Below are 57671 nucleotides of genomic sequence, written 5' to 3'. Positions count from 1 at the left end.
AATCGGATCGAGGATATGTCCCTGTTGCAGCACCACGGAAATCGCACTTGCCATTCCCACAATGAAGCCACCTTTAACCAGCCCGGAGCAGCCGTGCAGGAAGGTGTTGGCAATTTGCGAGCCTGACATACGCCCGAGTAAACCGACCACAATCGCCAGCACGACAAACATGGCTGACATCTCATTGGTGCCCCATTGTGCCCGCACTGCACCGGTAATAAAGATGGCCAGTGCCAGCACACAGGTCAGTAGAATGACTTTATGACGCGGTGTCACGACCGCCAACTGCGGATCGGAAGCTTCCAGCTTAGGTCGTAAATTGCCCTCACGGCGACTACGACGAAAAGCCCAAATCATGTAAATCACGGCCGTCAGGATAAACAGCAGGAAGGTTAACCCACGCAGCAACATGCCAGAAAACAGCGGCAGTTGCGCCAGGTGTTGCGTCAGGCCGGTGGTGGTGGGGCCAAGCACCGCCACGTTGAAACCAGCGGCACAGCTGAGATAAACCAGTGAAGCACCCAACATCGGCGACAGCCCGAGCGAGCGCGCTACCAGCAACCCAATCGGTACAAATGCCACTACAGCATTGACCACGGCACCGGTGGTCCCCAGCAGGGCAAAGATCGCAGCGAAGATAATAATGATGCGCGTATCGCTGAGATGGGTACTGCGCGCCAGGGCATTTAAAGCCGTTGCGATAGCGCCAGTGGATTCCACCACGGCCAGCACGCCGCCAGTAAACAGGATCAGGAAAATGATTGGGGCTGACTTCTCCATCCCTGAAACAATCGCCATAAAGATATCCTGCGGGTAGACACCGGCCTGGGGTACATCGTGCAGGCTGCCTTTGACCGCAAAACGAATACCTTCCCGCGCAACGTAATCAAATGCGCCAGCGGGAATAATCCAGGTCGCGATGGCCGCGATGATCAACATGGCAAACAGCAGCAGATAGGGGCTTTGACCTACGGCTTTGGTCGTTGGAGCGGCAGGGTGATTTATTGCTGACACATATCCTCCCCACTTTCTCCCAGAATGATCCCTGCGAGCAGCGCGGCACGCGGCACAACATCGTCCAGGTAGATATGCTCATTACGCGCGTGGATCCCGACGCCGCTTGCGCCCAGGCCATCCAGCGTGGCGATACCCAAGGCGGCGGTGAAGTTACCATCACTGCCACCGCCAACGCTTTTGCCCTCAATGTTGAAGCCTAGAGTGTTAGCGACTTGCTGGGCGCGTTCAAGCAACAGACGTGATGCCGCCGTTTGTTCCATTGGCGGTCGGGTCTGCCCTCCGCTTAATGTCAGGCTGATGCCAGGCATCACCGGTTGAATAGCCGTGATGATTTCATGCAAACGCTGTGCTTCAGCGGCACTGGTGGTACGCGTATCAATGCCTAGTTCTGCGCGATCAGCAACGACGTTGGTGCGGCTGCCGCCATTGGCGATACCGACGTTCACCGTGGTACCGCGCGCGGGATCGTTCAGGCCATGTAAGAACAGCACCTGATGTGCCATCTCCTGCACAGCACTGATCCCCTCTTCGGGATTGTTGCCCGCGTGAGCGGCCAAACCCACAATCGCCAGCTGATACTGGCCCGAGCCTTTACGGGCGACTTTCAGGTTGCCACTGCCGACTTCGGCCGGTTCGACCACCAGCACATATTCAGACCCCTCGGCCTGACGGGAAATCCACTGATGTGAGCTGGGGCTGCCAATTTCTTCATCGCTGTTACACAAGAAGACGATGCGATTGTCGCCCAATAGTTGCAGCTGTTGCAGCGCGCGCACTGCCCAAATAGCCTGAACCAGACCGGCTTTCATATCCAGTACGCCCGGACCGTAGAGTTTGCCGTCCTCTTCCCGCATCACCAGATCGCCATGATCCCACACGGTATCAAAGTGACCGAGCAGCGTGATTTGTGGGCCACTGTTCCCGAGGGTGAACTTCAGATGGTCCCCCTGAACCGGCTGGGGGTCCACCACTGCGCTAAGGCCAAGACGTTGCTGGAAAATCTCCTGCAAGACCTGACCACAGCGATCAACGGCGGCTTTATCGCCAGAAGGCGATTCAGCACTGACCAGACGGCGAATGTCGGCGAAAATTTCATCGCGATGGTGTTGTAAATAATCAGTAATATTTTTCATTTTATAATGTTCCTGCCTTTGTCCAGCAGCCAGTATGCGCAGAATTTAACTGCTGAAACAGAGGGGCAGAATGGTAGTATTGTTGCTCTCAGGGCAACAGATAGGCAAAAAGTATGACGTTGGGCAACTATCCGGAAAAATCGATAAGTTATTTATATGAAGTCGGTGAGCAGGGTGGAATTCGTCGCGCTGCGGATATGCTAGGCGTTAACCCTTCGGTGATTAGCCGCCAACTCTCTGCGCTGGAACGCATGTTGCAGCTACCGCTACTGGAGCGGCGTGGTAGGAATGTTGTGTTAACCGAAGCCGGTAAATTACTGGCCGAAGATTATGCCCAAACCAGCCAGCGCCGACGCCTGCTGGAAGGGCAACTGCGCGATTTACGCCATATGCGCGGCGGTAGCGTCAGCCTGCGTATAGGGCAGGGCATGGTCGAGGAGGTGGTAGGGCAAGTTTTACGCACCTTTTCTCAGGCTTATCCGGCGGTGTTCCTGGATATCTCTTCGGGTGACATGCAGACCACGGTGGATCTGATTGCGCGTGGCGATGTTGATATGGCCGTTGGCTTCGGCACCACCGGGCCTGCCGGGCTTAAAAGCCAGAGCTACCCGCGTGGTCCGATTTGCGCGATAGTGACACCCGATCACCCCATTGCGGCTCTGGATAAAGTCAGTGTGGCTGAACTCGCCAACCACCGGCTGATCGGCATGAGCGACAATTTTGGTTTGCAGCGTTATATCTACGCCATTTTCAACAGTGAAGATATTTTGTTCAACCCGGCCTACAGCTGTAATTTATTTTCCAGCGCTATCGCGCTGAGCCAGGCGGGACTTGGCGTCGCATTCATGACGGCGCAGGCCGTGAAACCTTCGCTATTACAGGGGGAGCTAGTTGCGGTGCCTATAGACAACCGGATTGCGCGTGAAAGTCAGTGCCATCTGCTGCGCAGCGCTGACCATCGCTTTACCCCTGCCGCCAGTTATTTGTGGCAGTTGCTGTGCCATTTTTACAATGACAGCCGTTGAAGCCTGGTGAAAGACCCACCCTGCAAGGTGGGCCAACAAAGGGACGCCGTTAGCGCTTCCTGACAACTCACTGCTTTTTATGGCGGCTGCAATAATCAGAACAGCGCAATCTGGACATCAAGACCGGCCGTACGTCCTTGATTCACCTGCGCATACGCGCTGCCCGCCTGCACGAAGCCGTAGGTGCGATACCGGCGGTCAAACACGTTATCCAGATAAGCAGATACCGTCACGCGATCCGTTGCTTGCCAGCCGAGTCGAAGATCGGTAGTGCTATAGCTGCCCTGACGTAGGGTGTTATCGCCATCAAAGTACTGTGGCCCTGTCAGGTTTATCGCTGCACGCGGCATCAGTGCTCCCCAGGCAGTATTAATGGTCCCGGTCACACTGGTACTTCCGGCAAAGCGTGGCACGAACGGCACGCGTTGACCTGCATAGTTCTCGCTGCCACCGGCAAAGGTAGAGTGGACATAGTTACCGTCAATCGCCCAGCGCCAGCCCGGCGCGAACTGCCAACTGGCACTGGCTTCAGCACCGGTTGCGTCGGCTTTACCGGCATTCGATAAAGTCTGATAACCCACCGGACCAGAATAGAGCTGAAGATTGCGGGTATGGGTATAGAACAGCGCTCCTGCCAACGTGATATCACGGCTCTCATAGCGACTTCCCAGTTCATAGTTCAGGGATTTCTCTGCGGCATACGCCTGTGCGGCAGTGAAAGCTGTTGGGGTGTAACTGAATCCGGCAGGTTTGTAGCCCTGCGCAATTCGCCCATACAGACGCCATGCCTCATTCAACTGATAGCCAGCCGAGACCTGGCCCAGGAGCTGGTTATCACTCTCTTGATTGCGGTCGCCCCATGGGATACCGCCTGAAGTACCGCTGTACCCTGTCTTAGCGCGATCGTGTGAGACACGCAGCCCGCCACCCAGATCGAATGCATCTGTGATATGCCAGGTGAGATCGCTATAGGCTGCCAGGGTTTCTGACGACGTAGCGGCAACGGTGCTCAGATAAGGCGTGCTCGCAAGCCGGTAGGCAGAGTCCAGTGATTCATGTATCGCTTCACGATAAAGTCCAAATACGGCATCCAGGCTGCTGTTGCCCCGAGTTGCCGCGCGGATCTCCTGGACGTTTTGATTCCAGCGCTCCGGGATGCTGGCAGTGAGATAAGAGTAAGGGAACTCGCGCTGATACTGCTGTTGCTGCCAGGCCCCTACCACGCTAAAAATCCAGTTATCGGTGGTGAGTTTACCGCTCAGGGACTGGCTATGGGTGCAGCGGCGCAGATAGGGATCGCTACCCCCAGCCAGCACATCCAGGGTACGGCTTTTCACCTGGTTGTAAGGCACGTAGGTGTCCTGCGTGGCATGAGTACACTCTTCGGTCAGTGACGCATTAAGTTCCCAGGGTTGATTATCGGGTGCCAGACGCAGTTTCACGTTGCCGGCATTCATCCGGGAACCGCCGAGGTGATCGCTCCCGGTCGCAGGGTTGGTCATACTGCCCTGATCAACCTGACGTAACAGGGTTGCACTGCCGTACAGTAACCCATCCTGAATCGGGCCGCTGACATTGAGTTTACTGTGGTAGCCGTCACGGCTCGCATAGCCGCCTTCAATGTAGCCGCGTGCTGTGCTGTCAGGTTGATGCGTCACGATATTGATGACGCCCCCCTGCGCGCTACGGCCATAAAGCGTTCCTTGTGGGCCGCGTAACATCTCTACGCTGGACACGTCCAGCAGCGGAGCCATCGCGTAAGTGGAGAGCTGTGGTACGCCATCAACATAAACACTGACGGCCGGATTGTAATAGTCCGAAGCAGAAGAGATCCCGCGTAGCGAAATCGTCTGGAAAATCAGGCTACCACTGTTGCCGGTTTGCAGTCCGGGCAACACACGGCTGAGTTGGTCAGTGCGACTGACGTTGGCCTCAGCCAGCGTGCTTTCATCCACGGTCACCAGCGCTACGTTGCGCGAGGAGGCAGCCTTCGCAGTTTGTTTACTGGCACTGACCACCAGCGTGTCATCGTTAGCGTTCTCGGCACTGGCAGAACAGGAGACAGCTAAGGCACTGAGGATGGCAAAAGTGAGAGGTTTGAACTGCATGCTGGGTTCCCTGTAATCAAAACGAGTCAGCGCAGATTACGAGCCAGTGCGCAAAAAGAGGTTGCACAGCACGGTACAAAATTGCACGATAAAGTTAAATAAAAATCATTATCATTAGCGTGGTTTGAAGAGTGGCGCAGGCACATCAACAGGTTCTTCAGCATCCCGGTATTACGTGTGTCCAGCTTGATCGTATCTCGCTGATCGCCGTTCAGACTACGCTGCAGCAGGATGTGGTGTTAGAGGGTGAAAATCAGTCACACCTGTCACTGGTGCTTATCGCCCAGGGGGCAGGGCATTTTTGCCTGGAAAACCAGCGCATACGTCACTTTGAAGCTGACATGATGCTGCTCTCCTGTTCCCGCTTTCCCTGTCGTGGTACCGACTTTTTTCCTCGTCATTATCTGTATGACATGGTGATAATTAACTTTCCCGTCAATATGTTACCGGTGCTGGAATCCGCCGGGATAGATACCGGCTGTCGTGGCGGCCAGGTCTTTTCAGCCCAGGCCGGAGAAGCGTTACAGGCGCTGCAAAGCGCGATCGTACAGGCTATGCGTGACACCAGCGCCCTGGGGCGATTGCACCTTGAGAGCCTGTTACTTTCAGCGCTTTGTAGCAGTGTTCGCACCGTGCAACAGCAACTGGAGCTGGCCCAGCGCCAGACCCCCATGTTTACCCGAGACCGCCAGCGCCTGATCCTGGCACGGGACTATATCCGACAACATGCGACACAGCCGTTGGAACTGGAGGAGGTGGCGCGCCAGGCGGGCATCAATCAACAAACGCTGAAACGCGGATTTCGTACCCTGTTTGCCATCACACCCTGGCAATACGTGATGCAGTGTCGGCTGGAAGCGGCAGAAAGGATGATAAGCCAGGGAGCACTGTCACTGGATGAGATCGCCAGCCAGTGTGGCTTCTCCCATGCAAGCCACCTCAGTCGCCTGTTTCAGCGCCAGTATGGTCAAACACCGGGCCGCTATCGCCGTCAATACGGGACGTTATAAGCTGCCTGTCACCCTGTGAAAATCTGCCGATTTGCCCCTTCCCTGGCGTGGGAAAAAGAGATTGCCTCGCAAATAAAACTGATTATCATTTTCATGTGTAAATTTTCTGCCGCCTGAGAGTGTGATGCGTTGACCCAGTCGATTGCACTTTTTGACGGTGAATCTTCAGTGACCCGGTTCAAGGGAGCATGAAAATGTCGAAGGATGTGATCGATACCAGCCAGTGGCCGCTGGTGCACTACGTGATGCCAGACCAGGTAAATGCTGAGGAGGCAACGGCGCATATTCAGGCGCTGCAGCAGGTTCTGGATCGCCGTGAGCCCTTTGTGCTGATTTTTTCTGGCGTTGAGCTGCCGCAGAATTCTGCCGAGTTCTTTCGTCAGTACAAAGCCTGGGGAAAAGCGACGCGGCATGCGCAGGCGCTCTACTGTTGTGGGGCGGTGAGGGTGGAGCCAGATGCAGCGAAGCGACAATCTTTATGGCGTAAAGCGCTGCGCTATCTTACCAGCCGTGCCATTCCCTATCCTTACCAGGTGGTGGCAACGTCAGAAGAAGCTGAACAGCAGGCGAAACAGTGGCTGAGAGGGAAGGTATGAGCCAACCTGCTGCTCCCAAAGGAAGCTGGAAAGATCTGCGGTCATTGATACGTGGCGAAGAACCCCACTTACTGATGGCATTTGGCCTTACCGTGCTGGCAGCGATCAGTGAACTCATCCCTTATGGGATCCTGTGGCTGTCTGTCCAAACTCACGATCCCGCAGAGGCGTTAGTGCCGCTGGCGGGCCTGTTATTTCTGGCATTACTGGTGAAATATGCGCTGTTAACGGGCGGCGGCTACTTTAGCCATCTGGTGGCGTTTCGCGTGTTGTATCAGACCCGCATACGGCTTGCCCATGCGTTAAGCCGCCTGCCGCTGCTGACGCTCAACCGTTACAGCAGCGCTGAACTGCGTAACACCTTGCTCAACGACGTGGAGAGGATGGAGAATTTCATTGCTCACCACAGTGTCGATATCGTGTCTGCGCTGCTCAGCCCTTTGGTGGCCGCACTGTTTCTGTTCTGGCTGGACTGGCAATTGGCACTGGCGGCGTTGATCACGATCCCACTGGCGATCATCGCGCAAAAAGTGGCTACTCGGGGGATGCAGGCGCGTATTGCTGCCTATCAGCAAGCCTCTGCTGAACTGGATAGTGCCACCATTGAGTATGTGCGCGGTGTCCCGGTGATGAAGGCTTTCCAGCAATCCGCGCAGGCTTTCCATTTATTGCATCAAAGACTTAACGCCTATCAGACCTTGGTGGCGTCATTTACGCGTCGTGCGGTGCCAGGGTGGTCGGTCTTTGTGGTTTTACTCAACGCTAACCTGTTTATCTTGCTGCCTTTGGGTCTCTGGCGCGTGCAGCAGGGGAACCTGACCCTGGTGCAGCTGATTCTGGCGATTGTGCTCGGTAGCGGCCTGCTAAAGCCGCTGCTTCGGGTCACCTTTCTCAGCAGTATGCTGGGGGAAATGTTCAGCGGCGTGGGGCGAATTACCGCGCTGTTGCATAATCAAGTCCCCTCGGGAGCGGCGCAGCCCGGCAGTGGGTTGCTGGAAATGAAGGATGTCAGCTTTAACTTTGGTGAACGTTCCGTGATTAATAAAGTGTCACTGACGTTTGCGCCGGGAAATTTCTATGCGCTGATCGGCCCTTCGGGCGCAGGAAAATCAACGATTGCCTGGCTGCTTTCCGGCTTACTCCCGGCAAGTCACGGGAGTCTGACGCTGGGCGGTGTACCCATAGCGGACCTCAGTGATGAAACCCGTGCCCGGCACATTGCCGTAGTGAGTCAGGACGTTTTTCTGCTACAGGGCACGCTCGCCGATAACCTACGTCTCGGCGCTGAAGATGCAACCGATGAAGCATTATGGCAGGCATTACGGCTCGCACAGGCAGAAGCCTGGGTCCGCACGTTACCGCAAGGGCTGGAATCTCCGGTGGGTGAGCGGGGTGTGACGTTGTCAGGCGGTGAGCGACAGCGCATTGCCATAGCACGCGCTTTGCTGGTTAATCCGACCATATTAATTCTCGATGAGGCAACAGCCTTTGCCGATGCGGTAACCGAGCGCCGTTTTTACCAGACGTTACGATCCGAGCGGCCTGACACCACGGTATTAACCATCGCGCACCGCCTGTATGCGGTGCAACAGGCAGAACTGATCCTGCTGGAGAACGGACAGGTTACAGCCCAGGCCCGTCATGAAGAACTGCTGGCGCACAATGCGACTTATCAGGCGCTGTGGCACAGTCAGTTTACCCTTGCGCAGTGGCATATTCGTGAGCAGGAGACTTCCCATGTCGCTGGTTAAACAGCTGTTTAAACACCCCTCATCGGGCCGTCGGCAAGTGCTGCGCGGCATCGTTTTTCGCATCATCGCGCAGGTGGGGAATGTACTGCCGTTTTTCATTGCCTGGTGGGCGATTAAACGCGTGATTGCTCAGCAAACCGATGCGTTGTTCTGGTGGCAGTTGCCGGCAAGTTTAAGTGCCTGTCTGGTCATGCAGTTACTGTTCTCTCATTTTGGTCAGTTGAACTGTTTTCTTGGCAGTTATCAGTTGCTTCATGGTGTGCGGGAAGCCAGTGCGGAACGCGTGCGGCATTTGCCGCTGGGGTATTTTCAACAGCAGCGGCTGGGTGAAACCAGTACGCTTTTAACCGATGCCATGCGCCGCGTAGAGGAGATCTTCTCGCACCTGCTGCCAGAAGTGATCACCGGCCTCGCCACGGCAGTGCTTTTTTTACTGGCGCTGGCCTGGGTGGATTATCGCCTGACGCTGGCCCTGATCGTGCCTATTCCGCTGGGGCTGTTGGTGATGTTATGGCTCGGCCCCAAACTGTTGGCGGGCACTGCGCAACAGGGCCAGCGTTTTGCCACAGCCTCGGGGTTATTGCTGGAGTTTGTCAGTGGCATCAGAACGTTACGGCTGTTTAACCGCTCGCGGAGTCTGTTGGATCAGTTGGATACTCAGTTCAGAGCCATTCACCGTGCCAGTATGGGCATTGAAGCCTTGGGTGGAGCAGGTGTGCTGGCGTTCAGGCTGCTTACCGAGTGTGGTGTCGTGGTGCTTTTTTTACTGGCGTCACACTTCTTCCAACTGGGTAGCCTGAGTTTCATCACGTGGCTGCTGTTTGTGCTGGTAGCATTTAAAGTGCTCGATCCGCTGCTGGAGATCGCCACCTACTTCACTCTGCTTCGTGTCATGCGTCAGTCCGCAAAAAAAATTACCGCGCTGCTGGAAAGGCCGTGCATGCCCGAGTTGGCCAGCACCGAACCGCCGTCGCGTAATGACATTGATTTTCGCCATGTCAGCTTTGCTTATGATGACCAGCCCGTGTTGAAAGATATCAGTTTTCACGCACCGCAAGGCAGCGTGACCGCGCTGGTGGGGCGCTCAGGCAGTGGCAAAAGCACACTGTTACATCTGCTGGGCGGATTCTGGCAGCCGCAACAAGGCACCATTACGCTAGGCAGTGCCCCGGTGGACCAACTGGGGAGTCAGCTACTCTATTCCCGGCTGGGGTTTGTATTTCAGGACGTGCAGCTGTTTGACGGCAGCGTGCTGGAGAATGTGCGCATAGGCAAGCCTGGGGCAAGTGATGAGGCAGTGATGGATGCCTGCCGCGCTGCAAACTGCGAAGCCTTTATCCAGCAGCTACCTCAGGGTTATCACACCTCGCTGGGTGAGGCCGCACAGCGACTGAGCGGTGGCGAAAAGCAGCGCCTTTCTATTGCCAGGGCGATGTTAAAAGATGCGCCGGTTTTGCTGTTGGATGAAGCCACTGCGCTGCTCGATCCCTTGTCTCAATCCCAGGTACAGCATGCGCTAACCCGGCTAGCACGCAATAAAACGGTGATTATGGTGGCGCATCGACTGCGCACCGTAGAGTTTGCCGAACAAATCCTGGTGATGGACAACGGCTGTATTGTCCAGCGTGGTTCCCATGCCGCACTGATGGCCGAGCCTGGGTTATACCGGGAGCTGTGGCAGGCTCAGGAGGGAGTGTTGTTGCACAGTGACTAAACGACATCGCGGGGAGGTGGGGATTCCCACCCCGCAGGGTGGGAACGGACTTACCAGCAGACGAAACCACCGTCCACCAGCAGATCGACACCGGTGCAGTAGGATGCGGCATCGCTGGCGAGGAAGATCGCTGGGCCGGCCATCTCTTGTACTTTAGCCATACGCTGCATCGGGGTCTGGCTTTCGAACTCTTTGGTCTGATGAACCATTTCCGGACGGGTATTCATCGGGGTCGCGGTATAGCCTGGGCTAATGCTGTTGACGCGAATGTTTTTGTCGGTCCATTCCATTGCCAGACTTTTTGACAGATGGATCACACCCGCTTTAGAGCAGTTATAGTGGGCCTGCTCAAGACCACGGTTCACAATGACACCGGACATGGAAGCGATGTTGATGATCGAACCGCCACCGCTCTCCAGCATCAGTTCGGCTTCCGCCTTACAGGAGTTCCATACGCCAGTGAGGTTGATATCAATCACACGTTGCCACTGCTCTGACTCCATCTCCAGCGCCGGATTCGCGTTAGCAATGCCCGCTGCGTTGAGTGCTACGTCCAGACGACCAAAGCGGGTTTTGACCTCCGCGATGGCACGGCGCAGATCGTCGAGCTGACGCACATCACCGGCCACGGCAAAGGCTTCACCGCCCAGCGATTGAATATGTGTCACGGTTTCGCTCAGTCCACCGTCCTCACGCAGATCAAAACAGGCGACTTTCGCGCCAGCGCTGGCAAACGCACAGGCGATAGTCTGGCCGATACCGCTACCGGCGCCAGTGACGAAAGCGACGCGGCCTTGCAGACTAAACAGCTGTTGGGCGAACTCTTTGTTGACCATGTGAAACCTCGATAAAAAGTAGAATCTTGGGGCGCGGGCGGGCGTTATCACCGCCCGCGCCATCAGGAAAGACAATAAGCGCGACGTGCGGCTTAAGACATGATTAAGCCGCCATCCACATTGATGGTTTGCCCGGTGATATAGGCAGCATCGTCGGAGGCGAGGAACAGCACCAGCCCGGCGACATCTTTTGGCTTACCGGCACGTTTCAGCGGGATGTTCTGCACCCACTCTTCAATCAGCTCACCTTTCTGGTAGGTCTTCTCCGGCGTGCTGAGAATCTCACCCCAGACGCGGTCGTTGTAATCCCACATCTCGGTTTCAATGATGCCAGGGCAGAAGGCATTCACGGTGATGCTGTGTTTTGCCAGCTCCAGCGCCAGGCTTTGCGTAATACCAATCACCCCCATTTTGCTGGCGGCGTAGTGCGGGGTATAAATAAAGCCGACGCGTCCCTGTCCTGAAGAGGTGTTTATCAGGCGACCTGACTGCTGTTTCACCATGTATTTCGCCGCTTCGCGGCAGCACAACCACACGCCAGTGGTGTTCACCTGCAATACATCATCAAATTCTTTGCGTGTCATTTTGTCGAAGTGATCGATGGTGATGATGCCCGCGTTTTGAATCGACACATCCACCGAACCAAAGCTGTCATGCGCCAGCTTATACAGTGCAATCACCTGGTCTTCATTGGTCACATCGGCCTGAAACGGCACCACCTGGGTCTGATATTGCTGCCTCAGGCGCTCAGCGGTGTGGTTGATCTCCGCCGAATAGTCAGAAATCACCAGATTCGCGCCCGCAGCAGCAAAACGCTGTGCAATTCCTTCACCGATGCCACGCGCTGCGCCGGTAATGACCACTGTCTGATTTGCAAATGAATGACTCATAGCTCTGCCTTTAAATGTCGTGAGTTCAGAATTTGTGTACGGTACGTTCAACGGCGCGCTGCCATTCACGCCAGCGTTTTTGCAGGCGCGCATGGCGAGCCATATCCGGCTGGAAGCTGGCGTGCACGTAAAGAAGCTGTTTCAGTGCGTCGGTTGAGAGATGGTCATGGGCTTTGCGGGCTAATAACGCCGCGCCCACCGCGGAGAGCTCCGCCAGATCGCTACGCATTACGGGGCAACCCAGCAGGTCCGCCTGATACTGCATGAGCCAGTCGTTGCGGGTTGGGCCGCCATCGACCATTAGCGCGTTAAGGCTGAAATCTTTATGCTGGCGCATCGCGGCAATCACATCGGCAATCTGATAGGTGATGGATTCCAGGGCAGCACGAATTAAATGGGCGCGTTTCACGCCACGGCTCAGGCCACAAATCACGCCACGGGCGCTGTCATCCCAACGCGGCGCACCTAATCCGGTCAACGCCGGCACGAAATAGACGCCCAGCGTCGATTCAACTGAGGCGGGTAAGTCGCTTAATGCCTGATTCAACTCAGCTTCGGGTAATTCGCTTAAGCCGGTGCTGTCGGCCATCCAGGCAACGGCATCACCGGTATGTGAGATATTGCCTTCCAGGCCATAGATGATCTGCTCACCGTCATGCCAGGCGATGGTAGTGGCAAGGGCATGAATATCGGCCTGCGCGGAAGCTACCGGGGCCATCACGGACGAGCCCGTGCCATAGGTGGCTTTGACGCATCCGGCTTCACCCAGTGCATGCCCAAATAGCGCGGCATGGGAGTCGCCAATCATTGCCATGATCGGAATACCGTCAGGAATTTGCGCCAGGCCTTGTGTTACCCCGAACTTCCCACAGGAAGGGCGGACTTCAGGCAGTGCAGCCCGTGGGATCTGGAAAATGTCCAGCATGGTGTTGTCCCACTCGCCGCTGTGCAAATTAAACAGCTGAGTGCGGGAAGCGTTGGAGTAGTCGCAGCAGAATGCCGTGCCGCCGGTCAGGTTCCAGAGTAGCCAGCTATCAATGGTGCCAAGGCAGATCTCACCTTGTGCGGCCAGTTCAAAGCCATTCGGTACAGACTCCAACAGCCAGCGCATTTTGGCACCAGAGAACAGCGGTGCAATCGGTAGCCCGGTAACGGCTTTGATTTTGGCTTCTTGCTGGTCGCGACGTAACTGATCGCAAAACTCAGCGGTTCGGGAACACTGCCAGCTGATGGCCGCACCCAGCGGTTGCCCGCTGCTGCGATACCAGCCAATGGCCGTCTCACGTTGATTACTGATGGCTAACGCAGCCACGCGTTCAGCGCCTACCGCCTCAATGGCCTGGGCTAAAACCTGAACAGAAGCATTAATCAGCAGGCTACCAGACTGTTCAACCCAGCCTTCACGCGGTGTCTGAATAGACAGCGGCTGGGAGAATTTCGCCACCACATTTCCCGCAGCATCAAGCGCAATCGCTTTGGCGTTAGTGGTGCCTTCATCCAGCGCAATGATGATGTTTTTCTCTGCCGACATGCTGTTCTCCCGGTGACTGCGGCGAAGTACAGGCAAGATGAATACGGCCTGAGGCTCAGCGTATCTTGTCTGTGACAATGACACCGTGAGCGCGATAGCTGATTCCGCTTTGCCTTTTGAATATATATTCAGTGTTGATTATTTATTTAAATACGATACCCATAACCCGTCACGACAGCCACTGGCAAAAGTGCCAAATGTGTTGGTTATCACAGTTTGTTATCGGGCAGAGAGAGAACGGCTCGCAGAAAACAGAGCCGTTATTAATGGTAAGTCATTGATAATCAATGATAAATTGACGTTGTTTGCGACAACTGGTCAGGCGAAAGTGCTGATCAGGCTTCCAGCAGTAAGCGGGAAGTCGGGTAGTCGGTGATCAATACATCGATATAGCCACCCTGGAGTGCGCCTTTGATCGCAGCCACTTTGTGTTCTCCCCCCGCGAGGGCCACCACGGTGGCGCACTGTTTCACTTGATCTAACTCCATTCCGATCACCGGATCTTCCTCAGGCTGTAACACCGGGCGGCCAGATTGATCGTAGTAATGCAGGCAGATGTCACCGACCGCGCCCCGTTCAGCCAACACTTCCAGCTTGTCAGACTGATAATAGTTGCCGGAGGTTTTCAGTAACTGAGAAGGTTCGAGAATACCGATGCCGACAATCGCGATATCGACCTGATCAAACTGCGAAGTCACCAGAGTGACATCGTTACTGGCGCTGAGACGCGCTTTCTCTTCCATCGAGCCTTCAATGCTCTGTGCCGGCAGCAGGGCAGCAGGGCAGTTGAGCTGTTGCGCCAGCGTCTGTGTCAGGATGGTGGCCTGCACGTTGCCGTTTGGCCCGACTCCCCCCAACAGTTGGATCACGCCACGGGCTTTGAGGTTTTGCGCATGCACCTCATCAACCATGGCGCGAATGGTCTCACTCCATGAGGAGACGCCAATCAGATCGCTGGGACGCAGGCGCGTTTCCAGATAATGGGCTGCCGCAGATCCAATCGCGCGTTTGATGTTTTGCTCGCTTGCGCCATCCTCTACATCCACCACAATCGCCTGGCGAATGCCATAACGCGCCTCAATGCCTTTTTCGATGTTGAGAAAAATGTTTGAGGGCTGGACCACGCTGATCTTCACCAACCCCTCTTTCTGGCAGCGGGTGATGGCCCGTGAAACAAACGATTGTGACAACGACAGCATCTGTGCAATTTCAGACTGCTTAATCCCATCCAGATAGTAAAGAGTGGCAATCTTCACCAGAAGACGCTGTTCATCCTGCTTTGCCATGCGGTTCCTCAACTCATTATCGGGGCGCTCAGTATGTGCTGCCCGTTATCATACGCGAAAAATTGTCCCGCATTCCTGTGATGCAACTCTAACTTCTGTAGTTGGCTAATTTCAGTACTGGACAATCCCTGAGAGGTGATCGTACTATTTTGAATATAAAATCACACATGAATATTTATTCAGGGTGATAGTAGCCCAGCCGTTGTTAGTGAACAGGTGCCTGGACGACCCGCTTTACCAGGCACCTTTTTTTAACCAGCTGGAATAAATATTCAACTCGGAATAATCATTCGGAGGCATACGATGAACCCGTTCTCACTTTCCGTTGCGGAGCTGGAGAAGAAGGCACGCGCAGTGCGCCGCCATATAGTGACCCTGAACGCCAACAGCCCGGCTGGTGGGCACACTGGCGCAGACCTTTCCCAGGTTGAACTGCTGACCGCGCTCTACTTCCGCATTCTTAACTGTGCGCCCGATCGTCTGGAAGACAGCGAGCGCGATATTTACATCCAGTCTAAAGGTCATGCGGTGGGCTGCTACTACTGCGTACTGGCAGAAGCTGGCTTTATTCCCCTCGACTGGTTGCCAACCTACCAACACGGTAACTCGCATCTGCCCGGACACCCGGTACGCCAAAAAACCCCCGGCGTGGAACTGAATACCGGTGCCTTGGGCCACGGTTTCCCGGTTGCCGTTGGCTTGGCGCTGGCAGCAAAACGCGACAACAGCAAGCGCCGTATTTTCCTGATTACCGGTGACGGTGAACTGGCGGAAGGCAGTAACTGGGAAGCGGCGATGGCTGCGGCGCATTACAAACTGGACAACCTGATTGTCATTAATGACAAAAATGGCCTGCAACTGGCTGGCGCGACCAAAGACATCATGGCAACCGATCCGCTGGATGAGAAATGGCGTGCGTTTGGTATGGAAGTCAGTGAGTGCAAGGGCAACGACATGGCTTCAGTCGTTGAGACGCTAGAGAACCTGCCGCAGACCGGTAAACCGCATGTAGTGATTGCACACACCACCAAAGGGGCAGGCGTGTCGTTTATCGCCGGTAAACCTGAATGGCACCACCGTGTGCCGAAAGGTGATGAGATTGAGCTGGCGTTGAGTGAGCTGAAAGATCTGGTTGAAGAGGAGATGAAAAGTGAGTAACGCAGAACATCTGGCCACCGTGATGGTGAATGCCTTTATTGATGCAGTCGATCGCGGCGTGGATGTGGTGCCGGTGGTTGCAGACTCCACTTCAACTGCCAAAATCGCGCCTTTCATGCAGAAATTCCCAGGCCGCCTGGTGAACGTCGGCATTGCTGAACAGACGCTGGTTGGTGTGGCATCGGGCCTGGCGCTGGCGGGCAAAGTCGCAGTGACCTGTAATGCCGCACCGTTCCTGATTGCCCGTGCGAATGAGCAGGTCAAAGTGGACGTCTGCTACAACAACACCAACGTCAAACTGTTTGGTCTGAATGCCGGTGCCAGCTATGGCCCGCTGGCCAGTACCCACCATGCCATTGACGACATTGGAGTGATGCGCGGTTTCGGTAACATCCAGATTTTTGCGCCGTCCTCTCCGCTGGAGTGCCGCCAGATCATTGACTATGCCCTCGCGCATGTCGGTCCGGTTTATATCCGTCTTGACGGTAAAGCGCTGCCAGAACTGCACGATGAAAGCTATCAGTTCCAGCCGGGTGCTATCGACGTATTGCGTAGCGGTGATGAGATTGCGCTGGTGGCACTGGGCTCGACCGTACACGAAGCCGTGGATGCCGCCGCTCAGCTCGCTGACCTGGGCATTGCAGCTAAAGTCATCAGCCTGCCTTCGGTACGCCCGCTGGATCGTGATGCGCTTGCGGAAGCACTGAGTGGCTTCAAAGCGGTGATCACCGTGGAAGAACATAACATCAACGGCGGTGTGGGAAGCATTGTGGCGGAAGTGCTGGCAGAAAGTGGCGCGGGTGCACGTCTGAAACGCCTGGGGATTGCCGATGGTGATTATGCGATAGCCGCAGATCGCAAAGAGATGCGAGCCTGGCACGGCATTGATGCCGCGGGTGTGGTTAAGCAGGCCCAGGCGCTGTTGGCGCGCTAACGTTTGGTGGGGGAACCGGCGATGAATATGCGACAGCACGAGATTATCCGGTTGGTGAACCAGCACGGAAAAATGAGTGTCAGTGAGCTATCACATCTTACCGGCGTCTCTTATGTCACCATTCGCAACGATCTGAATTACCTGAGCGAGCGTGGCAACCTGCGCCGGGTGCATGGTTCCGCACTGGCGCTGGAAGGCAGCCACATTAAACAGCGGGTACGCGAAAACTTTTCCGCTAAAGAGGGCATCGCGGCCAGCGCCGCAGGCTTTATCGAGGACGGCGACAGCATTTATCTCGATGGTTGCAGTATCAACTACCTGTTGCTCAAACATCTGACGGAAAAGCGTCAGTTGACCATAGTGACGGCCAGCCAGGATCTGGTGATTGGGCTAAAAGGGACGTCGCACCGGGTGATTCTGGTGGGCGGCATACTGCAAAAAGGGATGGATGATGTGGTGGGTGACCTGGCTTGCCTGTGCATCAACCATTTAACCTTTAATAAAGCGTTTATCGGTATTAAAGGCTGGGACAAAAAACGGGGCTTCAGTGAAAGCGACAGCGCCCGCTGTGCGGTGAAAAACGCGGTGCTGGCTAAAGGGGTTGCCACCTGGTTTCTTGGCGAGGCCCGACGTTTCAGTCAGGTGCATGATTTCCCGTTGGCAGCGACCAGCGTGCCCGGTGCAGTGATCACAGATAATGCGCTGTCACCCAAGTATCGTGAGCTACTGGCGGCGCAACAGATAAAGCTAAGCATTGTCCATACGCCGCACTGAGTCAGACGTTTTATTGTGCGATAACCACTTTGACACCCAACGCTTTAAAAGCGGCGATTTGGGCAGCGGTAATGCCGTCATCGGTGATCAGGGCATCAATTTTGTCCCATTCACAGGGCAGGGCAAACATGGAAACTTTGTCGATTTTGCTGGAATCGGCGACGACATAGACCTTGCTGGCGGAGTTGATCATTGCCAGCTTGAGTTTGATGTCGGTTTCACTGGGAAAACTCAGTCCGGCGCGGGGAGAAATACACGCGGTGGCGAGAAACAGCTTCTCGGCCAGGACATTTTCGAAAAATCCGGCGGCTTTTTCGCCCGACGTCGAGAGAGTAGGCGATTTAAAGGTGCCACCGGTAAGCAGAATATGCATTTCCGGTTCGCCACCCAGCTTAAGCGCAATATTCACGGCAGTGGTGATCACATGCAGGCGTTTGATGTGCGTGAGATGGTCTGCGATGGCGGTGGTTGTGGTGCCGGAATCGAAAATGACGGTATCGCCATTTTCAACATATTGCGCTGCGGTGCGGCCAATCGCGTCTTTCTGTTCGAGATGGATCTGCCGTTCCAGCAGCATTGCGACGGTGTTCTGTTTGGCCGTCATCAGGGTTGCGCCGCCGTGGTAACGCTGCACCATGCCCTGTTGCTGGAGCACGCGCAGGTCGGTACGGATGGTGGCATCGGTAACATCGAAAGCATCGGTCAGAAATTTGACCGTGACGGTGCCGTCTTCCCTGATCATCTCGAGAATTTTATCTCGGCGGAGCTGAACGTCCGCCAGTTGGTGATGTTTTGTTTTCAATCGAAAGTCACCTTGTTATCGAATGCCAGCCTGGCAGGCATGGCCACATTTCCACTGTGGCTCAGTCTACAGCGATTTTCACCTGCATATACAACACTTTCGTTCGAAAGTGAGTTGTTGCTATGTGACTGTATTTTTTAGTCTATTTTTTTACTGTAATGGTTTTTTATTGCACAATTTTTACAGCAAGGCATTGAAATTAATCGTTAATTTGATGTTGCCATGCTTTTGTTTGAAACATGATCGAGCACACAAATAAAAATAATCCAGTCGTTTATATTTTTATTCGAAAATCAAAGCAGCATTGAAGATGCACCAGGAGGGCGCAATTGTGGCCCACTTTTCCTCGACGTTGCGTATAAGAACTGTACCCAAACGCTGATGTGGAAGACGCTTCTCCCAGGGGTGAGCGACACAACACATTGACACTATAAAAACGATTATCGAGAGAACATCCCTATGAAAAAACAGTTACTGTGGCTCAGCGTGGCGTCTGCCTTCGCACTTTCTGGTGCAGCTTCTGCGGCAGAGAAAGGCACCATCATGATTATGGTCAACTCACTGGATAATCCTTACTACGCTGCGGAAGCGAAAGGCGCAAACCAAAAGGCCCAGGAGCTGGGTTACAAGACGTCAGTGCTTTCTCACGGTGAAGATGTGAAAAAGCAAAGTGAGCTGATTGATGCAGCGATCGGTAAGAAAGTTCAGGGCATCATTCTCGATAACGCCGACTCCACCGCCAGCGTGGCGGCTATCAAAAAAGCCAAAGATGCCGGTATTCCGGTGGTGCTGATCAACCGTGAGATCCCGGTTGATGATGTCGCACTGGAGCAGATCACCCACAACAACTTCCAGGCGGGCTCAGATGTGGCCAACGTCTTTGTTGAGAAGATGGGTGAAAAGGGCAGCTATGCAGAACTGACCTGTAACCTGGCAGACAACAACTGCGTTACGCGTTCGAAATCCTTCCACCAGGTGCTGGATCAATACCCTGATCTGAAAAGCGTCGCCAAACAAGATGCCAAAGGCACCTTGATTGACGGCAAGCGCATCATGGACAGCATCCTTCAGGCTCATCCAGACGTAAAAGGTGTGATCTGCGGTAACGGGCCGGTTGCTCTGGGTGCCATTGCGGCGCTGAAAGCGGCGGGACGCACCGATGTGATTGTGGTCGGTATCGACGGCAGCAATGACGAGCGTGATGCCGTGCTCAAAGGCGACCTGAAAGCGACGGTGATGTTGCAGGCCCAGGCAATTGCTGCTCAGGGTGTGACTGACCTGGATAACTTCATTCAGAAAGGCACCAAACCGGCGAAACAGCGTGTGATGTTCCGCGGCATCTTGATCTCTCCTGAAAATGCCAAAGGCGTGCAGGACTTTAATTTCAAATCTTAATATTCACCAGGCTGTCGCGCCCGCTTTGCGGGCGCAGAGGAGAGAGTAATGCTGACAAGAATCGGGCTGACGCTGATTATCATCATGCTAAGCGGTTGCCGCATTGTTTCGCAGAAAGAGTTAGCCGATCTGAAAAATCCGCCAAATCCTAAAATGGCGAATATCAGCCAGACCTGGCAGAGCCAGATCGTGCCGCAGATTGGCCATGATGCTAAACCGGCAGCAGAGTTGCTAAAAGCCGTTCAGTCAGCGAAAGATTTCGATGAGGCGTGCAAAACCTATGGCTACCGCAGCCAGGATGAAAATCCATGCGCATTCAGCGTTCAGGTAAGCGGCACCATCACCAAAGTGGACACCACCTCGCGGAGTGGAAAAATAATCATTAAAGATGCGAGTGGGCAAGATATTACTGTGCAAATGGGGCCAATCATCCGGGGAACCCTGTTACGTGATGCCTATAAAGGCGCAAGCTACAACGATTTTAACGATCAGGTGATGTACGGCGATTACGGCAAAGCCATTAACCAGTTTGCTTCCACCATGATGCAAGACTTCAAGCCGAAAGAGGGTGACAACGTCACGATTACCGGTGTGTTCAGCAGTTGGGACATTCCGCAAAGTATCCCGGATGTCACACCGGCCAGCATTAAGCGTCAGTAAGGGGACTGGTTATGAGTGAGCAACAACACGCCGACTCAGAAGTGATTATTGAAACCCGTAACGTGTCGCGCATCTATCCGGGCGTAACGGCGCTGGATAACGTCAATTACCGCGTTTATCGCAACAAGGTTAACGTTCTGATTGGCGAAAACGGTGCCGGTAAGTCCACCATGATGAAGATGCTGGCAGGGGTGGAAACGCCGTCATCCGGTGAAATTTTGCTGGATGGCAAGCCCGTTACCCTGGGCTCCACCCAGCAGGCGGAAAAGCATGGCATCAGCATTATCTTTCAAGAGCTGAACCTGTTTCCCAACATGAACGTGATGGACAACATCTTCATCGGTAAAGAGTTCTTCCAGCGTGGGGTGATCAACGAGAAGTATCAGTACGAGCTGGGGAAGTCGCTGCTGGAGCGCCTCAACCTGGACGTTGATCCCTATGCGCCGCTGAATGAGCTGGGTATCGGCCATCAGCAGATGGTGGAAATTGCGCGGTCACTCTCCAAAGACACCCGCGTGCTGCTGATGGACGAACCGACCAGTGCCTTGAGCCAGTCTGAGGTGAAAGTCCTGTTCAACGTTATCGAACAGCTTAAACGCCGTGGCGTCACCATTATTTACATCTCGCATCGCTTAGAAGAGCTGATGGAGATTGGCGATCACATCACCATCTTCCGCGATGGCCGTTTCATCGGCGAACGTCCGGTACGTGATGCCAGCGTGCCGTGGATCATCGAACAGATGGTGGGGGATAAAAAGAAACACTTTGACTACCAGCCTGCACCGCAAGGGGAGCAGGTACTGGAAGTGAAGGGGCTGACGGCGCTGGCGCAAAATGGCGGCTATAAGCTGAACGACGTGAGCTTCAGCCTGCGCAAAGGTGAAGTTATCGGTATTTATGGCCTGTTGGGTGCCGGACGTACTGAGCTGTTTAAAGGCTTAATTGGACTGATGGGCTGTCAGTCTGGCTCGGTGGTGTTGAACGGTGAAGATCTGAGTAAGCGGGATTTCTCCACGCGCCTGAAAAAAGGCATCGCGCTGGTGCCAGAAGATCGTCAGGGCGAAGGCGTGGTGCAGATGATGTCGATCAAGACCAACATGACGCTGACCGACCTCAGCCTGCGCGGTTTCCGCCGCTGTTTGTCGCTGCTGAATCCGGCAAAAGAGGATGAAGGCGTAACCGATATGGTGAAAAAGCTGGCGATCAAAGTCAGTGATGCCGAGCTGCCGATTACCTCCCTGAGTGGCGGTAATCAACAAAAAGTGGTGTTGGGTAAAGCCTTGATGAGTGGCCCGGAAGTGGTGCTGCTGGATGAACCGACGCGCGGTATCGATGTGGGAGCCAAAACCGATGTGTATCACCTGGTCGGCCAGATGGCCAAACAGGGGCTGGCGGTGATGTTCTCCTCCTCTGAGCTGGATGAAGTGATGGCTCTGGCCGACAGAGTTTTGGTGATGGCTGATGGCCGTATCACCGCAGATTTAGCGCGTGCAGACGCAACCCGGGAAAAAATCATTAGTGCTTCGACACCACAAGCTTGATGTCGGCTGGAGAGAAAAATGAGCCAAAAATATCTGATTTATATGTATCTGTTAAAGGCGCGTACTTTTATTGCGCTGTTGATTGTGATTGGTTTCTTCAGCGTGATGGTGCCGAACTTTATGACGCCATCAAACCTGCTGATTATGACCCAGCACGTTGCCATTACCGGCCTGCTGGCGATCGGTATGACCTTAGTGATCCTGACCGGCGGTATTGATCTTTCCGTGGGTGCCGTTGCCGGTATTTGTGGCATGGTGGCCGGGGCGTTGCTGACCAACGGCATTCCGCTGACGGGGGGCAATGTTCTGTTCCTTAATGTTCCGGAAGTTATCGTGGTGGTCACGGTGTTTGGTTGCCTGCTGGGACTGGTCAATGGTGCGGTGATCACACGACTGGGCGTTGCGCCGTTTATTTGTACCCTGGGCATGATGTATGTCGCACGCGGTGCCGCACTGCTGTTCAACGATGGCAGCACCTACGCAAACCTGGTCGGCATGCCTGCGTTGGGGAACACCGGTTTTGCGTTCCTCGGCACCGGTTCGATTCTGGGCGTTTATCTCCCAATCTGGCTGATGGTAGGTTTCCTGCTGTTAGGTCTGTACATGACGCGTAAAACGCCGCTGGGGCGTTATATCTACGCCGTTGGTGGCAATGAGTCCGCTGCACGCCTGGCAGGTGTGCCGATCATTAAAGTGAAAGTGTTTGTTTACGCCTTCTCTGGCATCTGCGCGGCCTTAGTGGGTTTGATCATCGCGTCCCAGTTGCAAACCGCACACCCGATGACCGGTAACATGTTCGAGATGGATGCGATTGGTGCCACCGTACTGGGCGGTACTGCCCTGGCAGGTGGTCGCGGTCGCGTTTCCGGTTCGATTATCGGTGCCTTTGTTATCGTGTTCCTCGCCGATGGCATGGTGATGATGGGCGTCAGCGACTTCTGGCAGATGGTCATTAAAGGCCTGGTGATTGTTACCGCAGTGGTGGTGGATCAGTTCCAGCAACGCCTGCAAAGCAAAGTCACCCTGATGCGTCGTCACGAAAAAAAGCTGCAAGCGACGGCAGTACCTGAAACGTCGCTGCAGTAAACAGAGTTGTTAACATGAAAAGCCAGTCTGCAGATGCTGACTGGCTTTTTTATTTGGGGCCGGGGTTTTCACGCTGCCGTGCTGATACCGTGTTAACTGACAGGATTTGCCCTCGCTCACCGGTGACCATACGGCTCACCAGGGTGTTGCCATTATTCAGAATAAATAAATTTAAAATTAAAAGCTTATCTGAACAGGTCACACAGCAGCAGTGGGTTAATTCGAGTGGCGATAACCGACTTCACCGTGCGTGGTCAGATCCAGACCATCGAATTCGGCTTCCTGATCGACGCGCAGTCCACGGCAGACAAATGCGGTGATCTTAATGGCTACCCAACTGGTGAGCGCGGAAAAGAGAATACTGAAGGCGATGGAGCTGGCATTAACACCTAACTGGCCAAACAGATCGCGTCCGGCGATGTAACCTTGCCCGCCCAGCAGTGGCAGTGCGAAGAGAGGCGTCAGCAGTCCGCCGACGATGCCGCCCGTGCCGTGAATAGCGAACACATCAAAGGCGTCATCCAGTTGAAAACGCTGTTTGATTAACCGGACACAGGCCATACAGAACGGGACGGTCAAGGCACCCACACAGATGGCTCCCACCGGCCCGACATAGCCGCAGGCGGGCGTGACCCCCACCATGCCTGCCACGGAACCGGTCACAATGCCCAACAAACTGGGATGGCGTTGGAATTTCCACTCCAGCAGCATCCAGGCAAGGGCACCGCCGCAGGCACCCAACAGGGTGTTAAAGATCACCAGCATGGCGTAGCCATTGGCCTGTAGTGCACAACCGCCACAGAAACCGAGCCAGCCAATCATTAACAGACAGCCGCCGGTGAGCGTCATGGTCATGTTATGGGGCGTCAGGGCGACGGTGCCAAACTGACGGCGGCGACCAATGGCGATCGCCACCACCAGTGCCGCGACGCCAGAGTTAATATGGACCACATCACCCCCGGCAAAATCCTGCACGCTGAGTGCGGCCATCCACCCACCTCCCCATGCCATGTGGGCCAGCGGCACATAGTTGAGGATCGACCACAGGGCGATAAACACCATGGCGGCAGAGAATTTCACCCGCTCGGCAAATGAACCGGCAATCAGCGCCGGTGTAATGGCGGCAAACGTCAGCATGAAGAAGATATAAACGTACTCCGGCACGCTCCCCACCAGTGAATCGGTGGTGATATTGCGCAGCAGGGTTTTGCTGGCTCCGCCAAGATAGCTATTGACCGGGCCACCGTCGGTAAAGGCATAGCTATAACCAAACAGCGTGAACAGCACGGCAACCAGTGCCACGGTGGCAAAGACTTGCATCAGTATCGACAGCACATTTTTACTCTGCGCCATACCGCCATAGAAAAGTGCTAACCCTGGTAAGGTCATCATCAGCACCAGTACGGCGGTAACAAAAACAAAAGCGGTATCGCCGCTGCTCAACGTGGGGGCGGCGAAAACGGGAAAAGCTATCAACAGCAGGGCAGGAAGAGTGATAAGCGTAAAGCCCTTTCTTAATCTCATGGTGCACCTCGGACAGGCCAGAGAAGTACGCCCCACCTGAAGTGGGGCGCAGTGTTAACAGCAGGCAGGATTAATATTTCTGACCGGGGATCCAGTTGGTGCCCGCGAGCGGTACGCGTGCCATTGCAGCCGCTTCCACGTTGAGCGCCACCAAATCTTCGGGTTCAAGGTTATGCAGATGGGATTTTCCACAGGCACGAGCCAGCGTCTGCGCTTCCAGGGTTAAAACGCGCAGATAGTTTGCCAGGCGTTTGCCCGCCGCAACGGGATCGAGGCGTTTGCTCAGCTCTGGATCCTGGGTGGTAATTCCCGCCGGATCTTTTCCTTCCTGGAAATCGTCGTAGAAACCGGCCGCCGATCCGAGTTTCTGATACTCCTCCTGATAGCGTGGGTGGTTGTCGCCCAGGGCAATCAGTGCCGCTGTCCCGATGGCAACCGCATCAGCCCCAAGTGCAATCGCTTTTGCCACATCGGCTCCGTTGCGGATCCCGCCGGAGACAATCAGCTGGACTTCACGGTGGACGCCCAGCTCTTGCAGAGCTTCTACGGCCTGTGGGATCGCGGCCAGGGTCGGAATGCCTACGTGCTCAATAAACACATCCTGTGTCGCCGCCGTTCCCCCTTGCATACCATCTACCACCACCACATCCGCGCCAGCCTGTACCGCCAGTTTCACATCATAATAGGTCCGCGTGGCCCCTACTTTGACGTAGATGGGCACTTGCCAGTCGGTAATTTCACGCAGCTCGGCAATTTTAATCGCCAGATCGTCAGGGCCGGTCCAGTCCGGATGACGGCAGGCACTACGCTGATCGATGCCTTGTGGCAGGCAGCGCATTTTTGCCACGCGCTCGGAAATTTTCTGCCCCAGCAGCATACCGCCGCCGCCCGGCTTAGCGCCCTGACCCAGGACCACTTCAATCGCATCGGCTTTACGCAGGTCATCCGGGTTCATGCCGTAGCGGGACGGTAAATATTGGTACACCAGCTTACTTGACTGGCCGCGCTCTTCTGGGGTCATCCCTCCATCGCCGGTGGTGGTGGACGTGCCAACCGCTGAAGCACCGCGACCCAATGCTTCTTTGGCCTGCGCAGAGAGCGCGCCAAAGCTCATCCCGGCAATGGTCACTGGCGTGCTGAGCACCACCGGTTTTTTGGCAAAGCGGGTGCCTAAAACCACCTCAGTGCTGCATTTCTCACGGTAACCTTCGAGCGGATAGCGTGACATGCTGGCACCCAGGAACAGCAGATCGTCAAAATGAGGGACCTTGCGTTTTGCCCCCCAACCGCGAATGTCATAAATCCCGGTTTCGGCCGCGCGCTGAATTTCATCAATCACGCTGCGGGTGTAAGTGGCGGACTCTTTCAGGCCTGGCTTGTAGTTATCGCTCATGTTCTTCTCCCTGGAGACTCAGTACGCCGAAGCGTTATCGACTTTGAAGTTATACAGCTGACGCGCAGAACCGTAGCGGGTAAAGGCAGTCGGGGACTCATTAACACCTGCCTGTTGTAATAACTGTCCCAGCTCTTCGATATGCTCAGGACGCATCGCCTTTTCTACGCAGTCAGCGCCAAGAGAAGCCACTTTGCCTTTGACATAAATGTGCGCTTCATACAGCGAGTCACCTAGCGCTTCACCGGCATCGCCACACACCACCAGACAACCGGCTTGCGCCATAAAGGCACTCATCGCGCCAATATTGCCCTTCACCACAATGTTGATGCCCTTCATCGAGATGCCACAGCGCGCTGAGGCATTGCCTTCAATCACTAACAGGCCACCATTGCCAGTTGCGCCAGCAGACTGCGAGGCATCCCCTTTCACGCGTACGCTGCCAGACATCATATTTTCTGCCAGCCCGACACCGGCATTGCCGTGAATGGTGATGTGCGCCTTTTGATTCATACCGGCACAGTAGTAACCGGCATGGCCTTCAATGGTGATGTTTACCGCATCGTTTACGCCACAGGCGATATTGTGTTTGCCATCAGGATTGGTCACGCGCCACTCTTTCTCACTGGCGGTTTGTTCGGCATCATGCAGCGCCTGGTTCAGTTCACGCACGCCACTGGTGAGGTCGAAAGTTTTCATGCTGTTGCTCCTGTTGAATGGCTGGTGGCACGTTCCCAGACGTAGATACGGGCAGGCTCTGGTTCCCACACTTTGGCATCCTTGATGCCCGGCAACCCGGCAAGGGCGCGGTATTCGGACGCCATGGCGACATAATCATCGGTTTCTGCGATCACTGCGGGCTTGCACGCAATGGGATCGCGCACGACGGCGAAGCCGTCACGCGTGCCGATGGCGAAAGTAAAGAAGCCATCCAGATCGCGCAGGGCATTTTCCAGCGCGGCCTGCAATGAATCGCCTTGTTCCAGACGCCAGGCGAGATAGCCCGCCGCCACTTCAGAGTCATTTTCCGTTTTGAAACTGATGCCCGTGCGCTTCAATTTCTCACGCAGGCGGTTGTGGTTTGAGAGTGAACCGTTATGTACCAGGCAGAGATCCATGCCGGTAGAAAAGGGGTGGCTTCCCTGGAGCGTCACGGCACTCTCCGTCGCAAGACGGGTGTGGCCAATCGCATGGCTGCCTTTCATCTGTTGCAGGCCAAAGCGTCCCGCTACCTCGGCGGGTAACCCCACACCTTTCAGAATTTCAATGCTGTGGCCTGCGCTGAGCACATCCACTTCCGGGGCATGTTCAGATAGCCACTTCAGCGCCTGCGCTTCATCCGTAGGAAGTTTAAACACCGCCACGCTGGCATTCTGGAACCAGTTTTCGACGGCACCAAACGCCGTGCCCAACTGTTCGGCCAGTGCATTCCAGTTGTAGTCCGTGACTTCGCTGCGCAGCGTCAGTTTGATCCCGCTGTCATATTCGTCGCCGTAAACGGCAAAACCTGCGCTGTCACAACCGCGTTCGGTCATGGCAACCAGCATGGGCTCGAATAAAGCCCCCAGTTGCTGTTCCAGTTCGGGTTTTTTAAAGTACAGTCCGACAATTCCACACATAGTGATGTCCTTGAGTAGGGGATCAGAAAAATTCGATGTAGCGATTAACTTCCCAGTCGCTGACGTGGCGATGGAACTCAAACCACTCCTGACGCTTAACGCGAATAAATTCGTCGGTGATTTCAGCGCCCAGGCATTCACGCAGCAGCGTATTGGCTTCGAGGGCATCCACCGCCTCTTTCAGGTTTTGCGGCAGCAGCTCAATGCCTTCTTGCTGACACTGTTCCGCTGACAGGGCATACAGATTGCGGTTCTGCATTTTGCCTGCGGCCAGTTGGCGATCGATGCCATCCAGCCCGGCGGCAATCAGTGCGGCATGGACCAGGTAGGGGTTAGCGCCGGTATCCGGCAGGCGTAACTCCAGACGCCCATAAGGAATGCGTACCATCGCAGAGCGATTGTTCGCCCCGTAGGTGATAAACACCGGTGCCCAGGTGGCACCGCTGGCGGAACCGCCGCTCACCAGGCGTTTGTAGGAGTTGATGGTTGGTGCGGCAAAGGCACACAGCGCTTTAGCGTGATGCAAAATACCGGCGAGGAAGTGGTACGCCAGGCTGGATAAGCCCAGTCCTTGTGGATCGCTGTCATCGCCAAAGACATTACGGCCCTGGCTGTCCGCCATGGAGAGATGGAAATGCATGCCGTTACCGGGACGGTCAGCAAAGGGTTTCGGCATAAAGGAACACAGCAGGCCATTTTCATGGGCAATTTCACCCGCCGCCATGCGGACAAAGGTGAAACGGTCAGCGGAGGTCATCGCATCGCTGTAGGTATAGTTAATCTCATACTGACCGTTCGCATCTTCATGGTCGATTTGGTAGACATCAAAGCCGACCTGCTCTAACGATTCTGTCAGTTGCTCAAGGAAGCCGCGCACCCGTGATAAGCCTTTATAGTCATAACAAGGCTTAGCCAGGGTATCACTCTCATCGGCGGTGAGTAGCTCACCGTCTGGACCACGGCGCAGCAGTGAAAATTCGGGTTCCAGCCCGCTGTTCAGCGTCCAACCGCGCGCCTTCAGGCGTTCAACCTGGCGTTGTAGCACCACCCGACTGTCATAAGGGTGTGGCGCATTGTCCACGTAACCCGTACAGACGATGCGCGCGTAACCCGGTTGCCATGGCACCAGCGACAGCGTTGAGAGGTCGCCACGCGCCAGGTAGTCTGAGCCGTGCGGTTGCATCCCCATACCGGAGATGGCGAAACCGGCGAAGCCCGCGCCTTTCTCTACCACATCCATCAGACAACGTGCCGGGACCGATTTGGTTTTGGCTACACCGTGAATATCGACAAACTGCGCCAGCAGATATCTGACGTTGTTATCGCGCAAAAACTGTGCTGCTTGTTCAGGTGACATAGTGACCTCATTGAGCGCATGTGAAGGGAATCAGCGGCAATTCGCTACATTCCTGTGAGGAATATTTTTTTCCTGAGCGGAAAATGCAGGAGTTGTGCCAGAACCGTTTTCGCGTTTGAAAATAGTTTTTAAATAATTAAATTTCAGAGAGATAGGCGATGATGATTTATTAATACCTGGGAAGGTATTCGTAACACAAACGATTAAATGCCATGGAAAATGTGCAAGCTCCCCATTTTGGTGCCTGTGCAGCAAGCATGAATTTCACCTGTAAATAATCTTGATAAAAATAGTATGATAACTCTTCATATATGAATGCAGATATTCATCTGTGAATGATCGATGTTTTGATGCATTCAATTAAAATGTCGCTGGACAATAATTGATATTTGAATTAAATCTGTTTTAGCGGCGGAGAAATACGGTTTATCCCGACTGATTTGCCATTTTAAATTTATCTGTAAACAATTTAATTCATCTGTGTGGAGTTCCCATGAATGCATCTACGCGTGACTTCGTTATCACAGCAACTTGCCCTGCTACGTCGGGTATTATTGCTGCGGTTACCTCATTCTTAAGTGAAAATAATTGCTATATCAGCGAGTTATCTCAGTATGACGACGAACAGTCCGGGCTGTTCTTTCTGCGTTCGCGTTTTCGCTTCAACGATAATGTTATCGCCGATATTGAGACCGTAAAGCGTGATTTTCACGCCATAGCGGAGAAGTTACACATGGAGTGGCAGGTGTTTGATACCCGTCAACCGATGCGTGTGTTGCTCATGGTGAGTAAATTTGACCACTGCCTGACGGATCTGCTTTACCGGCGAAATAAAGGTGAATTGAATATCGATATTACCGCCATTGTGTCCAATCATCTTGACCTGCGCCCTATGGCAGAGCGTGAAGGGATCCGCTTTATATATCTGCCCGTTAACAAAGAGAACAAACTGCAACAGGAACAGGCGTTATTAAAAGTGGTCGAGGAGACGCGGACCGAATTAGTGGTGTTGGCGCGCTATATGCAAATACTCTCAGATTCACTGTGTAAACAACTCTCTGGCCGCGCGATCAATATCCATCACTCATTTTTACCCGGTTTTAAAGGTGCGATGCCTTATCACCAGGCCCATGAGCGCGGCGTGAAATTGATTGGTGCGACGGCGCATTATGTTACTTCCGATCTGGATGAAGGCCCAATTATCGAACAAGAAGTGCAGCGCGTTAGCCACGCATATCGACCTGCTGATTTGATTATTGCCGGCCGTAACACCGAAACCATCGCTCTCGCTAAGGCGGTGAAGTATCACACCGAACATCGGGTCTTCCTTGATGCGGATAAAACGGTGATTTTCCCATGAATATGACACTGACCAGCCCACAGCGGGCCGAAAACATCGATGGCAAAGCGGCGGCGCGTCGGCTGTTAGCCGAAGTGGCGGCAGAGTGTCGAGCCTTCGTCGATCAGGGCCATCATCCGACTCTGGCCGTGGTGCTGGTTGGTGACGATCCTGCCAGCCAGGTGTATGTGCGCAATAAGCTCCGTACGGCGGAAGAGGTGGGGATTCGCTCGCTGGAATACCGTTTTCCCGCAAACCTGAGTGAAAGTGAGCTGCTGGCGACGCTGGATAAACTCAATCTGGACCCGTTGGTGAACGGCATTCTGGTGCAGTTACCGCTGCCTCGCCATATCAACGAGCAGGCTATCTTACGTGCCATTGATCCGCTGAAGGATGTTGACGGTTTCCATCCGGAGAATGTCGGTGGTTTGGTACACGGTCAGGCGGTGCTGACGCCTTGTACCCCAGCGGGCTGCCTGCGACTGTTGCAGGATTACTGCGGCGACCTCAGCGGCAAACACGCCGTGGTGGTGGGGCGCTCTAATATCGTCGGTAAACCGATGGCGGCACTGCTGCTTAAGGCGCATTGCAGCGTGACCACGCTCCATTCACGTAGCCAGGACGCGGCTGCACTGGCGGCGCAGGCAGATATTCTGATTGCTGCAGTGGGGCAGCCAGAAATGATTGATGCCAGTTGGATCAAACCTGGTGCGGTGGTGATCGATGTGGGCATCAATCGCGTTACGCGGGCCAATGGCAGCAGCCGTCTGGTCGGGGATGTGGATGCCGCCAGCGTGTCTACGGTTGCCGCGGCGTTAACGCCGGTTCCTGGCGGCGTAGGGCCGATGACCATTGCCTGTCTGATGCAAAACACGCTACAGGCCACCCGGTTACAAACTGCATCCGCTGTCTTAAGTCACTGCGGTTAAGGAGCAACGATGTCTCTTACCTTACTGAAATATGGCCTCTCCCATGAATACCCGGCGGAAGTGGATATCCCGCCGCCGCGCGATCTGCGCCCTCATTATGATGTGGTGATTATTGGGGGGGGCGGACATGGCCTGGCAACCGCCTACTATCTGGCTAAATATCACGGTATTACCAATGTAGCAGTGCTGGAAAAGGGCTATTTAGCCGGCGGGAACACCGCGCGTAATACGGCAGTGATTCGCTCCAACTACCTGACATCAGAAGGGGTACGGTTTTACAGCGAATCGGTGAAGCTGTTCCAGCAACTGTCGAATGAGTTCGACTTCAACATCATGTATTCCGAGCGCGGTCAGCTGACGCTGGCACACAGTGATGCAACGGTACGTGCTTTCAGACAGCGAGCCGAAGTCAATAAACACTTTGGTGGCCGCACCGAGATGATCGATCGTCAGCAGATCCGTGAACTGGTTCCGACGCTGAATCTCGATCCGGCCCACCTGCCGGTGTTGGCGGGATTGTGGCATATCGATGGCGCGACAGCCCGCCACGATGCCGTTGCCTGGGGCTACGCGAAACAGGCGGCCAAACGTGGCGTGGAGATCCATCAGTTGACCGAAGTACAGGACATTATCGTACGCCATGGCAAAGTGGTGGGCGTGAAAACCAATCGTGGCGAAATCAGCTGTGGCTGCGCGGTGCAGGCGGTAGCCGGACACAGCTCACTGCTGGCGCAAAAAGCCGGGTTCCGTCTGCCGGTGGTGAGCTATCCCTTGCAGGCGATGGTCACACAGCCAGTCAAACCGTTCCTCGACCCACTGGTCAGCTCTTCGGCGCTGCACTGTTATGTGCAACAAACCAGTCGGGGTGAGGTGGTGTTTGGCGGCGGTTCCGATCCCTATCCGCTTTACAACACGCGCTCAACGCTGGATCTGAAAGAGTCACTGATTGCGCACGGTATTGAAATGTTTCCCTTCCTGGCACAGGCCAAGCTGATGCGGCAGTGGGCGGGTATCACGGATATGACCCCGGATTACAGCCCGATCATGGGCGAAAGCCCGGTGGAGAACTATTACCTTGATGCTGGCTGGGGCACCTGGGGCTTTAAAGCGACGCCAATATGCGGGAAAACCATGGCCGAAATGGTCGCCAGCGGCGGTAAAACGCCTGCGCTGATCGAACCGTTCCGTCTTGATCGTTTTCGTCATTTCCGCCAGGTCAACGAAATGGGCGCAACCGCAGCCAGCCACTAAGGACATTTACGATGAAGATCATGCATTGCCCGTTGAACGGGCCACGGAATATCTCTGAATTCAGCTATGGCGGCGAGTTAAAAGCCATTCCCGATGCCAGCACCTGTAGTGATGAAGCCTGGGCGGACTATGTGTTTTTCTCCGATAACAGTGCAGGCGTTGTGACCGAATGGTGGTATCACACCGCCTCAGGCTACTGGTTCCTTGCCGAACGTAACACGGTCACCGATGAGATTGTGCGCACCTTCGATGCCAGTGAACGTTTCCCCTATCCTGATTATCAGGACCCGGCGCTGCCTGCGCGGGTGAACCTATTACCAGAGGCGATTTCCCTATGAGCAAGCAACCGCAACGCCTCGCAGCGCCGATGGGGCGCTATATCGATCGTCAACAGCCGGTGAATTTCTCGTTTGAAGGGCAACAGCGGCAGGGATTCGCCGGAGATTGCATCGCCAGTGCACTGCTGGCTTACGGCCAGACAACGCTCTCACGATCGTTTAAATATCACCGTCCGCGTGGTGTGTTAACCATGGCGGGGCAAGATGCCAACACGCTGGTGCAACTGCCTGATGCCCCGAATGTTCTGGCGGATCAACAGCCGGTGGCCGAGGGGCTGCGCGTGATGGGGCAGAACTACAACGGCTCACTGGCGCAAGATCGTGACAGCCGCATGGAGCTGTTTTCCCGCTTTATGCCGGTGGGGTTCTACTATCGCGCGTTCTACAAGCCGATGGGGATGTGGAAACGCTGGGAACCGCTGATTCGGCGCAAAGCCGGTCTGGGCGTACTCAATTTGCAGGTAAAGCCCGGTTATCACGATAAGGCGTACCTGTTCTGTGATGTGATGATCGTAGGCAGTGGCCCGGCGGGTATGCAGGCGGCACTGACGGCAGCAGAAGGCGGGGCCAGAGTGGTGCTGGTGGAGCAGTCACCGCAGTTGGGTGGGGCCTTAAGCTGGGCGCGCTTTGCCGCAGATGCCCAACCGGCTGAACGCGAATTACACCGCTTGCACCAGGCGGTAAGCGAACATCCGGGCATTACCCTGTTGCTAAACGCTACCTGCAACGGCTGGTTCCAGGATAACTGGCTGCCTGTTATTCAGGGAACGCGAATGTTTAAAGTGCGCGCGCAGGCCTGTATTGTCGCGGCAGGCAGCTATGATCAACCGGTAGTCTTCCGCTATAACGACCTGCCCGGTGTGATGCTGACCAGCGCCGCGCAGCGCCTGATGCACTGGTATGCCGTGAAACCCGGCCAGCGTGCGGTGATACTGACCGGCAATGATGATGGGTATCTGGCGGCGCTGACGCTGCATGAGCAGGGAGTGGAAGTCGCCGGCATTGTCGATATGCGTGCCCACGCCACAGATCCCACCCTGGTGCAGCGACTGGCACAGTTGGGGATTGATATTCATACCCATGCCACGGTGTTTGAGGCTTTACCCGCCCGACAAACCGGCCATTTACACGCCGTGGAGGTGCGTAAAATCAGCGGGCAAGGCACGGTGGTGGCGCAAGGCGAAAAGATCAACTGCGATCTCCTGTGTATGTCCGGGGGCTACATGCCAGCCTGGCAGTTGCCGTGTCAGGCCGGTGCCAAACTGCACTATGCTGACGACAGCGCGCGTTTCACCCTTTCGAACCTGCCTCATGGTTTATATACCGCCGGTTCGATCAATGGCTGGCAGCAACTGGAGGATGTCCTGCACGACGGCGCGTATGCCGCCGGAGAGGCGCTGGCGCAAATTGGTCGTTCTTCGGCTTCAGCCACGCCAGCCCCACAGGGCGAGCTAGTGGGCAACTATCCGTGGCCGCTGTTTCCTCACCCCAAGGGCAAAGAGTTTGTCGATTTTGATGAGGATTTGCAGGTTAAAGACATCATCAACGCCACCCGACACGGCTATCGCGATGTGCAGTTGGTGAAGCGATTTTCCACCGTGGGCATGGGCCCTTCACAGGGACGCCACTCAGCATTGCCCACCGCCCGACTGGTCGCGCAGGCCACGCAGCGCAGCGTGAGCGAAACTGGCGTAACCACAGCGCGTCCGCCATTCAGTGCCGAAACCCTGGCACACCTGGCGGGGCGCAGTTTCGATCCGTGGCGCGTGACCGCCTTGCATCAGCATCACCTTAAATTACAGGCAGAAATGATGCCAGCCGGTAACTGGCTGCGTCCGGCGTGGTATCGCACTACAACAGCGCAAAATCGTCGTGATGCGGTGCAGCAGGAGGCGCTCAATGTGCGCAATAACGTCGGGCTGATTGACGTTTCTACACTGGGCGGGATTGAGTTACGCGGGCCGGATGCCGCTGAATTTCTCAATCGCATGTATACCCTGGCTTTTCATAAACAACCCACCGGTAAAACCCGCTATGCCCTGATGACCAATGAGCAGGGTGTGGTGATCGACGATGGTGTGGCCTGTCGTCTGGCGCAGAATCACTTCTATGTCACCGCGACGACCAGCGGTGTGGCGCGGGTATATCAGAATATGCAGCAGTGGAACACCCGCTGGCGCTTAAACGTCGATATCGCCAACGTCTCTTCCGCCTGGGCGGCGGTTAACCTTGCCGGACCGCGTTCCCGTGATGTCCTGAAGCAGCTCTGCACCGATGTGGATCTCTCTGCCAGCGCGTTCCCCTATCTGGCGTATCGTGAAGGCCATGTGGCGGGGATCCCTGCGCGCCTGTTACGTGTTGGCTTTGTCGGGGAGTTGGGGTACGAAATCCATGTGCCCGCGCGCTACGCCAGTGGCCTGTGGGAAGCGTTGATGTCAGCGGGTGTGGGGTTGAATATTCGCCCGTTTGGTGTGGAAGCCCAGCGCTTGCTGCGACTGGAAAAAGGCCATGTGATTATTGGCCAGGATACGGATGGCATGAGTCATCCCGCAGAGATCGACATGGGTTGGGCGGTGAACCGGCAGAAAACCCCGTTTGTGGGTCTGCGCGCCATCGACATTCTTGGTGGTCAGGCAGCATTGCGCAAACTGGTGGCGTTTCAACTGCCTGCCGATGCGCCACAGCCGCTGGAGGGGCATCTGGTGTTATCTGGCGACGCCATTACCGGCAACGTCACCTCCTGTGAATACTCACCTACCTTAAAAGCGATTATTGGCATGGCGTATGCATCACCTGAACATAGCTCTCCTGGCAGTCAAATTACGCTGCGGGTTGAAGGTGGACGGGAGCTGGTGGCGCAGGTTGTGAAATTGCCCTTTTATGACGCCGATAACTTACGACAGGAGTTATAACCTATGCAAAATCCAGGCTATAAGGTGACAACGTCACCACTGGCGCATCTCACCGCTGGCCTCAAACCGGTTTCAACCACTACGGGCGTTACGCTTCAGGATGCCTCATTGCAGGCGCGGGTGGGTTTTCGCGGCCGTCAGGCTGCGGGTTGGCTGGAGCTGCACGGTTATCAGGTGCCGGTTCGGGCCAATCAAGCCACCTGGCAGACGGATGGCTCGCTGGTGGTGCGTCTTTCGGCCAGCGAGTTTATGGTACTGGCGGATTCCGCCGCGTCTCAGCAGTCTGTGCAGCAACTGGAAGCAGGCTGGCAACTCAGTGATATCGCCTGCTATCTGTTACCGCGTCAGGATACCCATGCCTGGCTGCGGCTACGCGGTCCGGATATTGCCGCGATGATGGCAAAACTGTGCGCCGTAGACCTGTCAGCAGCGGCATTTCCAGCAGGCGCTGTGGCACAAACCTCGGTAGCGCGGGCTAACAGCATCGTGATTAATGCAGCAAAACCGGGCGAGAGTGCTGAATTCTGGCTGTTAATTGACAGCAGTCTGGCGGCCTGGTTCTGGGAAGCTTGCGGTGATGCCATGACCGAATTTGCGGGGCAATATTTGCCACAGTGACAACACATGGCCGTGTTGTGCTCAGGCTGGCACGGCCACAAACAGGACGAACCCTGATGTCAGTCTCCTTAATCGAAAATGACTACACTGTACCTGCGTTGTTTCGCGGCTTAACCATTCTGGAAATGTTCAACAGCCGCGAACGCATTCTTACCGTGCAGGATTTCGCCGACCACCTTGGCGTATCGACTTCTGCTATCTATCGGATTGTGACCACCCTGACCGAGATGAACTATCTGGAAAAGGTGGCGAAAAATACCTATCAGCTCGGGCCTCAGGTCATCTCCAACGGATTCAGCTACCTTGCCAGCCGCGATATCGTGGATATTGCGATGCCGCACCTGAACGATCTGCGCAACACCGTTTCAATGTCCTGTCACCTGACGATTCGCGAAGGCTGCGATGCGGTTTACATTTACCGCTCTTTTGCCTCGCAGCGGCTGTCAGTCAATGTCCCCCCTGGCACGCGAATTCCCTGTCACTGTAGTGCCGTAGGGCGCGTGTTGTTGACCGGCTTGACAGAAACGGAACTGGAACAGCTTTATCAGCATGTGCGACTGGATGGTTATGCCAGTGACGCACCGCGTACGCTACCTGAGCTGAAGCAGACGATTGCTGCTGATTATCAACAGGGCTGGGTAGAACATCGATCTGATTATGCGACGGCTATTGCTACTGCGCTGCGCGATCATCACAATCATGTTGTCGCGGCGATTAATGTGTCTGGCCCCGATGCGGTGATGATGGATGAACGGCAAAAAGAGAGCGTGCGTGAAGCGTTACTCTCTACCGCGCAGCGTATTTCGTTTGAATTGGGTAACTTACGTAAGATGACGGAGAAAATCAGGATCCGATGACCAAACCCACTGGCCTACACACGCTGGAGAGCAAACTCAGTCTTGAACAGCACATTGCGCGTTCGCTGAAACAACGCCGCATTTCACAGGGTGTAAAAATTTCCGACGTTGCGCGTATCGCGGGCGTCAGTGTGGGCATGGTGAGTAAGGTCGAAAATGCTCAGGTCTCGACTAGCCTCGATATTCTCAGCCGATTGTGTGACGCGATTGGCCTGCCGGTGTCTAAATTATTCAGCGATTACGATATCGCCAAGCGCGGTGCTCAACTCATCAAAGCGGGTGAAGGGATGGAAGTGGTGCGCACCGGAACCAATGTGGGCCACTCCTATCACTTGCTCAGTTATGCTCAGGGACCGGTGAAGTTGTATGAACCGTTCTTAGTCACCATGGATGATGCAGCCGAAGAGTTCCCGAATTTTTGTCACGCAGGCCACGAATTCCTTTATTTGCTGGAGGGGGAATTGATCTATCGACACGGCGAACGTTTGTATCCCATGTCACCCGGTGACAGCCTTTCATTTGATGCGGGTGTTCCGCATGGCCCGGAGAAATTAATTTCCGTTCCGATTCGCCTACTCTCCGTCATCCATTACGATGACCAGGAAGAATCTCGCTAAATCCGGTCTGCCTCTTTATATTCCAATCACAGCATTCATCCCTGAATCTTTATTTTCCTGGCAGATTAATTATTTCAATAATCATAAGTAAATATTATTCTGCGGCCTGTTTTACAGGCCGTCGACGATGGTGATCATGGCATCCGCCACGTCTAATCGCGCTTGTTTAGCCCGTTGATAGGCGGGGGAGTGATAGCAATCCAGGGCTGACTGGTAGTCATCAAACTCAATCAGTACATGTTTTACAAACGCACTTCCCTCCAGTGAAGTGGCTTTTTCCCCACGGGCTAAAAAACGCGCATTAAACTGTTTAAATGCTTCTGGGGCGAGCGACATATAATCCTGGTAACGCACAGGATCTTTTACCGTGACGTGTGCAATCCAATAAGCGGCCATTTATTTCTCCTCAGTTAATAATATCGTTTTAGCCAACATTGCGGCTTCGGTTAAATGCTGTTTTACCGCTTCTTTCGCTAATTCAGGATTGCCATTTTCAATGGCGGAATAGATACGCGACATACGTTCAAATCCCGCCACCTGGCGTTCATGGCTACGCAACGTCAGTGCGCGCAGGCGGCTAATCCGGCTATTGAGACGCTGGACGATTTCCCAGGCGATGGTATGGCGGGAAATACGGAAAATGGCTTCATAAAAATCCTGTGAAGCTTCAACGCGTTCAATGTCATCTTGCTGCTGTGAGGCCCGGCCAATACGCTGTAGCTTCTTGTGCAGGGCCTGTTTCTCCTTGCTGGTGGCAAGGCGGGCACAGTCATAAGCCGCTTCCTGCTCTAGCAACAGACGGATATCATAAATTTGCTCGGCGGTTTCCCAGGTCAGCAGGGCGACCATCGGCCCTTTCTTTGCCTGGTTCTCAATCAATCCTTCCGCTTCCAGGTAGCGAATCACTTCGCGTACCACGGTACGACTGACCCCTAATTCTTCGCTTAACGTACGTTCAATCAGACGATCGCCGGCTTTAAAATAACCAGAAATGATCGCCTGGCGTACTTTATTCAGCGCCAGTTCGCGCAGTGTAATCGGTGCATTTTCTATTTTTAGTGAAGGTTTGGTGACCATCTTATTCTCTTTTTCCAGGCCGCAAAGCAGCAGAGTGAAATATTCAATCAGGTAGTATTAGCACTATCCCATCCGAAAAGGCAACGTATTGCGTTGTCGTGACTGACGCAGTGAAAAAGCTAAATTAGCGCTGGCTCACAAATCCTTGATGTCATCATGCGCGGACAAGAATTTTCTTAACTCATTGATTATAGCTGGTTTAGTCGATGTTGCGATTCGCGATTAAGGCGGCTTTGTTTCGACCTCTTCGCTGCTTAAACCCCCTTATTTTTCAAGCCTTTCTGGTTCTATACCACATACTGCATACCGGATTATAAGAACACCATATGATGGTATACCAAGTTTTGACATACCATAAATTCCGATGTTATATCCCAACACGCAGTCAGGATTAACAAATCATTCACACATCATGAGAGGCGCATATGCACCCGGATATTCGTAAAACGCTGGTCACTACTGAAACGCTGTACGTTGATGGCGGTAAAGCCGCAACCCAACCCCTGATCATGATTGCTGCTGCGGCAGTGATTAAAAACCCGTGGGCAGGTGCTGGTTTTGTGGAAGATCTGGCGCCTAAGATTCGTGAAGTTGCCCCGGTGTTGGGTGAATTACTGACCAGCTTGATCATCAAAGAGGCGGGGAGTGGGGAACGCGTACAGGCGTTTGGTAAAAGTGCCGTCGTCGGGATGGATGGTGAGCTGGAACATGCTTCCGCGCTCATTCACACCCTGCATTTTGGTAACCATTATCGCAGCGCCGTACAGGGGAAAAGCTATCTCGCGTTTAACAACACCCGTGGCCCAGCGAACGCACCGGTGCTGATCCCAATGATGGGTAAAAACGATGAAGGAAGTCGTGAGCATTACCTCACCATGCAATTTAGCATCAGCGACGCCCCTGCCAGCGACGAAATCCTGGTAGCTCTGGGCGCGGCTCTGGGTGGACGCCCACATCACCGTATCGGCAACCGTTATCTTGATCTGAAAGAGTTGGGCCATGATGCGAAAAATCCAGCAGCTGTCTGAATTTAATCTGCGCGTCAGTTATCGGGAAGCCGGGCAGGGAATGCCGTTGGTTCTGGTACATGGCGTTGGAATGAATGCCGATGCCTGGCAGCCGCAAATTGAGGTGCTAAGCCGCAATTTTCGTGTGATTGCGGTGGATATGCCAGGGCATGGCGAAAGTGAAGGATTCACGCATTCGGCAACCTTGAGCGACTACGTACACTGGCTGGCGGCGTTTCTCCGCACCCAGCCGGAGAGACAGTTTGCCGTGGCGGGTCACTCCATGGGGGCATTGATTACCGCAGGTATTGCCATTGAACACCCTGACCTTATCGCTCAAGCGATTGTCATGAGCGGTGTATTCAAACGCAATGATGCAGCGCGCACCGCCGTATTACAGCGTGCGCAGGCATTAGCCAGTGGAGAAGCACAGCTCGATTCACCGCTGGGTCGCTGGTTTGATGATGTACCAGAGCAGCAGCAGCTACGTCAGCAGGTGGGTGAGTGGCTAACACAGGTGAACACCCAAGGTTATGCGCGGGCTTACCAGGCGTTTGCGGAAGGGGATCGCTGTTATGCCGACCGTTGGGGTGAAATCCGCTGTCCGGTTCTGGTGATGACCGGTGAGCTGGATGCCAACTCCAGCCCGCAGATGGCCAGCCAAATGGCACAGGCGGCACCGCAGGGCCAGTTAGTCGTAATAGGTAACGCAAAACACATGTTAAATCTGACAGACGCAGAACGGGTTAATGAAGAGTTCCTGCTGTTTCTTAAACCGGTGCATGCCGCTGTCAGTGACCAACAACCCGTTGAGGAGTAACCGATGGACGCAGAAAAACGTAAAGCACTACGTAACGCTTTTGGTACTTTCATGACCGGCGTGACAGTAGTCACTACACTGGATAGCGCAGGGACCCCGCAAGGGTTCACTGCAAACTCTTTCTCTTCTGTATCGCTCGACCCGGCGTTGTTGCTGGTTAGCATTGATAAGCGTTCGGCTAACTTTGCCACCTTTACCGAGAGTCGCCATTTTGCCATTAACGTACTCAGCGCGGGACAGCAGGAAACGTCGAATATCTTTGCGCAAAAAATACCTGACCGCTTCTCTCTGGTGGATTGGGTTGAAGCGGACTCTGGCGTGCCGTTGTTGGCGGGAAGTTCAGCCTGGTTCGAATGTGAGTTATGGCAGGTTGTTGACGCGGGCGACCATGCAATTCTGATCGGCAAAGTGGTTGAGTTTGAATCTCAAGGCAGCGCGGGTCTGGGCTACTATCGCGGCGCATACTTCACGGCACAACATCATATGGCTCAGGGAGTGACAGCATGAAACTCTCGCTATTCATTCATATGGAGCGCGTCTCAGCGGACGAACCGCAGGAACAGCTCTATCAGGAGATGATGAGCCTGTGTGAAATCGCCGATCAGGGTGGATTACACGCTATCTGGACCGGTGAACACCACGGCATGAATTTCACCATGGCACCCAATCCCTTTATCAACCTGGTGGATATTGCGCATCGGACGAAAAATGTCAGGCTCGGGACTGGCACGGTGATTGCGCCTTTTAGTCATCCGATCAAGCTGGCGGGTGAAGCCGCCATGACCGATCTGGTCACCGGCGGTCGCCTCGAACTCGGCATTGCACGCGGTGCATACTCGTATGAATACGAGCGGTTGATGCCGGGTCTCACGGCATGGGAAGCCGGGCAACGTATGCGTGAACTGGTGCCTGCGGTAAAAGCCTTATGGCAGGGAGACTACGCGCATCAGGGTGAATTCTGGCAATTCCCGGCCACCACCTGTACGCCACAACCGAAACAGCAGCCGCATCCGCCTATTTGGGTTGCCGCACGCGATCCCAACAGCCATGAATTCGCGGTGAAAAATGGCTGCAACGTCCAGGTTACGCCTTTGCATCAGGGCGAAGAGGAGATTGAACGCCTCGTCACCTGTTTTAAACAGGCGTGTCATGAGTACAAACCGGAACAGCCGTTGAAAATCATGCTGCTGCAGCATGGCTATGTTGCGGAAGATGACGCCGATGCCGATCGGGCGGCGGTCGAACTTAATCGTTTCTATAACTACTTTGGTGCCTGGTTTAAAAATGAGCGTCCGGTTTCTCAGGGGCTGATTGCGCCACTGAGTGATGAAGAGATTGCTGCCAACACCTATTACTCGGCAGAGATCATGCGCCGTAATCTGGCTATCGGCAGTGCTGAAGAAGTGATCTCACGCCTGAAACGCTATGAATCCCTCGGCTATGATGAGTTTTCTTTGTGGATTGACAGCGGTATGAGCTTTGCGCGCAAAAAGGCCTCGCTGCAACGTTTCATCGAACGGGTACTGCCTGCGTTTCAGTGAAGGAGTGATTGATGGAATCGTTTAAGCTTTATATTAACGGTGAATTCACCGAGGGTTCTGCCTGTTTTAACAGCCTGAATCCCGCCACGGCGCAGCCCTGGGCAGTGATTGCGGAAGCACGTGAGCCGGAAGTGGATGCCGCCGTTCAGGCCGCTGCCCGCGCATTTCAGTCTGGCCCCTGGCCCGCAATGACCGCCAGCGGTCGCGGTAAGTTGTTACTGCGCCTGGCCGATCTGATTACGCGTGATGCCGATCGCCTCGCCCGGCTGGAAACGCTGGATACGGGTAAAATCATTCGGGAAACCCGTTCGCAAATTGCCTATGTTGCAGAGTACTACCGCTTCTATGCCGGTCTTGCCGATAAAATGGATGGACGCACGCTCAGCATTGATAAAGCGGATATGGAAACCTGGACCCGTCGCGAGCCAGTAGGTGTGGTCGCTGCGATTGTGCCGTGGAATAGTCAACTGTTTCTCTCAGCGGTTAAACTGGGTCCGGCACTGGCAGCGGGTTGTACTGTGGTCGTGAAAGCAGCGGAAACCGCCCCGGCACCTTTGCTGGCGCTGGCTGAGCTGTTTCACGAAGCGGGCTTCCCGGCGGGGGTGTGCAACTTTATTACCGGTTTTGCGGCGGCATGTGGTACGCCATTGACGCAGCATAAACAGGTGAATCATATTGCCTTTACCGGCGGCCCGGCGACTGCGCAACACATTGTGCGTAACAGCGCTGAGAACCTGGCGCGGACGTCGCTAGAGCTGGGCGGTAAATCACCGTTTATTGTGTTCGAAGATGCCGATCTTGAAAGTGCCGCAAATGCGCAAGTGGCCGCCATTTTTGCTGCTTCAGGCCAGAGTTGCGTTGCGGGTTCGCGTTTGCTGGTGGCTGAGAGTGTAAAAGCGGCATTTATACAGAAGCTGGTGGAAAAAGTGGCACCCATTGTGATTGGTTGTCCGCAACAGCAGGAAACCCAGTTTGGTCCGTTATGTACCGAACGGCAGAAAACTTTTATTCAGCAAACCGTTGAACGCTCATTGCAGCAAGGCGCTCAACTGGTTACCGGGCATTATAAAATTGAAGGTGACGGCTATTACTATCCGCCGACCATTCTGGATTGCAGTGACAGCCCAGCCGCTGACAGCGTGATGCAGGAGCTGTTTGGCCCGGTGCTGTCAGTTATCAGTTTCCGCGATGAAGCTGAAGCTATCGCGCTGGCGAATAATACCGAATATGGACTGGCAGCCGGTGTCTTCACGCAAAATCTGACGAGTGCGCACCGTATCACCCGACAGCTCCGTTGCGGCGTAGTGTGGTTAAACACCTATCGTGCGGTATCACCACTGGCGCCCTTTGGTGGACATGGGCTCTCGGGTTCGGGCCGTGAAGGGGGCGTTGACGCTGCCCTGGAATACACCACAACGAAAACGGTGTGGCTGCGCACCAGCGATGAACCTATCGACGATCCCTTCGTCATGCGATAACACCCGTAGTAACCGGTAACTGCTATTCAGCGTTACCGGTGGAATTTTGTTACCAGGAACAGACCGCCAGACTCGCTACCAGAGAAGACAAAATAACTTTTGTCTGGATGGCTGTGCATTTTTTACAGAGGTTTCTATTAATTAAATATTCAACCCGGAGGCTAAAGTGAATAACGAGCCATTAAAAAGCAGTTTTATAGAAAATAAATCCGTGGATTATGTACCAGAATCAGAACGCCATGGGCGATCACGTAGTTTATTTACCCTGTGGTTTTGCACCAATATTGCACCGCTAGCCGTAGTCAGTGGTGCAATTGCTACTCAGCATTTCCATTTAAATATTCTTTCGGCATTAACGGCAATTATTGCAGGGCATGTTTTCGGCGGTATATTTCTTGGTCTGACCTCAGCACAGGGCCCTCAGGTTGGGATACCGCAGATGGTGCAGAGCAGGGCGCAGTTTGGTCGTTATGGCTCGCTATTGGTGATCGCTTTTACTTCTGTGATTTACCTGGGGTTTTTTATTTCGAATATCTCTCTATCCGGCAAAGTGATTAATAATGTGATACCGGCTATTCCGGTGCACTCGGCCACTATTGTGGGCGCGGTGCTGGCCACATTAATTGGTGTCGTGGGTTATCATTTTATCCATCGCATCAATAAAGTCGGGGCCTGGGTCATGGGCGGCGCACTGGTTGCCGGGCTCGTCATGATGCTCTCACTTCCTTTACCGGCTGATTTTTGGCAGCGTGGCCAGTTTACTTTTGCAGGCTGGTTCGCCACGTTTTGTATTGGTGCTGTCTGGCAAATAAGCTTCTCTCCCTATACCTCAGATTACTCGCGCTACCTTCCTGCCAGCGTTGGCGTAATGAGACCTTTCTTAGCCACCTGGCTGGGCGCTTGCTGTGGCACCATTCTTGCCTTTGTGTTCGGAATGCTGGCTGTGAATCTGGTTCCCCAAGGCACCGATGCCATGATGGCGGTGCGGCAGGCAACGGGTTGGTTAGGGCCGGTACTGATGGTGCTGTTCCTGATCAATATCATTTGCCATAACTCGATGAATTTATACGGTGCGGTGCTATCACTGATCACTGCTGTGCAAACCTTTTTACCGGTGTGGCATCCGCGCGCATTGATCAGGGTTATCGTTTCTGGCGCGGTCTTGATTGGCTCAATTCTGGTGGCGCTGGCCGCCGCGGATAACTTTGTCACTTTCTTCATCAACCTGATTTTGGCGCTGATCTCAGTGCTAATCCCGTGGTGTGTGATTAATTTGATGGACTTCTACTATCTGAACCAGCAGCGCTATGACGTAACGGCGATTTTCCGCGCGGATGGCGGCCGTTACGGCTTGCTCAACGGCAAAACGTTGCTGGTTTACTTTATTGGTATCGTGGTGCAGATCCCGTTTGTTGAGAATGCCTTCTTTGCCGGCCCCTGGGCGAAGCTGGTGCCGGGCGCTGACGTGTCATGGATTATCAGCCTGGTGGTGACCTGTGTGATTTTTCCGTTGGTTCAGCGCAAAAGCGAAACCATGGTGATCGGACGCGAGCGGAGTAAAGCCTGACTCAAATCGCCCCGTACAAGGATGACGGGGTTTTATTCCTGGGGGAAAAAAAACCCGCCGAAGCGGGGGTCACATTCGTGACAACACCAGGGAAACTGTATCTAACTGTTATAGCGACTTCTGTACTAGTGCGTTTCAGATTCTGTGCTATTCATAAGAAAAATTTTTGAATGGCAATGTGTGCAACGACCCCACCGAGAACGCTGTAAATCAGATTTCGTGTCCGCCAGGCGATGAAAGCGACCGGAATAGCCGCTAAGGCATCCGCGTTGAGCAAGCCATTGAACTGACCCGCTGGGGCAATAACCGCAGGCAACGTAATACTGGCAATAATCGAGACGGGAATATATTCGATCACCGCATTTAACAGACGCGCCTCGTGTGGAAGACGTATTTTAAACGGGAGGAGCCGCGTGAGGTAGGTGACTACCATCATAAAAGCCACAATCCCAATCAGGAAAATTTCTTCAGACATAATCCCACTCCACAGCCTACGGCGGTTGCGATAAACACATTCAGTGATGAGGGCATCCAGGCATTCATTAACAGGGTGGTGATCACGGCGCTGAGGGCAACACACAGTTTTTGCCCTGAGTTGCACAGTGATACCAGCACAAAAATCATCATCGCAGTTAATGCGTAGTCGAGCTTGAAATCGACTAAATGCGCCAGGTATTCTGAGGCTATCGCCCCGACCAAACCGCCTGCGATCCAGAACAGATGACACCAGGTGTTGAAACCCACCAGATAACCATAAGAGGTGGTTTTCTCTGATGCGAGGCGCTGGCTGTGTAACGCAAAAGACTCATCCGTCAGGCCAAAGGCGTACAGTGCCTTTTGGCGTGGTAACAGCTGCATGAAATCGAGTTTTTTTGCCATATAGACCGCCATAAGAATATGGCGGGCGTTAATCAGAAACGTCGACAGGACGATAGTAATAAAGGAGCCACTGCTGCTGAGTAATGCCAATGCGGCAAACTGGGAAGAGCCACCATAGACAAAGATACACATTGCTACGGGCAACCACAGTGGAAAGCCTGCATTCACACACATCATGCCGAAAGCAAAGGCGACAACAAAGTAGCCGGCAACCACAGGTAAAGCATCATAAAAGCTTTCTCGCCAGGGCATGCGCGGGGCGATTAACTCACTGCTCATAGATCGATCTCGCAGGTGGTTTCACCCTGGGTTGGCGCAAATCCCTGACGATGCCAGAAATTGAGCGCCAGTTGATTTCTGTCATCAATAAACAGAAACACCCGTTTTACGCCGCGCTCGCGGAAGTGCTGCAACAGTGACTGCGTCAGGGTGGTGCCAATTTTCATCTGGCGATAGCGTGGTGAAATTGCCAGATGGTTAACGGTGCCCCGCGTTCCCATAATGCCACCAATTGCCGCCCCCACCAGCCTGCTATGAGGGTCCATGGCAATATAGCAGCAGCCCTGTTGCGACAGAATCAGCAACTCCAACTGTTGGCGATCTTGCCATTCACAAAAAGAGACTTCTTGAAAGAAGCGCAGAAACTGCGCTACTGCTTCAGCATCTTCTACCTGAGCCTGACGAATTGTCAGGCCATTTAGTGAAACAGCCTCTGATGAGGGGGCCGCACTAAATTGCAGGTTACTTGATAATGTCATAGTCAGTTCCCGGTCTGGAAAAAGAGATGGCAATGATCTGGCGATAACCCATTTTATCTTTCGTTGGGTTAAATGCGGTGGTGACGTAATGTAATAATTCACGGTCGAGGAAAAATGTCGTGTCTAAAATATTGCGATAGGTCCCTGAGTCGATCAGTTTTTCCTCTTTGGTGAATACCTGACTCATCGCGCCTTCGACATTTTCACGTCCCCAGAAATGCACGGCACTAAAAGGATAACCATCACAGTGGATACCTTCTGGCGTAATTTCAATCTCCGCACCGGGATTAATTTCAATACGGATTTGATGGATTTGGCACTGCCATATTTTACTGTGTAGTGCTTCCGGCAGGACTTCTTTATAAACCTCAAAATCCAGTTTCACTAACGCCTGTAATACAGCGGAATTAAAGATCTCGGCGCTGACATCGTCAAAGTGCCGTACCATACCCCCGACATAACGGTTATGTTCTGTTGACTGCTCATAAGCACGGTGCTCAAGGCGAGTTAACGTTTCACTAGCCGGGTCGTATTCGAAGTCGCTATAGCTGCGATAGCGAGCACCGCGGTCGGCTTGCCCGTAGTAGTTATCTAACCCCAGGGTTTCCCAGCTTTTCGTGAAGCGAACAAATTCACTGAAGCCGCCGGTCAACGCGAAGTCGCTGCCAAGAACATTAACTGCTTTATTAGCTCGTAGGGTGTGCCCTACGTTTTTATTGAGTTTTAGCATTGTAATTATCGCTTAAATATAAGGTGTCATTGCTGTGGCGAGTAAATTATCAAATGCAAAAAATATGAAAATGAAATTGTTTTTCACGTGACTGAATTATAATTTCAGTCACGACAAGTGAATTATTTTTTGGGGAGAGTTATTAATAGTCGCTGTTGATGCAAAAACGCAATTGAAAATAATTAATCGCCCTGATATAAAGAGGGCTATAGCGGATAGAGGTGTAAAAGCCGTGGATATTAAAGTACTGAAAAATATATTAAAAATGGCTCAGGCGGGATCATTAACCTGCGCGGCAGATGATGCACATCTGACCGTACAGGCGCTGGCTGCCCAGCTGAAAAAGCTGGAAGAGCACTGTGGCTTCCGCTTATTTTTACGCACCAATAAAGGGATTGCACTGACAGCAGACGGGCAGGAATTATTGCCTTTTATCATGAATGTGGTGAAAAGCTCGGACCAACTACAGCAAAAAATTCATCAGTTACGTCAGCGTGAACCGTTACCGCTGCGTTTTTCATTAAACAGCACTTTCTCGCTGGATATCAATCAGAACATCATGCGTTTTATGATGAAAAAACTGGGTAATTATCGTCCCGTTTTCAGCACTTCTGAATCGCCAGATAACGTGCAAAAGATGGCGAAAGGGGAGTCTGATATCGCGGTGGTGATTGGTAACATCGTCCCTGACGGGTTTTACTGTATCCCGCTGAAAGGACTGAGTATTAAGGTGGTTGCGGCAACGGACAGTAGCCAGACTGGCCCGCTGACTGCATTGATCAAGCCACTGCCAGAATGCCCCTACTTGCAAAGTTTCGAACGCTTTATCAGTGTCAGCGGGGATAAATACCCCGGTTTAATGACGCTTTACTCCGGCAGTGAAATTGTCAGCATTTCAATGCTCAAAAGCTTTGGCAGCATAGGCATCGTTTCTAGAGCAATGGCAGAGCAGAACAACCTGACGGTACTCCCTCACTTTGAAGATGTGCTGAACGTTCATCTGGTAATGAAAGAGCCACTGCTTGAAGAGAGCGATCTGGAGCCACTTTACAGCAATGTGGTGCATCTACCGGAAATTCAACTGACCGCCTGACACGTCAATACCCCTTTTCAGTCACCGCATGCCATTGTGCAGTGACTGAAATCACCTCATTAATTACAACATACCGTTAGTGGTTCAGCCCATAGCGCAGCCTCCAGCACTGTGCAGTGCTTGTTGCTTACCACCCTTTACGGTGATTTTTCAAAAATGGAGTCGATATGTTTGTTGATAACAGTAGAAATTCTACAGTTGTGGTGAAGACATATTCAGATGATGCGAATACAGCGTATGTGCAGTCAACTGCGGTTGAAGATCGCGCTGCTATTCAGGATCGTGTGGAGGGTGTGCGTCATAAAAGAGACATTACTGCGAACCAGAGTAATCAATTAACTACGCGATCCTTATCTGACTGTTTCTTTAACAGTAAAGTGAGAGAAATCATTAAAACGGCAGTAAACTCACTGCTGACTGCCAGACACCATCTGTTTTCAGGTCAGAAAATATATCGTCTCACAGCATCTTTCAGTCCTCGGCTTCCGGGTATCAATGATGCCAACCGTGCCATCAAAGAAGCACTGTGTGATATTAAAAATCAGTGTACTTACTTAGCATTAAATCAGAATGCTAATCTTCACTCTTCTTTTTTTTCTTCTGTTGAGAATCGCAATTATTTAGCACAGATCGTGCGTAACACCGCGTTGAACCAGTTTGATTTCAATCGTTCAGTTTCGGTGAGTGCTGAAATTTATGACGGAAACATTATCGTTTCGCTACATGGCTACGTTAAAAATGATGTCAGAGATAAATTTGTCTTTCCCGTTACACACATCGGTAACTCAATTAATGCATTGCTGCTAAATGCAAGCCAGCCTATGTTTCCCGTGAGTCGCCTAACAGGCGGTCGTCTCACGGTATGGGATGATGGAGAGTGGAATGTTAACGATATTCTGAATGCTTATCGTATTAAAAACGTGGCCGTAAATGACATTGATGCAATCAATCTGTCGCTTAAAGATCTTGAGGAAAAGAAATGGCGATATTTTCGCCACGCCGATGGTGATGATATTGACTGCCAGTGGCATTTGGGCCAGAACGTATTCAATCAATATTATCTTGAAAAGAATCTGGTGGAGAGCAGTGGCAACTTAACAGTATTGCTTGATACTTTTCTGACACAGCATGTTTCTCTCATCATGGCAGATTTAGCTGAGATTAATACAGATAGCGCATGCAGACCCGGTAGGAACATCTACCAAACAGTTGCAGATGCATTACATCGGTATGGGGGATTAAATACTCAACTTGTCATTGGTTACGAAATAAATAACAGCACGCAACAAAACCTTGTTCAGCCAGGTATTTCCTTACCAGAGTATTTTGTAAAACCTTCTTTTTATCATTGCAACCCAATCCACTATGCGGGCTTAAGTGACTATCTTAACAACATCAAACAGCAGACGATGACATTCTATCAAAAAGAGAATGAAGTTTGTTTGAATCATGCTGTGCTGGCAAATGATACATCCACCAGAATACTGGATTTTCCCTCACTCTACTCGCTAAAGCATGTTTCGATGAAAGTTTCATCTCCAGCATTGGAGAAGAACAGCTACAGTCTGGATAACAAGTACGTTAAATGCTTTAATCTTCGATCCGATAAATATCCTGAACGCTATATTGAGAGAAATTTCTCAGAGTGGAATTATATTATTTCACAATTTATATCCTCTTTTTCCACTCAGGCCAGACAAGCCAATGGACGCCTGAGCGATATACCTGCCATCACAAAAGCAATTAAACTATTGTCTAATGATAATCCCGGGCTTAATGTTGCTCAAGCAGTGACGGATTTAGTGACGATCTATTATGATCTGCTCGCACAACAGAATGAACGTCAATTGAGTTATTTACTGACGTCGCATATTTCGCAAGAAGAGTTTTGTGCCCGTGCGCTTGCTAAACAGTTGAGCATTGATTCAGACCATTGGGCCGTGTTTTTTACTCATACGCTGCCGATAAAAATTGAACGTAATGTAGATGTAAAAAACATCTCATTCTTCGAGTTGGTGTTTAATCCAGATCTTCGCTCTCGTTTTGATAATCCCTCTAATCCTCTTTACGATAATAATGACAGCGAATTTCACTGCTCTTCTCTTGGCGCGAACCTCAGGGAAACCGGAATTGTAGATGAGCTGCATAGCAGAAATACGACACAGGGCTTGATTGCTATTTTTTGTCCCGCGGCAAATGAAATCTCATCCAATCGTACTTTCGCTAAAATTTTGGCGAATCCTGAGGCTGCATACGCAATTTTCAACCAGCATCAGATCAAGAACCTGGTGGAAAGGTTCAGGCTCATTGAAACGGAGTCAAGCATACTGCGCAGTGCAAATGCATCTCTGAGTTTGAGTAAATTCATGTCTGACAGTGATTTTATCAGAGATGGCTTGCCAGTTATCGATGCACAGTTTTTGCAATCTGGCTCTCATGAAGAGGGGGGTAATGTATCTCTACGTATTAGTCATTTTCTAAACAGTTCACAACAGCAGAGTGTTATGAATAAAACCGATCACTTTAGACAAATGCTGGTCAACCGATATGCAACCAATAAAGAGGTGTTTTACCTCACCCAACCTGCAAACTCTGAGGGAAGTTTATGGCGGCAAATCAAAGATCAGTTGCTACAGGTCGCCCGTTTTATTCCGTTCCCACCTTTGCAGGCAGCCGTAGTATTGGACGACCTTATTGAAGGACGTGATGCTGAAACTACTACGATTGATGCTATTTTTGCTTTTGCACCCTTATTGAATCAGATCAAATCCATTAAAAATATTGCCACTGTACTTCATGATGTGGCGAGTTTTGATGTGTTTGCGCATAGCATTAAAGACGCGGTAAAGGCGATTAAACAGGGAGATTATCCACAACTGGCTTTAGATACCTTTAATACTGTGGCGAACGTACGTTCCCCGCTTCATTGTGCAGGTCATATTACGGAGCCTCTGCGTGCTGAGAATGTTCCTGAGATAACGACAGCAGCCAGCAAGCATATTGTCAGTGATGAAAGGCATCCACTGTCAGGTTTGACACCCATTAAAATATCGGGTGAAGATTTTTATCTCTATCCCACCATTCATTCTCCGACACGCCTTTACCGCTTTGATCCAGGCAACCCCTCGGTACCAAAACCTACCACCTGGTTTGCTGCTAAGGATGCGGGTTTATGGCGTATTACATCTGGGCCCAGAGGCGGAGGGCCGGTGCATTCTTGTTTACTCCTGCCAACAGAAGGCGATCCCTTCGCTTATTATGGCTGGGAAGGCCTGATTAGTGATATTTCCAGTAAACGAATACAAGCAACACCGCAGTTGATACAAGAGCACATTTTTGAAACGGGGGAGATAAACTGGCAGGACGATGAAAAAGGCTATGTCTACACGGGGATGACTTTTCGTGGCGACCGACGAGTTCCGGCAGTGGTGTTTGCCGAAGGGTTTAAGCTACGTCGACCCGTTGATTCCCTGGCTGAGGTAACCGGTATGCGGGGGGGATTTGAGGGAGGGCGGGATCAGCAGGATATGGATGGCAAAGGGATCTCAACCTCTGCATTTTACGACCGCGATCGCGCCGGTGCCTGGTATTACGGTGGTGACCGAGGCGGCCATACTTATGTCATTGATGGCCGCTCTCTGGAGGGTTACCATCTTTATGCCAATCGGCTTACTGTCACAGCGCCAATGCAACGCCGCGTCTCCTACCATCCTTGGGAGATTAACTACGGCGTAGATATCCCTCCCGGTTTAATCATTGGTGCTTTCAACCGACACCACCAGTTCCGGCTAAATCCGGCCTACCTGGCCGCGCAAACTCTGGCAATTCCAGGATAAAAGCACGCAGTGCATAACCATTTCTATTTTTCAGAAAAGCTTATGTGATTTTTGCATTTGTAGATAATGGCTATCATCATTGAAAATGGGAGTTTGCTCGACGGATCGCCCCGCAGAGCCATAAAAAATGACTATTTAGCCGTAACTGGCACGCTTTTCTCCTAAACAGGAGAGTATTGCAGTCTCAATCAGGAGAAATCTTTCGTGAAATTTGCTCAACGCCTGACTTTACTTGCACTGGCAGCAGTGATGACACCTGCATTCGCTGCAGAAAATGCAGTTCCAAGTGAGAGTTCAGTGCATGTCGAAGCCGATCAGGCGCTACATAAACTGTTGCCTGCGGATATCCTCAAACGCGGCTATATCGTTGCCGGTACTAACCCGAATACTCCGCCAACCACCTTCTTCAAAGAAGATAATAAGACCCTGGCAGGCCGCGAAATTGATGTCATGAATGCGGTCGGTGAGCGTTTAGGGATTGCGGTTCAGTGGCGTGATACCGGGGGCTTTGACAACATCATTCCGGGCCTGAAAACCGGCCGTTACGATGTGGCTTTATCCAATATCAATGCGACCCAGGCCCGTCTGAAGCAGGTGGACTTCGTTGGCTATTATGATGCCAGCCGTTTAGGTGTGATTGCACAGAAGGCAGCAAATATTCCTGCGTTCACCTCTTTCGACGCGATTTGCGGTCAGCAAATTGGTGCCGGTGCAGGTACGACCCAGGTCACTCGTCTTGAAGATGCCAGCAAAGCGTGCGAAGCCGCAGGCAAAAAACCGCTGAACATCGCCGTGTTCCCGGATCGTCCTGCGGGCGTTCAGGCAGTGGTGAGTGGCCGGGTGCCAATGTTCTTCGGTCCCATTGAAGGTCTGGCATGGCAGGCGAATCTGGTGAAATCACTGACTGTTGTGGGTGAAATTCACGTGGATGATAAGCCGGTTTCCGTTGCTTTCCCGAAAGACTCTCCGCTGGAACCTGCGGTGCAGGCTGCTCTGAACTCACTGATTAAAGATGGTAGCTATCAGAAGATTCTCGACCACTGGAACATCGGTTTTGGTGCGTTGAAATCTGCCCCACGTAATGAAGAGATGTTTCGATGAAATTTGTTCCTGAGCATACCGACGATTTGCGAATTGTCGGTAAGCGCTACTATGGCCGTTGGCTGAGTGCCATCATCGTACTGCTGTGTGTGGCGGCAATGGTGAATTCGATGATCAATAACCCGCGTTTTGAGTGGGGCGTGATCGCCGAAAACTTTACCGGGGCCTCGATATTACAAGGCGTGTTAATGACCATCCAGCTCACGGTGATCTCTGTGGTGCTGGGCTTTGCCTTTGGTACGGTACTGGCGCTGATGCGTTTGTCCTCGAATCCGGTACTCTCATCGGTGAGCTGGGCCTATACGTGGTTTTTCCGTGGCGTGCCCATGCTGGTACAACTGTTCCTCTGGTACAACATCGCCGCGCTCTATCCTTCAATCTCCCTGTCACTGCCGGGGTTGGGTGAAGTATGGAGCGCACAGTCAAATGCTTTGATTAGCCCCTTCAGTGCCGCTGTGATCGCATTGGTTATGCATCAGTCAGCCTATGCGGCGGAGATTGTCCGTGCGGGTATTCAGAGTGTCAGCAACGGTCAGATTGAAGCGGCCCGTGCGCTGGGGTATCGTCCGGCACAGATTTTCCGCTTTACCGTACTGCCTCAGGCCATGCGCGCCATTTTGCCACCTGCGGGCAATGAAGTGATCGGTCAGCTGAAAACCACTGCGGTGGTTTCGGTGATCTCCCTGCAGGACGTGCTGTTTTCGGCACAGATCATTTATCAGCGTACCTATGAAGTGATTCCTCTGCTGTTGGTGGCAACGTTGTGGTATCTGCTGCTGACATCGGTACTGTCTGTGGGACAGTATTGGGTGGAGCGTCATTTCTCTCGTGGTGTCACCCGTAATCCGCAAGTGAACTGGGTCGGCCGTCTGATTGCGGCTCGCCGCCGTCGCCTTGAGCAAGGAGTTGAACATGGCTGAGGCGATCACACTGCGCAAAGTGACCAAACGTTTCTCCGGTAACACCATTCTGAATGAAGTGAGCCTTGAGATCCCGGCCGGTTCGGTTACGGTGATTCTCGGACCATCGGGTTCGGGGAAATCAACGTTGCTTCGTTGTATCAATCACCTGGAGAAGCTGGATGGCGGTACGATCCGCATCGGTGAAGAGTTGATTGGCTACCGGCAAAAAGGGCAGACGCTGCATGAGTTGAGCAGCGGTGAGATTGCGCGTCAGCGCAGCAAAATGGGCATGGTGTTCCAGCAGTTTAATCTGTTCCCGCACCGTACTGTTTTGCAAAACATCATTGATGCGCCGATGCGCCTGAAAAAGCAAAGCCGCCAACAGGCGACTGAAAAAGCGATGAGCTTATTGCAACAGGTGGGATTAGCCGGACGCGAGAATGAGTGGCCGCAAAACCTCTCTGGTGGTCAGCAACAGCGTGTAGCCATTGCTCGTGCTCTGGCGATGGACCCGGGCGTGATGTTGTTTGATGAACCCACTTCTGCGCTAGACCCTGAGCTGGTAGGTGAAGTGCTACAGGTGATTAAACAGTTAGCGCATTCCGGGATTACCATGGTTATCGTCACGCACGAGATTGGTTTTGCGCGTGAAGTGGCGGATAACCTGGTGTTCATGGAAGCGGGAAAAATCGTTGCTGCTGGCCCGACACAGGCCGTGCTGGACGATCCTGAAAATACGCGCGTGCGTAACTTTATCGCCACGGTGTTGTAATCTATTCACAGTGCCAGCATTGCTGGCACTGTGATTTTCATCGTAGTAAGTTCACCAGCGTCACCAGCGCTTCGTCGGTTTCTAGCCGACATGCCTGCAATAACTGCTCTGCCTTCTCCGCCGTTTCAGACTTCACAGCCTGCTGCAACTTACCCTCGACATCCACCGGTACCGCCACAGATTGCTGACGGGTACGACGACAAATCAGCTTCTCACCCGATTGCAATGTCACCGCTACCTCATGGAAACGCAGGGAGGGGTTAAGCGCATCAGGTGGGGCGCTCATATCCTCATGGCGATGCACTTTCCCAGCCAGTGGTATCACGGCTGGATTAACGTCACCTTCGGCAAAGTCTTGCAGGCGCAGATCGTCATAGATCAACATGGCTGCAATCACATACTCCAGACTGAAACGCGCTTCAATGCCGCTGTTCGGTTTGCGCACTGATGCTGCGAGATCTCCACCGGGTGGGAAGCTAACATCAATATGGACAATTTGCGCCAACAGGCTTTCAAGCGAATGTCCACTGGCTAACCACTCACGGCGGAGAATGCGCGCGGCTTCTGCTGCGCTATGCGTTCCGCCACAGGTCGCAAACGGCTTAAATTCCAGTCCTGGCGATACGATGCGCCATGGGGCACCCCAGTGTTCAATGAGCTTTTCTGGCTGTTGCTGACCGTTGCCGGTGGCGGCCAGAAACGCCTCAATTACACCCTGTTTTTGTCCTTCAATACCGGCCATAACCAGTTGGGCTGAAGCCACCGCGCGTTCTGCGGCGAGCCCAGCATGCAACGGTTTGATAGCGGAACCAAACTGGGCACGCAAGCCGCTGGCCTGAGTGGCGGCAATCCCCAATAAAGCGGCGGTTTGGTCTTCTGACAGTTGCAGCAATCGCGCTAACGCAGCAGCGGCAACAATGGTTCCCTGGCTGGCGGTATTATGATAGCCCAATGCATAGTGCTGCTGGCTGGCAGCCAGACCTAAGCGTCCGGCGACTTCAATGCCAATCGCGTAGGCATCCAACAGGTGTGAAACTGCTGTGCGCTGGCCATGCGCAACCATGGCAAACAGGGCGGGCAAGATCGCCACGCTAGGATGACCACGGAAATCGGCATGAAAATCATCGTAGTCCAGAGCGTGACCGGCATAGCCCCACAACAAGGCGAGTGAGCGGGCAGACCCATCGTGATACACGCTGCGCAATGCGGGCAGAGAGCTGTCCGGGACATGTCCACGCAGTACGGGCCAGGTCACCGCGATATAGTCAATCACGCCGCGTTGCGCATGTTGGCGTGCTTCCGCATCCGGCTCACTGAAGAGGATGCGTTTAACGAGCGCACTAGTCAGGCTCACGGCTGTGCTCCGTCGAGTGATAACAACGCGGCTTCTGCCAATTGCGCCAGATACTGCGCGGTTGGCCATAATACGGTGTCGTTAATTCGAAATGCCGGATGATGCAGGGCGTAAGGTTCGCCAGTGCCAATCATCATAAAGGCACCTGGCAGCTTTTGCTGGTAGAAAGCAAAATCTTCGCCGATCGGGCTGGCTTCCACCACCCGTGCTTCGAATCCACTGCGGTCGGCCTGTTGCAGTGCAAAATCCGCCCAGTGGGCGTCGTTGACTACCGAAGGTGGCCCAGCTTGCCAGTCAAACTCGACTTCAGCACCAAAAGCGGCAGCGATGCCCATCACAATTTCCCGGAAGCGCTTTTCTAACAGTTCACGCGTGGTTTGTGAGAATGAACGCACCGTGCCTTCCAGCCAGGCGCTGTCAGGAATGACGTTCCAGGTACTGCCGCTGTGAATTTGTGTGATGGAAACCACCGCATTGTCCGATGACGGAGCGTTACGGCTAATCAGGGTCTGCGCAGCGCTGACAATCTGAGCGGCAATCACGATCGGATCGTTGCCATCATGGGGACGTGCAGCGTGGCTACCGGTGCCTTTCACCGTAATGGTGAAGCGGTCAACCGCAGCGGTCAGTGGGCCGGGTTTACTGCCAACCACGCCAGCGGGCAGGGTGGGATCGTTGTGAATGCCAAAGATGGCACGGGCATTATCCAGCGCGCCAGTGGCGATGATGTCCGGTGCGCCTTGCCCGGTCTCTTC

The 57671-nt window shown here is 53.4% G+C and carries 52 protein-coding genes (2 of these 52 cut by a window edge); 31 read left to right on the top strand and 21 right to left on the bottom strand.

What is annotated here, in order from left to right; genetic code table 11:
- A protein-coding gene (locus tag F3J40_RS12680; RefSeq protein ID WP_167015114.1) for a Na+/H+ antiporter NhaC family protein crosses the window boundary here: on the bottom strand, nt 1-1014 show its 5' portion. The gene continues 375 nt to the left of window position 1, outside the view; the window shows 1014 of its 1389 coding nt (coding positions 1-1014); it begins with the start codon at nt 1012-1014; its stop codon lies off the left edge, out of view.
- Nucleotides 1002-2150 (bottom strand): M20 family metallopeptidase, encoded by a 1149-nt coding sequence (locus F3J40_RS12675; protein WP_167015112.1) that lies wholly within the window; start codon nt 2148-2150, stop codon nt 1002-1004. Before F3J40_RS12675 ends, F3J40_RS12680 begins: the two co-directional genes overlap by 13 nt.
- Nucleotides 2151-2263: 113 nt before the next feature.
- Between F3J40_RS12675 and F3J40_RS12670 the strand changes: the two genes are divergently transcribed.
- Nucleotides 2264-3175 (top strand): LysR family transcriptional regulator, encoded by a 912-nt coding sequence (locus tag F3J40_RS12670; RefSeq protein ID WP_167015110.1) that lies wholly within the window; start codon nt 2264-2266, stop codon nt 3173-3175.
- A 95-nt stretch (nt 3176-3270) separates the two neighbouring features.
- Here F3J40_RS12670 and F3J40_RS12665 read toward each other — a convergent pair whose 3' ends face one another.
- Entirely contained in the window at nt 3271-5283 is a 2013-nt protein-coding gene (locus F3J40_RS12665) for a TonB-dependent siderophore receptor (protein ID WP_167015108.1), read from the bottom strand.
- Between the two features lie 131 nt (nt 5284-5414).
- Between F3J40_RS12665 and F3J40_RS25190 the strand changes: the two genes are divergently transcribed.
- From F3J40_RS25190 to F3J40_RS12645, 4 genes are all read left to right on the top strand, one after another.
- Nucleotides 5415-6293: a helix-turn-helix domain-containing protein gene (locus tag F3J40_RS25190; RefSeq protein WP_167015107.1), complete on the top strand. Its 879-nt coding sequence runs from the start codon at nt 5415-5417 to the stop codon at nt 6291-6293.
- 194 nt (nt 6294-6487) lie between these two features.
- A complete protein-coding gene (locus F3J40_RS12655; RefSeq protein WP_167015105.1) occupies nt 6488-6889 on the top strand; it encodes a hypothetical protein in 402 nt (133 codons plus the stop codon).
- A complete protein-coding gene (locus F3J40_RS12650) occupies nt 6886-8640 on the top strand; it encodes an ABC transporter ATP-binding protein (protein WP_167015103.1) in 1755 nt (584 codons plus the stop codon). The genes F3J40_RS12655 and F3J40_RS12650 overlap by 4 nt, the downstream gene beginning before the upstream one ends.
- Entirely contained in the window at nt 8627-10354 is a 1728-nt protein-coding gene (locus F3J40_RS12645; protein WP_167015101.1) for an ABC transporter ATP-binding protein, read from the top strand. The genes F3J40_RS12650 and F3J40_RS12645 overlap by 14 nt, the downstream gene beginning before the upstream one ends.
- Nucleotides 10355-10404: 50 nt before the next feature.
- Here F3J40_RS12645 and F3J40_RS12640 read toward each other — a convergent pair whose 3' ends face one another.
- The 4 genes from F3J40_RS12640 to F3J40_RS12625 all read right to left on the bottom strand — a co-directional run bounded on the left by F3J40_RS12640 (nt 10405) and on the right by F3J40_RS12625 (nt 14897).
- Entirely contained in the window at nt 10405-11190 is a 786-nt protein-coding gene (locus F3J40_RS12640; RefSeq protein WP_017346646.1) for an SDR family oxidoreductase, read from the bottom strand.
- A 92-nt stretch (nt 11191-11282) separates the two neighbouring features.
- Nucleotides 11283-12080: an SDR family oxidoreductase gene (locus F3J40_RS12635; RefSeq protein WP_017346647.1), complete on the bottom strand. Its 798-nt coding sequence runs from the start codon at nt 12078-12080 to the stop codon at nt 11283-11285.
- Nucleotides 12081-12105: 25 nt separating this feature from the next.
- Nucleotides 12106-13611: an FGGY family carbohydrate kinase gene (locus F3J40_RS12630; RefSeq protein WP_167015099.1), complete on the bottom strand. Its 1506-nt coding sequence runs from the start codon at nt 13609-13611 to the stop codon at nt 12106-12108.
- 335 nt (nt 13612-13946) lie between these two features.
- Nucleotides 13947-14897, bottom strand: coding sequence for a sugar-binding transcriptional regulator (locus F3J40_RS12625; protein WP_167015097.1), 951 nt, complete (start codon nt 14895-14897; stop codon nt 13947-13949).
- A 303-nt stretch (nt 14898-15200) separates the two neighbouring features.
- Between F3J40_RS12625 and F3J40_RS12620 the strand changes: the two genes are divergently transcribed.
- Genes F3J40_RS12620 through F3J40_RS12610 form a run of 3 tightly spaced genes read left to right on the top strand, consistent with a single transcriptional unit; the run spans nt 15201 to nt 17763 of the window.
- Entirely contained in the window at nt 15201-16055 is an 855-nt protein-coding gene (locus F3J40_RS12620) for a transketolase (RefSeq protein ID WP_017346650.1), read from the top strand.
- The gene (locus tag F3J40_RS12615; RefSeq protein ID WP_167015096.1) at nt 16048-16989 is read left to right on the top strand and encodes a transketolase family protein; all 942 of its coding nucleotides are present in this window, start codon (nt 16048-16050) and stop codon (nt 16987-16989) included. The genes F3J40_RS12620 and F3J40_RS12615 overlap by 8 nt, the downstream gene beginning before the upstream one ends.
- Before the next feature lie 21 nt (nt 16990-17010).
- Nucleotides 17011-17763 carry a DeoR/GlpR family DNA-binding transcription regulator gene (locus tag F3J40_RS12610; protein ID WP_167015094.1) on the top strand — a complete coding sequence of 251 codons (753 nt, stop codon included), beginning with the start codon at nt 17011-17013 and terminating at the stop codon, nt 17761-17763.
- Between the two features lie 10 nt (nt 17764-17773).
- Here the strand turns inward: F3J40_RS12610 and F3J40_RS12605 are convergent, their stop codons facing one another.
- Nucleotides 17774-18565 carry a DeoR/GlpR family DNA-binding transcription regulator gene (locus F3J40_RS12605; RefSeq protein ID WP_167015092.1) on the bottom strand — a complete coding sequence of 264 codons (792 nt, stop codon included), beginning with the start codon at nt 18563-18565 and terminating at the stop codon, nt 17774-17776.
- A 459-nt stretch (nt 18566-19024) separates the two neighbouring features.
- Here F3J40_RS12605 and F3J40_RS12600 point away from each other — a divergent pair, with 459 nt between their 5' ends.
- Genes F3J40_RS12600 through F3J40_RS12585 form a run of 4 tightly spaced genes read left to right on the top strand, consistent with a single transcriptional unit; the run spans nt 19025 to nt 23247 of the window.
- Nucleotides 19025-19960 (top strand): D-ribose ABC transporter substrate-binding protein, encoded by a 936-nt coding sequence (locus F3J40_RS12600; RefSeq protein WP_167015090.1) that lies wholly within the window; start codon nt 19025-19027, stop codon nt 19958-19960.
- A gap of 48 nt (nt 19961-20008) precedes the next feature.
- Nucleotides 20009-20620, top strand: coding sequence for a DUF2291 family protein (locus F3J40_RS12595; protein ID WP_167015088.1), 612 nt, complete (start codon nt 20009-20011; stop codon nt 20618-20620).
- Between the two features lie 11 nt (nt 20621-20631).
- Complete coding sequence (locus F3J40_RS12590; RefSeq protein ID WP_167015085.1) at nt 20632-22161, top strand: sugar ABC transporter ATP-binding protein; 1530 nt, start codon at nt 20632-20634, stop codon at nt 22159-22161.
- Between the two features lie 18 nt (nt 22162-22179).
- Nucleotides 22180-23247, top strand: coding sequence for an ABC transporter permease (locus tag F3J40_RS12585; RefSeq protein ID WP_017346657.1), 1068 nt, complete (start codon nt 22180-22182; stop codon nt 23245-23247).
- Nucleotides 23248-23463: 216 nt separating this feature from the next.
- Here the strand turns inward: F3J40_RS12585 and F3J40_RS12580 are convergent, their stop codons facing one another.
- From F3J40_RS12580 to glnT, 5 genes are all read right to left on the bottom strand, one after another.
- A complete protein-coding gene (locus F3J40_RS12580; RefSeq protein WP_205297334.1) occupies nt 23464-24771 on the bottom strand; it encodes an ammonium transporter in 1308 nt (435 codons plus the stop codon).
- A gap of 70 nt (nt 24772-24841) precedes the next feature.
- Complete coding sequence (locus tag F3J40_RS12575) at nt 24842-26164, bottom strand: FMN-binding glutamate synthase family protein (RefSeq protein WP_017346660.1); 1323 nt, start codon at nt 26162-26164, stop codon at nt 24842-24844.
- An 18-nt stretch (nt 26165-26182) separates the two neighbouring features.
- Nucleotides 26183-26863: a GltB/FmdC/FwdC-like GXGXG domain-containing protein gene (locus tag F3J40_RS12570; RefSeq protein WP_167015083.1), complete on the bottom strand. Its 681-nt coding sequence runs from the start codon at nt 26861-26863 to the stop codon at nt 26183-26185.
- Complete coding sequence (locus tag F3J40_RS12565; protein ID WP_167015081.1) at nt 26860-27783, bottom strand: class II glutamine amidotransferase; 924 nt, start codon at nt 27781-27783, stop codon at nt 26860-26862. Before F3J40_RS12565 ends, F3J40_RS12570 begins: the two co-directional genes overlap by 4 nt.
- 22 nt (nt 27784-27805) lie before the next feature.
- Entirely contained in the window at nt 27806-29140 is a 1335-nt protein-coding gene (gene glnT, locus F3J40_RS12560) for a type III glutamate--ammonia ligase (RefSeq protein WP_017346663.1), read from the bottom strand.
- Nucleotides 29141-29633: 493 nt separating this feature from the next.
- On the opposite strand from glnT, the gene purU reads away from it, so the two are divergent.
- From purU to F3J40_RS12520, 8 genes are read left to right on the top strand one after another with little or no spacing between them, the layout of a single operon-like run.
- Nucleotides 29634-30500 carry a formyltetrahydrofolate deformylase gene (purU, locus tag F3J40_RS12555; RefSeq protein ID WP_167015079.1) on the top strand — a complete coding sequence of 289 codons (867 nt, stop codon included), beginning with the start codon at nt 29634-29636 and terminating at the stop codon, nt 30498-30500.
- Nucleotides 30497-31408 carry a bifunctional methylenetetrahydrofolate dehydrogenase/methenyltetrahydrofolate cyclohydrolase FolD gene (gene folD / locus F3J40_RS12550; protein ID WP_205297333.1) on the top strand — a complete coding sequence of 304 codons (912 nt, stop codon included), beginning with the start codon at nt 30497-30499 and terminating at the stop codon, nt 31406-31408. Before purU ends, folD begins: the two co-directional genes overlap by 4 nt.
- Nucleotides 31409-31417: 9 nt before the next feature.
- Nucleotides 31418-32659 carry an FAD-dependent oxidoreductase gene (locus F3J40_RS12545; RefSeq protein WP_167015077.1) on the top strand — a complete coding sequence of 414 codons (1242 nt, stop codon included), beginning with the start codon at nt 31418-31420 and terminating at the stop codon, nt 32657-32659.
- An 11-nt stretch (nt 32660-32670) separates the two neighbouring features.
- A complete protein-coding gene (locus F3J40_RS12540; protein WP_167015075.1) occupies nt 32671-32997 on the top strand; it encodes a sarcosine oxidase subunit delta in 327 nt (108 codons plus the stop codon).
- Nucleotides 32994-35909: a 2Fe-2S iron-sulfur cluster-binding protein gene (locus tag F3J40_RS12535; protein WP_167015073.1), complete on the top strand. Its 2916-nt coding sequence runs from the start codon at nt 32994-32996 to the stop codon at nt 35907-35909. Before F3J40_RS12540 ends, F3J40_RS12535 begins: the two co-directional genes overlap by 4 nt.
- Nucleotides 35910-35912: 3 nt before the next feature.
- Entirely contained in the window at nt 35913-36527 is a 615-nt protein-coding gene (locus tag F3J40_RS12530) for a sarcosine oxidase (protein WP_167015071.1), read from the top strand.
- 56 nt (nt 36528-36583) lie between these two features.
- Entirely contained in the window at nt 36584-37384 is an 801-nt protein-coding gene (locus F3J40_RS12525) for an IclR family transcriptional regulator (RefSeq protein WP_017346670.1), read from the top strand.
- Nucleotides 37381-38001: a helix-turn-helix domain-containing protein gene (locus tag F3J40_RS12520; RefSeq protein WP_167015069.1), complete on the top strand. Its 621-nt coding sequence runs from the start codon at nt 37381-37383 to the stop codon at nt 37999-38001. The genes F3J40_RS12525 and F3J40_RS12520 overlap by 4 nt, the downstream gene beginning before the upstream one ends.
- Nucleotides 38002-38112: 111 nt before the next feature.
- On the opposite strand, the gene F3J40_RS12515 is transcribed toward F3J40_RS12520, so the two are convergent.
- Both F3J40_RS12515 and F3J40_RS12510 read right to left on the bottom strand, forming a co-directional pair.
- Nucleotides 38113-38397, bottom strand: a complete 285-nt coding sequence (locus tag F3J40_RS12515; RefSeq protein WP_017346672.1) for a DUF1330 domain-containing protein — start codon at nt 38395-38397, stop codon at nt 38113-38115.
- The gene (locus F3J40_RS12510) at nt 38398-39078 is read right to left on the bottom strand and encodes a GntR family transcriptional regulator (RefSeq protein WP_167015067.1); all 681 of its coding nucleotides are present in this window, start codon (nt 39076-39078) and stop codon (nt 38398-38400) included.
- Between the two features lie 425 nt (nt 39079-39503).
- On the opposite strand from F3J40_RS12510, the gene F3J40_RS12505 reads away from it, so the two are divergent.
- The 6 genes from F3J40_RS12505 to F3J40_RS12480 all read left to right on the top strand — a co-directional run bounded on the left by F3J40_RS12505 (nt 39504) and on the right by F3J40_RS12480 (nt 45491).
- A complete protein-coding gene (locus tag F3J40_RS12505; RefSeq protein WP_017346674.1) occupies nt 39504-40106 on the top strand; it encodes an amino acid synthesis family protein in 603 nt (200 codons plus the stop codon).
- Nucleotides 40078-40905 (top strand): alpha/beta fold hydrolase, encoded by an 828-nt coding sequence (locus tag F3J40_RS12500; RefSeq protein ID WP_167015065.1) that lies wholly within the window; start codon nt 40078-40080, stop codon nt 40903-40905. Before F3J40_RS12505 ends, F3J40_RS12500 begins: the two co-directional genes overlap by 29 nt.
- Nucleotides 40906-40908: 3 nt before the next feature.
- Nucleotides 40909-41412, top strand: a complete 504-nt coding sequence (locus tag F3J40_RS12495) for a flavin reductase family protein (RefSeq protein ID WP_167015063.1) — start codon at nt 40909-40911, stop codon at nt 41410-41412.
- Nucleotides 41409-42446: an LLM class flavin-dependent oxidoreductase gene (locus F3J40_RS12490; protein ID WP_167015061.1), complete on the top strand. Its 1038-nt coding sequence runs from the start codon at nt 41409-41411 to the stop codon at nt 42444-42446. The genes F3J40_RS12495 and F3J40_RS12490 overlap by 4 nt, the downstream gene beginning before the upstream one ends.
- Nucleotides 42447-42457: 11 nt before the next feature.
- Nucleotides 42458-43924, top strand: a complete 1467-nt coding sequence (locus tag F3J40_RS12485; protein ID WP_167015059.1) for an aldehyde dehydrogenase — start codon at nt 42458-42460, stop codon at nt 43922-43924.
- A gap of 166 nt (nt 43925-44090) precedes the next feature.
- Entirely contained in the window at nt 44091-45491 is a 1401-nt protein-coding gene (locus F3J40_RS12480; protein ID WP_167015057.1) for a purine-cytosine permease family protein, read from the top strand.
- 151 nt (nt 45492-45642) lie between these two features.
- On the opposite strand, the gene F3J40_RS12475 is transcribed toward F3J40_RS12480, so the two are convergent.
- From F3J40_RS12475 to F3J40_RS12460, 4 genes are read right to left on the bottom strand one after another with little or no spacing between them, the layout of a single operon-like run.
- Complete coding sequence (locus F3J40_RS12475) at nt 45643-45966, bottom strand: AzlD domain-containing protein (RefSeq protein ID WP_167015055.1); 324 nt, start codon at nt 45964-45966, stop codon at nt 45643-45645.
- Nucleotides 45945-46649 carry an AzlC family ABC transporter permease gene (locus F3J40_RS12470; RefSeq protein ID WP_205297332.1) on the bottom strand — a complete coding sequence of 235 codons (705 nt, stop codon included), beginning with the start codon at nt 46647-46649 and terminating at the stop codon, nt 45945-45947. The genes F3J40_RS12475 and F3J40_RS12470 overlap by 22 nt, the downstream gene beginning before the upstream one ends.
- Entirely contained in the window at nt 46646-47128 is a 483-nt protein-coding gene (locus F3J40_RS12465) for a GNAT family N-acetyltransferase (protein WP_167015053.1), read from the bottom strand. The genes F3J40_RS12470 and F3J40_RS12465 overlap by 4 nt, the downstream gene beginning before the upstream one ends.
- Nucleotides 47112-47858 carry a 2OG-Fe dioxygenase family protein gene (locus F3J40_RS12460; RefSeq protein ID WP_167015051.1) on the bottom strand — a complete coding sequence of 249 codons (747 nt, stop codon included), beginning with the start codon at nt 47856-47858 and terminating at the stop codon, nt 47112-47114. The genes F3J40_RS12465 and F3J40_RS12460 overlap by 17 nt, the downstream gene beginning before the upstream one ends.
- 232 nt (nt 47859-48090) lie before the next feature.
- Here F3J40_RS12460 and F3J40_RS12455 point away from each other — a divergent pair, with 232 nt between their 5' ends.
- From F3J40_RS12455 to F3J40_RS12435, 5 genes are all read left to right on the top strand, one after another.
- The gene (locus F3J40_RS12455; protein WP_167015049.1) at nt 48091-48951 is read left to right on the top strand and encodes a LysR family transcriptional regulator; all 861 of its coding nucleotides are present in this window, start codon (nt 48091-48093) and stop codon (nt 48949-48951) included.
- Nucleotides 48952-49118: 167 nt separating this feature from the next.
- Nucleotides 49119-52787, top strand: a complete 3669-nt coding sequence (locus F3J40_RS12450; protein WP_167015047.1) for a hypothetical protein — start codon at nt 49119-49121, stop codon at nt 52785-52787.
- A 204-nt stretch (nt 52788-52991) separates the two neighbouring features.
- Entirely contained in the window at nt 52992-53888 is an 897-nt protein-coding gene (locus tag F3J40_RS12445; protein WP_167015045.1) for an ABC transporter substrate-binding protein, read from the top strand.
- Nucleotides 53885-54808, top strand: coding sequence for an amino acid ABC transporter permease (locus tag F3J40_RS12440; RefSeq protein WP_167015043.1), 924 nt, complete (start codon nt 53885-53887; stop codon nt 54806-54808). The genes F3J40_RS12445 and F3J40_RS12440 overlap by 4 nt, the downstream gene beginning before the upstream one ends.
- A complete protein-coding gene (locus F3J40_RS12435) occupies nt 54801-55562 on the top strand; it encodes an amino acid ABC transporter ATP-binding protein (protein ID WP_167015041.1) in 762 nt (253 codons plus the stop codon). The genes F3J40_RS12440 and F3J40_RS12435 overlap by 8 nt, the downstream gene beginning before the upstream one ends.
- A gap of 37 nt (nt 55563-55599) precedes the next feature.
- Here the strand turns inward: F3J40_RS12435 and F3J40_RS12430 are convergent, their stop codons facing one another.
- Nucleotides 55600-56916 (bottom strand): MmgE/PrpD family protein, encoded by a 1317-nt coding sequence (locus F3J40_RS12430; RefSeq protein WP_167015039.1) that lies wholly within the window; start codon nt 56914-56916, stop codon nt 55600-55602.
- Nucleotides 56913-57671, bottom strand: partial view of an amidohydrolase gene (locus F3J40_RS12425; protein ID WP_167015037.1) — the 3' portion only. 381 nt of this gene lie beyond the right edge of the window; 759 of the gene's 1140 nt are visible here — the last part of the coding sequence; its start codon lies beyond the right edge, outside the window; the stop codon is at nt 56913-56915. The genes F3J40_RS12430 and F3J40_RS12425 overlap by 4 nt, the downstream gene beginning before the upstream one ends.

Origin of the sequence: Candidatus Pantoea multigeneris, assembly GCF_011752615.1 — a bacterium.
Lineage (GTDB): Bacteria > Pseudomonadota > Gammaproteobacteria > Enterobacterales > Enterobacteriaceae > Pantoea > Pantoea multigeneris.
This window is presented reverse-complemented; position numbering and strand designations above follow the sequence as displayed.

Excerpts from the sequence above, each read along its gene's own strand:
- F3J40_RS12635 (WP_017346647.1), bottom strand. The coding sequence starts at position 12,080 with ATGAGTCATTCATTTGCAAATCAGACAGTGGTCATTACCGGCGCAGCG.
- F3J40_RS12520 (WP_167015069.1), top strand. The coding sequence starts at position 37,381 with ATGACCAAACCCACTGGCCTACACACGCTGGAGAGCAAACTCAGTCTT.
- F3J40_RS12510 (WP_167015067.1), bottom strand. The coding sequence starts at position 39,078 with ATGGTCACCAAACCTTCACTAAAAATAGAAAATGCACCGATTACACTG.
- F3J40_RS12595 (WP_167015088.1), top strand. The coding sequence starts at position 20,009 with ATGCTGACAAGAATCGGGCTGACGCTGATTATCATCATGCTAAGCGGT.
- F3J40_RS12570 (WP_167015083.1), bottom strand. The coding sequence starts at position 26,863 with ATGAAAACTTTCGACCTCACCAGTGGCGTGCGTGAACTGAACCAGGCG.
- F3J40_RS12525 (WP_017346670.1), top strand. The coding sequence starts at position 36,584 with ATGTCAGTCTCCTTAATCGAAAATGACTACACTGTACCTGCGTTGTTT.
- folD (WP_205297333.1), top strand. The coding sequence starts at position 30,497 with ATGAATATGACACTGACCAGCCCACAGCGGGCCGAAAACATCGATGGC.
- F3J40_RS12465 (WP_167015053.1), bottom strand. The coding sequence starts at position 47,128 with ATGACATTATCAAGTAACCTGCAATTTAGTGCGGCCCCCTCATCAGAG.
- F3J40_RS12565 (WP_167015081.1), bottom strand. The coding sequence starts at position 27,783 with ATGTGTGGAATTGTCGGACTGTACTTTAAAAAACCCGAACTGGAACAG.
- F3J40_RS12640 (WP_017346646.1), bottom strand. The coding sequence starts at position 11,190 with ATGGTCAACAAAGAGTTCGCCCAACAGCTGTTTAGTCTGCAAGGCCGC.
- F3J40_RS12675 (WP_167015112.1), bottom strand. The coding sequence starts at position 2,150 with ATGAAAAATATTACTGATTATTTACAACACCATCGCGATGAAATTTTC.
- F3J40_RS12620 (WP_017346650.1), top strand. The coding sequence starts at position 15,201 with ATGAACCCGTTCTCACTTTCCGTTGCGGAGCTGGAGAAGAAGGCACGC.
- F3J40_RS12610 (WP_167015094.1), top strand. The coding sequence starts at position 17,011 with ATGAATATGCGACAGCACGAGATTATCCGGTTGGTGAACCAGCACGGA.
- glnT (WP_017346663.1), bottom strand. The coding sequence starts at position 29,140 with ATGTCACCTGAACAAGCAGCACAGTTTTTGCGCGATAACAACGTCAGA.
- F3J40_RS12645 (WP_167015101.1), top strand. The coding sequence starts at position 8,627 with ATGTCGCTGGTTAAACAGCTGTTTAAACACCCCTCATCGGGCCGTCGG.
- F3J40_RS12650 (WP_167015103.1), top strand. The coding sequence starts at position 6,886 with ATGAGCCAACCTGCTGCTCCCAAAGGAAGCTGGAAAGATCTGCGGTCA.
- F3J40_RS12530 (WP_167015071.1), top strand. The coding sequence starts at position 35,913 with ATGCAAAATCCAGGCTATAAGGTGACAACGTCACCACTGGCGCATCTC.
- F3J40_RS12600 (WP_167015090.1), top strand. The coding sequence starts at position 19,025 with ATGAAAAAACAGTTACTGTGGCTCAGCGTGGCGTCTGCCTTCGCACTT.
- F3J40_RS12655 (WP_167015105.1), top strand. The coding sequence starts at position 6,488 with ATGTCGAAGGATGTGATCGATACCAGCCAGTGGCCGCTGGTGCACTAC.
- F3J40_RS12540 (WP_167015075.1), top strand. The coding sequence starts at position 32,671 with ATGAAGATCATGCATTGCCCGTTGAACGGGCCACGGAATATCTCTGAA.
- F3J40_RS12535 (WP_167015073.1), top strand. The coding sequence starts at position 32,994 with ATGAGCAAGCAACCGCAACGCCTCGCAGCGCCGATGGGGCGCTATATC.
- F3J40_RS12515 (WP_017346672.1), bottom strand. The coding sequence starts at position 38,397 with ATGGCCGCTTATTGGATTGCACACGTCACGGTAAAAGATCCTGTGCGT.
- F3J40_RS12460 (WP_167015051.1), bottom strand. The coding sequence starts at position 47,858 with ATGCTAAAACTCAATAAAAACGTAGGGCACACCCTACGAGCTAATAAA.
- F3J40_RS12670 (WP_167015110.1), top strand. The coding sequence starts at position 2,264 with ATGACGTTGGGCAACTATCCGGAAAAATCGATAAGTTATTTATATGAA.
- F3J40_RS12575 (WP_017346660.1), bottom strand. The coding sequence starts at position 26,164 with ATGAGCGATAACTACAAGCCAGGCCTGAAAGAGTCCGCCACTTACACC.
- F3J40_RS12585 (WP_017346657.1), top strand. The coding sequence starts at position 22,180 with ATGAGCCAAAAATATCTGATTTATATGTATCTGTTAAAGGCGCGTACT.
- F3J40_RS12665 (WP_167015108.1), bottom strand. The coding sequence starts at position 5,283 with ATGCAGTTCAAACCTCTCACTTTTGCCATCCTCAGTGCCTTAGCTGTC.
- F3J40_RS12590 (WP_167015085.1), top strand. The coding sequence starts at position 20,632 with ATGAGTGAGCAACAACACGCCGACTCAGAAGTGATTATTGAAACCCGT.
- F3J40_RS12630 (WP_167015099.1), bottom strand. The coding sequence starts at position 13,611 with ATGTCGGCAGAGAAAAACATCATCATTGCGCTGGATGAAGGCACCACT.
- F3J40_RS12450 (WP_167015047.1), top strand. The coding sequence starts at position 49,119 with ATGTTTGTTGATAACAGTAGAAATTCTACAGTTGTGGTGAAGACATAT.
- purU (WP_167015079.1), top strand. The coding sequence starts at position 29,634 with ATGAATGCATCTACGCGTGACTTCGTTATCACAGCAACTTGCCCTGCT.
- F3J40_RS12485 (WP_167015059.1), top strand. The coding sequence starts at position 42,458 with ATGGAATCGTTTAAGCTTTATATTAACGGTGAATTCACCGAGGGTTCT.
- F3J40_RS12470 (WP_205297332.1), bottom strand. The coding sequence starts at position 46,649 with ATGAGCAGTGAGTTAATCGCCCCGCGCATGCCCTGGCGAGAAAGCTTT.
- F3J40_RS12505 (WP_017346674.1), top strand. The coding sequence starts at position 39,504 with ATGCACCCGGATATTCGTAAAACGCTGGTCACTACTGAAACGCTGTAC.
- F3J40_RS12490 (WP_167015061.1), top strand. The coding sequence starts at position 41,409 with ATGAAACTCTCGCTATTCATTCATATGGAGCGCGTCTCAGCGGACGAA.
- F3J40_RS12440 (WP_167015043.1), top strand. The coding sequence starts at position 53,885 with ATGAAATTTGTTCCTGAGCATACCGACGATTTGCGAATTGTCGGTAAG.
- F3J40_RS12435 (WP_167015041.1), top strand. The coding sequence starts at position 54,801 with ATGGCTGAGGCGATCACACTGCGCAAAGTGACCAAACGTTTCTCCGGT.
- F3J40_RS12475 (WP_167015055.1), bottom strand. The coding sequence starts at position 45,966 with ATGTCTGAAGAAATTTTCCTGATTGGGATTGTGGCTTTTATGATGGTA.
- F3J40_RS12580 (WP_205297334.1), bottom strand. The coding sequence starts at position 24,771 with ATGAGATTAAGAAAGGGCTTTACGCTTATCACTCTTCCTGCCCTGCTG.
- F3J40_RS12545 (WP_167015077.1), top strand. The coding sequence starts at position 31,418 with ATGTCTCTTACCTTACTGAAATATGGCCTCTCCCATGAATACCCGGCG.
- F3J40_RS12500 (WP_167015065.1), top strand. The coding sequence starts at position 40,078 with ATGATGCGAAAAATCCAGCAGCTGTCTGAATTTAATCTGCGCGTCAGT.
- F3J40_RS12625 (WP_167015097.1), bottom strand. The coding sequence starts at position 14,897 with ATGGCAAAGCAGGATGAACAGCGTCTTCTGGTGAAGATTGCCACTCTT.
- F3J40_RS12495 (WP_167015063.1), top strand. The coding sequence starts at position 40,909 with ATGGACGCAGAAAAACGTAAAGCACTACGTAACGCTTTTGGTACTTTC.